General features: G+C 43.6%; 41 protein-coding genes, 1 rRNA gene and 1 pseudogene. 23 read left to right on the top strand and 20 right to left on the bottom strand.

Annotation, left to right across the window (positions count from 1 at the left end; all coding sequences use genetic code 11):
- Positions 1 to 327, bottom strand: a 16S ribosomal RNA gene (locus FTU95_RS13310); the annotation flags it as partial.
- A gap of 428 nt (positions 328 to 755) precedes the next feature.
- Positions 756 to 1,328, bottom strand: coding sequence for a peptidylprolyl isomerase (locus FTU95_RS13305; protein ID WP_180078755.1), 573 nt, complete (start codon positions 1,326 to 1,328; stop codon positions 756 to 758).
- Between the two features lie 103 nt (positions 1,329 to 1,431).
- Here FTU95_RS13305 and FTU95_RS13300 point away from each other — a divergent pair, with 103 nt between their 5' ends.
- A complete protein-coding gene (locus tag FTU95_RS13300; RefSeq protein ID WP_180078753.1) occupies positions 1,432 to 2,106 on the top strand; it encodes an acetoacetate decarboxylase family protein in 675 nt (224 codons plus the stop codon).
- Positions 2,107 to 2,177: 71 nt separating this feature from the next.
- Here the strand turns inward: FTU95_RS13300 and FTU95_RS13295 are convergent, their stop codons facing one another.
- Positions 2,178 to 3,248 (bottom strand): alpha/beta hydrolase, encoded by a 1,071-nt coding sequence (locus FTU95_RS13295; protein WP_180078751.1) that lies wholly within the window; start codon positions 3,246 to 3,248, stop codon positions 2,178 to 2,180.
- A gap of 216 nt (positions 3,249 to 3,464) precedes the next feature.
- On the opposite strand from FTU95_RS13295, the gene FTU95_RS13290 reads away from it, so the two are divergent.
- From FTU95_RS13290 to FTU95_RS13265, 6 genes and pseudogenes are all read left to right on the top strand, one after another.
- Positions 3,465 to 3,974, top strand: coding sequence for a hypothetical protein (locus FTU95_RS13290; protein ID WP_180051076.1), 510 nt, complete (start codon positions 3,465 to 3,467; stop codon positions 3,972 to 3,974).
- Between the two features lie 852 nt (positions 3,975 to 4,826).
- Entirely contained in the window at positions 4,827 to 5,375 is a 549-nt protein-coding gene (grpE, locus tag FTU95_RS13285) for a nucleotide exchange factor GrpE (protein WP_005173545.1), read from the top strand.
- A gap of 155 nt (positions 5,376 to 5,530) precedes the next feature.
- Positions 5,531 to 7,474: a molecular chaperone DnaK gene (gene dnaK / locus FTU95_RS13280; RefSeq protein ID WP_074383783.1), complete on the top strand. Its 1,944-nt coding sequence runs from the start codon at positions 5,531 to 5,533 to the stop codon at positions 7,472 to 7,474.
- A 170-nt stretch (positions 7,475 to 7,644) separates the two neighbouring features.
- Positions 7,645 to 7,905 (top strand): annotated as a pseudogene (locus FTU95_RS13275) (hypothetical protein); the annotation flags it as partial.
- 60 nt (positions 7,906 to 7,965) lie between these two features.
- Complete coding sequence (locus FTU95_RS13270; RefSeq protein ID WP_180078749.1) at positions 7,966 to 8,874, top strand: matrixin family metalloprotease; 909 nt, start codon at positions 7,966 to 7,968, stop codon at positions 8,872 to 8,874.
- A gap of 105 nt (positions 8,875 to 8,979) precedes the next feature.
- Positions 8,980 to 9,357, top strand: a complete 378-nt coding sequence (locus tag FTU95_RS13265) for a hypothetical protein (protein WP_180078747.1) — start codon at positions 8,980 to 8,982, stop codon at positions 9,355 to 9,357.
- A gap of 55 nt (positions 9,358 to 9,412) precedes the next feature.
- Here the strand turns inward: FTU95_RS13265 and erpA are convergent, their stop codons facing one another.
- The 4 genes from erpA to FTU95_RS13245 form a co-directional block, all read right to left on the bottom strand.
- Complete coding sequence (erpA, locus tag FTU95_RS13260; protein ID WP_004281944.1) at positions 9,413 to 9,748, bottom strand: iron-sulfur cluster insertion protein ErpA; 336 nt, start codon at positions 9,746 to 9,748, stop codon at positions 9,413 to 9,415.
- A 121-nt stretch (positions 9,749 to 9,869) separates the two neighbouring features.
- Entirely contained in the window at positions 9,870 to 10,877 is a 1,008-nt protein-coding gene (locus tag FTU95_RS13255) for a putative solute-binding protein (protein ID WP_074384156.1), read from the bottom strand.
- A 192-nt stretch (positions 10,878 to 11,069) separates the two neighbouring features.
- The gene (locus FTU95_RS13250; protein WP_159138959.1) at positions 11,070 to 12,080 is read right to left on the bottom strand and encodes a putative solute-binding protein; all 1,011 of its coding nucleotides are present in this window, start codon (positions 12,078 to 12,080) and stop codon (positions 11,070 to 11,072) included.
- A gap of 253 nt (positions 12,081 to 12,333) precedes the next feature.
- Positions 12,334 to 13,338, bottom strand: a complete 1,005-nt coding sequence (locus tag FTU95_RS13245) for a putative solute-binding protein (protein WP_180078745.1) — start codon at positions 13,336 to 13,338, stop codon at positions 12,334 to 12,336.
- 217 nt (positions 13,339 to 13,555) lie between these two features.
- On the opposite strand from FTU95_RS13245, the gene FTU95_RS13240 reads away from it, so the two are divergent.
- Together FTU95_RS13240 and FTU95_RS13235 are read left to right on the top strand one after the other, a co-directional pair.
- Entirely contained in the window at positions 13,556 to 15,487 is a 1,932-nt protein-coding gene (locus tag FTU95_RS13240; RefSeq protein ID WP_180078742.1) for an ATP-binding cassette domain-containing protein, read from the top strand.
- 342 nt (positions 15,488 to 15,829) lie between these two features.
- Positions 15,830 to 16,993, top strand: a complete 1,164-nt coding sequence (locus tag FTU95_RS13235) for a zinc-dependent alcohol dehydrogenase (protein ID WP_005173519.1) — start codon at positions 15,830 to 15,832, stop codon at positions 16,991 to 16,993.
- Between the two features lie 1,179 nt (positions 16,994 to 18,172).
- On the opposite strand, the gene gyrB is transcribed toward FTU95_RS13235, so the two are convergent.
- The 4 genes from gyrB to dnaA form a co-directional block, all read right to left on the bottom strand.
- On the bottom strand, positions 18,173 to 20,644 hold the full coding sequence (gene gyrB / locus FTU95_RS13230) for a DNA topoisomerase (ATP-hydrolyzing) subunit B (RefSeq protein ID WP_100329864.1): 2,472 nt from the start codon (positions 20,642 to 20,644) through the stop codon (positions 18,173 to 18,175).
- A gap of 56 nt (positions 20,645 to 20,700) precedes the next feature.
- Positions 20,701 to 21,783: a DNA replication/repair protein RecF gene (gene recF / locus FTU95_RS13225; RefSeq protein ID WP_159516722.1), complete on the bottom strand. Its 1,083-nt coding sequence runs from the start codon at positions 21,781 to 21,783 to the stop codon at positions 20,701 to 20,703.
- A gap of 28 nt (positions 21,784 to 21,811) precedes the next feature.
- Positions 21,812 to 22,960 (bottom strand): DNA polymerase III subunit beta, encoded by a 1,149-nt coding sequence (dnaN, locus tag FTU95_RS13220; protein WP_005173508.1) that lies wholly within the window; start codon positions 22,958 to 22,960, stop codon positions 21,812 to 21,814.
- A gap of 108 nt (positions 22,961 to 23,068) precedes the next feature.
- The gene (gene dnaA, locus FTU95_RS13215) at positions 23,069 to 24,445 is read right to left on the bottom strand and encodes a chromosomal replication initiator protein DnaA (RefSeq protein ID WP_074383792.1); all 1,377 of its coding nucleotides are present in this window, start codon (positions 24,443 to 24,445) and stop codon (positions 23,069 to 23,071) included.
- A gap of 660 nt (positions 24,446 to 25,105) precedes the next feature.
- On the opposite strand from dnaA, the gene rpmH reads away from it, so the two are divergent.
- The 5 genes from rpmH to mnmE all read left to right on the top strand — a co-directional run bounded on the left by rpmH (position 25,106) and on the right by mnmE (position 29,211).
- Positions 25,106 to 25,240 carry a 50S ribosomal protein L34 gene (rpmH, locus tag FTU95_RS13210; RefSeq protein WP_000831329.1) on the top strand — a complete coding sequence of 45 codons (135 nt, stop codon included), beginning with the start codon at positions 25,106 to 25,108 and terminating at the stop codon, positions 25,238 to 25,240.
- 29 nt (positions 25,241 to 25,269) lie between these two features.
- A complete protein-coding gene (rnpA, locus tag FTU95_RS13205) occupies positions 25,270 to 25,662 on the top strand; it encodes a ribonuclease P protein component (RefSeq protein WP_100355778.1) in 393 nt (130 codons plus the stop codon).
- Between the two features lie 9 nt (positions 25,663 to 25,671).
- The gene (yidD, locus tag FTU95_RS13200) at positions 25,672 to 25,992 is read left to right on the top strand and encodes a membrane protein insertion efficiency factor YidD (RefSeq protein ID WP_180001639.1); all 321 of its coding nucleotides are present in this window, start codon (positions 25,672 to 25,674) and stop codon (positions 25,990 to 25,992) included.
- A 5-nt stretch (positions 25,993 to 25,997) separates the two neighbouring features.
- Entirely contained in the window at positions 25,998 to 27,761 is a 1,764-nt protein-coding gene (yidC, locus tag FTU95_RS13195) for a membrane protein insertase YidC (protein ID WP_005173495.1), read from the top strand.
- A gap of 91 nt (positions 27,762 to 27,852) precedes the next feature.
- Entirely contained in the window at positions 27,853 to 29,211 is a 1,359-nt protein-coding gene (mnmE, locus tag FTU95_RS13190; protein ID WP_159516723.1) for a tRNA uridine-5-carboxymethylaminomethyl(34) synthesis GTPase MnmE, read from the top strand.
- 388 nt (positions 29,212 to 29,599) lie between these two features.
- Here the strand turns inward: mnmE and FTU95_RS13185 are convergent, their stop codons facing one another.
- Positions 29,600 to 30,745 carry an MFS transporter gene (locus tag FTU95_RS13185; protein ID WP_074383794.1) on the bottom strand — a complete coding sequence of 382 codons (1,146 nt, stop codon included), beginning with the start codon at positions 30,743 to 30,745 and terminating at the stop codon, positions 29,600 to 29,602.
- Positions 30,746 to 31,161: 416 nt separating this feature from the next.
- Between FTU95_RS13185 and FTU95_RS13180 the strand changes: the two genes are divergently transcribed.
- Positions 31,162 to 31,863 (top strand): DsbC family protein, encoded by a 702-nt coding sequence (locus FTU95_RS13180; RefSeq protein ID WP_005173487.1) that lies wholly within the window; start codon positions 31,162 to 31,164, stop codon positions 31,861 to 31,863.
- A gap of 77 nt (positions 31,864 to 31,940) precedes the next feature.
- Here FTU95_RS13180 and FTU95_RS13175 read toward each other — a convergent pair whose 3' ends face one another.
- The 5 genes from FTU95_RS13175 to FTU95_RS13155 all read right to left on the bottom strand — a co-directional run bounded on the left by FTU95_RS13175 (position 31,941) and on the right by FTU95_RS13155 (position 37,132).
- Positions 31,941 to 32,198: a GlsB/YeaQ/YmgE family stress response membrane protein gene (locus tag FTU95_RS13175; protein ID WP_005173486.1), complete on the bottom strand. Its 258-nt coding sequence runs from the start codon at positions 32,196 to 32,198 to the stop codon at positions 31,941 to 31,943.
- Between the two features lie 172 nt (positions 32,199 to 32,370).
- A complete protein-coding gene (gene hpt / locus FTU95_RS13170) occupies positions 32,371 to 32,898 on the bottom strand; it encodes a hypoxanthine phosphoribosyltransferase (RefSeq protein ID WP_159516724.1) in 528 nt (175 codons plus the stop codon).
- Between the two features lie 218 nt (positions 32,899 to 33,116).
- A complete protein-coding gene (guaD, locus tag FTU95_RS13165; protein WP_180078740.1) occupies positions 33,117 to 34,454 on the bottom strand; it encodes a guanine deaminase in 1,338 nt (445 codons plus the stop codon).
- Positions 34,455 to 34,641: 187 nt separating this feature from the next.
- Positions 34,642 to 35,607: a TerC family protein gene (locus tag FTU95_RS13160; RefSeq protein ID WP_100329858.1), complete on the bottom strand. Its 966-nt coding sequence runs from the start codon at positions 35,605 to 35,607 to the stop codon at positions 34,642 to 34,644.
- 331 nt (positions 35,608 to 35,938) lie between these two features.
- A complete protein-coding gene (locus FTU95_RS13155) occupies positions 35,939 to 37,132 on the bottom strand; it encodes a sugar transporter (RefSeq protein ID WP_005173477.1) in 1,194 nt (397 codons plus the stop codon).
- A 153-nt stretch (positions 37,133 to 37,285) separates the two neighbouring features.
- On the opposite strand from FTU95_RS13155, the gene FTU95_RS13150 reads away from it, so the two are divergent.
- Together FTU95_RS13150 and FTU95_RS13145 are read left to right on the top strand one after the other, a co-directional pair.
- Positions 37,286 to 37,570: a GNAT family N-acetyltransferase gene (locus tag FTU95_RS13150; protein WP_005173474.1), complete on the top strand. Its 285-nt coding sequence runs from the start codon at positions 37,286 to 37,288 to the stop codon at positions 37,568 to 37,570.
- 24 nt (positions 37,571 to 37,594) lie between these two features.
- Complete coding sequence (locus tag FTU95_RS13145; protein ID WP_005173472.1) at positions 37,595 to 37,885, top strand: GNAT family N-acetyltransferase; 291 nt, start codon at positions 37,595 to 37,597, stop codon at positions 37,883 to 37,885.
- Positions 37,886 to 38,026: 141 nt separating this feature from the next.
- On the opposite strand, the gene FTU95_RS13140 is transcribed toward FTU95_RS13145, so the two are convergent.
- Both FTU95_RS13140 and mpl read right to left on the bottom strand, forming a co-directional pair.
- Positions 38,027 to 39,109, bottom strand: a complete 1,083-nt coding sequence (locus FTU95_RS13140; protein ID WP_100329855.1) for a zinc-dependent alcohol dehydrogenase family protein — start codon at positions 39,107 to 39,109, stop codon at positions 38,027 to 38,029.
- A gap of 307 nt (positions 39,110 to 39,416) precedes the next feature.
- Entirely contained in the window at positions 39,417 to 40,781 is a 1,365-nt protein-coding gene (gene mpl / locus FTU95_RS13135) for a UDP-N-acetylmuramate:L-alanyl-gamma-D-glutamyl-meso-diaminopimelate ligase (protein ID WP_180078738.1), read from the bottom strand.
- 242 nt (positions 40,782 to 41,023) lie between these two features.
- Here mpl and FTU95_RS13130 point away from each other — a divergent pair, with 242 nt between their 5' ends.
- From FTU95_RS13130 to FTU95_RS13115, 4 genes are all read left to right on the top strand, one after another.
- Complete coding sequence (locus tag FTU95_RS13130) at positions 41,024 to 41,365, top strand: DMT family protein (protein ID WP_005173466.1); 342 nt, start codon at positions 41,024 to 41,026, stop codon at positions 41,363 to 41,365.
- A 199-nt stretch (positions 41,366 to 41,564) separates the two neighbouring features.
- Positions 41,565 to 42,077, top strand: a complete 513-nt coding sequence (gene purE, locus FTU95_RS13125) for a 5-(carboxyamino)imidazole ribonucleotide mutase (RefSeq protein ID WP_005173464.1) — start codon at positions 41,565 to 41,567, stop codon at positions 42,075 to 42,077.
- 27 nt (positions 42,078 to 42,104) lie between these two features.
- The gene (locus tag FTU95_RS13120; RefSeq protein WP_180000459.1) at positions 42,105 to 43,226 is read left to right on the top strand and encodes a 5-(carboxyamino)imidazole ribonucleotide synthase; all 1,122 of its coding nucleotides are present in this window, start codon (positions 42,105 to 42,107) and stop codon (positions 43,224 to 43,226) included.
- Between the two features lie 624 nt (positions 43,227 to 43,850).
- Entirely contained in the window at positions 43,851 to 45,146 is a 1,296-nt protein-coding gene (locus FTU95_RS13115; protein ID WP_218944676.1) for a lytic murein transglycosylase, read from the top strand.
- 73 nt (positions 45,147 to 45,219) lie between these two features.
- Here FTU95_RS13115 and FTU95_RS13110 read toward each other — a convergent pair whose 3' ends face one another.
- Positions 45,220 to 46,347 (bottom strand): anhydro-N-acetylmuramic acid kinase, encoded by a 1,128-nt coding sequence (locus FTU95_RS13110; protein ID WP_005173456.1) that lies wholly within the window; start codon positions 46,345 to 46,347, stop codon positions 45,220 to 45,222.
- Between the two features lie 80 nt (positions 46,348 to 46,427).
- On the opposite strand from FTU95_RS13110, the gene tyrS reads away from it, so the two are divergent.
- Entirely contained in the window at positions 46,428 to 47,642 is a 1,215-nt protein-coding gene (gene tyrS, locus FTU95_RS13105) for a tyrosine--tRNA ligase (RefSeq protein ID WP_100535507.1), read from the top strand.
- A 519-nt stretch (positions 47,643 to 48,161) separates the two neighbouring features.
- Positions 48,162 to 48,449: a hypothetical protein gene (locus FTU95_RS13100; RefSeq protein ID WP_180078736.1), complete on the top strand. Its 288-nt coding sequence runs from the start codon at positions 48,162 to 48,164 to the stop codon at positions 48,447 to 48,449.
- The last annotated feature ends 709 nt before the right edge of the window (positions 48,450 to 49,158 follow it).

Genomic DNA, 49,158 nt, shown 5'->3' with positions numbered 1-49,158 from the left:
GCCGTGTCTCAGTCCCAGTGTGGCGGATCATCCTCTCAGACCCGCTACAGATCGTCGCCTTGGTAGGCCTTTACCCCACCAACTAGCTAATCCGACTTAGGCTCATCTATTAGCGCAAGGTCCGAAGGTCCCCTGCTTTCTCCCGTAGGACGTATGCGGTATTAGCATCCCTTTCGAGATGTTGTCCCCCACTAATAGGCAGATTCCTAAGCATTACTCACCCGTCCGCCGCTAGGTAAGGTAGCAAGCTACCCTTCCCCGCTCGACTTGCATGTGTTAAGCCTGCCGCCAGCGTTCAATCTGAGCCATGATCAAACTCTTCAGTTTAAAATCAATAGTACCTTTAAAGGGTACCAATCTTGGCTCATCAATTTTCTGACAAATATTTCTCAAATAAACTTCGAGTAATTTCTACCATCAATCAATGAAAATAATTTCGATCAATCAACCAGTAAAAATCCACACAAGTTGTTCTTCATAATCTCTTAATGATCTTTCTAACACCTCGTCAGTGCTAGAAGCTGGACTTCGACAAACTTAACAACTCAGCAATTTGCTTCGTTCGTTTCCGTCTATCTCGTCGGTATGGGCTCATTATAGGGCAATTTCCTACAGGTGCAAGCGCTTTTAACTCACAGGAATCACGACTGTTTTATTTTTATGCACCAATTTGGTTCGTATTTATACAAAAAATCACATAACTACATATTTTTAAAACAGAAATATGAATTAAATATTTCTGTTTTATTCTGTACCTAGTTTTTCACAACTGGCGCTTTAATGTTCACACTGTTGATCTTTACAGGCTTCACCGGCACATTTTGATGCATTCCATAGTTTCGAGTCGGTACTTTGGCAATCTGCTCGACAATATCCATACCTTTAGTGACCTTACCGAAGACCGCATAGCCTGCATTTCGGGCAGAACGATCCAGAAAATCGTTATCGACCAGATTTACAAAGAATTGTGCTCGTGCAGAATCCGGCTGATTGGTACGCGCCATCGCTAAAGTACCGCGTTTATTTTGCAGACCATTCGATGATTCATTTTTAATTGGAGCTTGGGTATTGGCCTTTTCCTGCATGTTGCTATCAAAGCCCCCACCCTGCACCATAAAGCCGGGAATGACCCGGTGAAAGATAGTGTCCTTATAGAAGTTGCTCTTTACATAGTTTTCAAAGTTTTTTGCCGAGATCGGGGCTTGATCATTAAAGAGCTCAATTTCAATATTTCCCGATGAAGTTTTCATCTCAATAAGGGTATTGGCAGCAAAACCTGGCAGACTGATGGCAGTAAGGGCGATCGCATATAATGATTTCTTTAACATTTTTTAACTCATCTACTTAGAAGTAATGGTTGTGAATGACTGTATATTAATCTTTTATAACTCATAATGCAGTTGCCTGCCGACTAAAGACAAGAGAATAAGAATGAGCCATGCATTATTACAGGAGCAAAATATCCACCAGTTTCCGCCTTGGCATTTACAGGGCGAAGGTTTTATTTTGAATTACTGGCTAACACCCGGCTTTATTCAGCAAGCCAAGCAGTTCCGTATTGCCCCTTCCCCACTGGGTCGCGTGGTACAAGTGTTATTGGTGCGTTATCATTCTTCACCCATTGGTCCTTATGATGAGTTACTGATTCTGGATCATCCTTTAATTAGTAAACGACGCTTCAGCTCGATTCCTAAAATTTATGTGTCTACTCATGAATCTGTCATACACGGCCAGCATTTATGGGGTATTCCCAAAGAACATGCAGAATTTGAATGGCAGGAAAAAAATCAGGAAATATTGTGTCATATTCAGCATCAAAACCAGCGTATGACGATTCGACTCAAAAAAACCAAATCTGCGCGCAAGTTCTATATTAATAGTCATCATATTCCAGCCTCTATGCTCAAAATTCAGCAAGCCTGGAAAGGCCAGCGTTTTCAGTTCAGCCCACAATTCCGTGGCCATCTTTCCAAGCTGTCCCAAGTGGAATGGCAAAATATCAATAATATATTTCCAGATTTTTCTAAAGCCAAGTTGCTACAGAGCTTTTATGTCCCCAAGTTTAATCTGATCTTCCCTGAAGCAAAGATTGCGACCAAGCCATAACAACTTATATCAAGCCAGGTATAAAAAAGGCATTTCCATGAGAAACACCTTTTTGTATGCACGTTTTGGATTTAACTATGTTTATCCCAAAATTTGCGAAAATCCTTGCTGATCTCGATTACATATTTTTTAGCACGGCGGGAAATCGGGGTTAAATTGATAAAACCATGGGCCTGATCGATATAGTCATGATAAGAAACACTTACCCCATTTTGACGTAATTTATGTGCATAAATAGAACCTTCATCATGCAAAACATCATGTTGTGCGGTAATCACATAAGCAGGCGGCAAGTTTTTCAATTGACCATAGGTGGGAGAAACCAATGGATCATCCAGTTCAATCTGGTGGGTTTGGGCATACATCAAGGTCACCAGATCAATATCCTGATCTGACAATACCAAGCCGTCTTTATAAGCATAAAAAGAGGGATGGCGGCTTTTAAAATCAACCGCCGGATAAAGCAAGAGCTGGGCACGTGCTGCATAAGATTTGCCTGCACTACGCTGCGTCACCACTGCCGCCAGATTTCCACCTGCACTGTCTCCCGCCACCGCAATCCGGTTTTTATACACTTTCAGCTGTTTACTATGCTGATGTGCCCAGGCGAGGGCATCTTCACAGACCTGTACCATCTGCAAGGGACTAAATTCCGGTGTCAGCGGATAAGCCACACTCAGCACCTGTACTTTGGCATGCACTGCCAGAAGGCGACAGAACTCATCATGGCTGTCCAGACCACCCACCATAAATGCACCACCATGATAAAAAATCACCATAGGCAACTTCTTTTGCGGTGCAGGATGATAATGCCGGGCAAAGATGCTGCCACTTTGCAAAGGCAGACGCAGCTCTTCTACCATTTTCACAGCAGTCGGTCTGGCCTGAATTGTTTTCATGCGCGCATCAAACGCCACCCGTGCCTGTGCGACATCTTCACTCAGAAAGCTGCCATGCCCCTGTTTAAGCTGAATCGCCATCAGGCATTTGACCATGGGGTCTAAATCAGGATAGTGATGAGGATAGTCCAAAGCCTTAACCAATGCGTCTTGTGCAATACCAGGTAAGCGATCCAGCATACGCGCTGCTGTGCCTTGCCCTTTTTCGATTACACTTTTCAGTACTGGATGATTCACAGTCATTATTTTTAGTCCTTATTCTCTTAATTCTTCATAGTTTCTACACGATTAGCGTTTCAGTGACCATATTCTTATATAAGTCTTAATATCTACGTACATATAGTTTTATCCAATACGTTAACCTGATTTATAAAAGATGTCATTGACCATTTAAATGGTATTTTTGACGTAGTTTTGCGAGCTTCAGTATATTTTTTATTTCAAGTTGGGAGAATGCCTATGGCTGGCAAAATTATAGCTCTGTCTCTGGCGACTGCATTTTTGGCTGTAGGCTGTGTTGCTTTCCCTGAAGATGGTGGCTACTACGATGGCCGTTATGATCAGCGTTCTGATCGCCGCTATGAACAGGATCGTCGTTATGAGCAACAGCGTCGTTATGATCGGCAACGCTGGGAATATGAACAGCAACGTAAAAGTATTGAACTGGATCGACGTAAACAGGAAGTGCAGCGTCGTAACTGGGAACAGGACCGTAAAAGACAGTTAGAACAGGACCGACGTAAAAGCCAGCTGGAACGACAACGCCAGGAACAGCAGCGTAAAAACATGATGAGCCAACGGCAAAAACAGGCTGAAACAGAACGTAATAAACGCCGCCTGGAGCAGGATCGTAAACGGATCACCGATCAACGTGCCAAAAAAGCCCAGCAAAACCGTTCATCTAACCCACGCTGGAGCGATAATCGACGTCAACAGCAACAACAGCGTCCACGCGATCGCCGTGATTAATACTTTGATTTCACTCTTTGTTAAAAAAGCCTGTAGCAGGCTTTTTTAATGGAAAATTTTATCTCAAGCTGATTGGATAAAAGCAGTATTTTTGCATGAAGGCCGGACTAAGCCGCCAAGCCATCATTTTTATCTTGATCAGATCAAGAATGCTCAATTTTAGCAAAAAAAAGGCCTATCTTAGAGAAAAAGATAAGCCACGAAAACACATTTCAAAATAAGAAGAAACTACAGCGATAGAATCTGGAATAAATATTAATCAAAAGTTCATCTATTGAGAAATACTTTATTGCTTAGATATTAATCGCTTTTATGTCTAATAAATAATCAGGCAAAAAAAAGCCAAGTCTTGGGGGAACTCAGCTTAAAAAAAGTAACTTGAAATAAGGCAACAGCAACCGAGTTCGGCTCTCTCCTCTGAACAAGGTCGCTGTCTATGTCAGTATCATGCAATTTTTTTACTAATATTTAAAACAGATTAAAATTATTAAATTTATTTAAAAATACGATTATCAATTTTTTATATTTATTTTCAAATAATTCATGTTTTATTTTAAAGCTCAGACTGTCTATTCAGCGACGTATACAACAATGATCAGATGACTCCTTGATCATTTACTTCAATTTATCTCCGCCTATATCGCGGTAAAAGCCTGCCATCTGCTCGCTGTTTTATTCAGAATTTTGTATAAATCTTAAATTTAATCTTGACTGACGCTTGAATTTTTACACCCTGCCCCGATTTCTTTAGGTAATCAAGAACTTCAACCATGGCAGTTCAGCATTAACGCAGTGAATACTGAGGCCTGAGGACTGTACATGTTTAAGAACCCATTTAAACGGAGTAAATCAATGGCGACTGAGCAAAACGAGCAAGCTCAAAAATTTGAGCAAGAGCAAGCGGAACAAGATACAGCGCAAACTCAAGCTGAAACCGAGCAGGCAGAAGTTTCCGTTGAGTCTTTACAAGAGCAGATTGCGCAGCTTGAAGGTGACTTAAAGTTAGAAAAAGCACGTACGGCCAATGCAGTCTACGAAGCACAAAAAAGTGTGGAACGTATTCAGCGTGAATCTGAAAAGCATAAAGATACCGTTTTAGAAAAGTTCTCTAAAGAACTTTTAGAAACCGTCGACAATCTCGAGCGCGCCATTGTTGCCGCAGGTGAAGAGAAAACTCCACTGCTGGAAGGCGTTGAACTGACACTTAAATCTTTATTGAATACCTTAGAGAAATTTGGAGTCGTGGTGGTAGACACCAGTAACGGCTTTAATGCTGATCTGCATCAGGCAGTTGGGATTGATCCAAATGCCAAAGCCAATGAAATTGGCACTGTTTTGCAAAAAGGCTACACGCTGAATAATCGCCTGTTGCGTCCGGCGATGGTCATGGTTGGCGCTTAAGCCAAATAAATTCGGGAGTTTGTGAAATTTTTTCAACAATTTTACTTGAAAAAAATCGAACGGCTCTCATATCGGATAACAAGTAAATCCCTTTTAATTTCCCTTTGATAAAGGGAAAAGTTTGGGAATAAAAAAATTTTTGAGGAAACATCCAAATGGCTAAAATCATTGGTATTGACTTAGGTACTACAAACTCATGTGTTGCAGTACTTGAAGGCGACAAAGTTAAAGTAATCGAAAACGCTGAAGGCGCGCGTACAACGCCATCAATTATTGCCTATAAAGATGGCGAAATTCTGGTAGGTCAATCGGCAAAGCGTCAAGCGGTAACGAATCCGAAAAATACCTTGTTCGCGATCAAACGTTTGATCGGTCGTCGTTATGAAGACCAAGCGGTACAAAAAGATATCGGTCTGGTACCGTACAAAATCATCAAAGCTGACAACGGTGATGCTTGGGTTGATGTCAACGACAAGAAACTTGCGCCACAGCAAATCTCTGCTGAAATCTTGAAAAAGATGAAAAAAACAGCGGAAGATTACCTGGGTGAAACAGTAACTGAAGCGGTCATTACCGTTCCTGCTTACTTCAACGATGCCCAGCGTCAAGCAACGAAAGATGCAGGTAAAATTGCAGGTTTAGAAGTGAAACGTATCATCAACGAACCAACGGCTGCTGCACTTGCGTTCGGTATGGACAAGAAAGAAGGCGACCGTAAAATCGCGGTTTATGACTTGGGTGGTGGTACATTCGACGTTTCAATCATTGAAATTGCGGATCTTGATGGCGACCAGCAAATCGAAGTGTTGTCTACTAACGGTGATACATTCCTGGGTGGTGAAGACTTCGATAACGCATTGATCGAATTCCTGGTTGAAGAGTTCAAGAAAGAACAAAACTTCAACTTGAAACAAGATCCGCTTGCGCTGCAACGTTTAAAAGAAGCTGCTGAAAAAGCAAAAATCGAGCTTTCTTCTTCGAATGCAACTGAAATTAACCTACCATACATCACTGCTGATGCGACTGGTCCTAAACACTTGGTGATCAACGTAACACGTGCGAAACTTGAAGGTTTAGTTGCTGACTTGGTTGCGCGTACCATTGAGCCATGTAAGATTGCACTTAAAGATGCTGGTCTTTCAACTTCAGACATCTCTGACGTGATTTTGGTGGGTGGTCAATCACGTATGCCAATGGTTCAACAGAAGGTTCAAGAATTCTTCGGTAAAGAGCCACGTAAAGACGTAAACCCTGATGAAGCAGTTGCAATGGGTGCTGCGATTCAAGGTGCGGTACTTTCAGGTGACAAAACTGACGTACTTCTACTTGACGTTACTCCGCTGACACTTGGTATCGAAACCATGGGTGGCGTGTTAACAGCAATCATCGAGAAAAACACCACGATTCCTGCGAAGAAATCTCAAGTGTTCTCGACTGCTGCTGACAACCAGCCTGCTGTAGACATTTCTGTGTTCCAGGGTGAACGTAAAATGGCGCAGCAAAACAAATTGTTGGGTAACTTCCAATTGGGCGATATCCCACCGGCTCCACGTGGTGTGCCACAAATTGAAGTATCTTTCGATATCAACGCTGATGGTATCTTGAAAGTATCTGCAAAAGACAAGAGCACGGGTAAAGAGCAATCGATCCAGATTAAAGCAAACTCAGGTTTGTCTGATGCTGAAATCGAAGCAATGATCCGTGATGCTGAAGCGAATGCTGAAGAAGATCGCAAATTCGAAGAATTAGCGAAAGCACGTAACGAAGCGGATGCGTTAGTTTCTTCTGCTCAAAAAGCAGTGAAAGATTTGGGCGAGCAAGTGACTGCAGACGAAAAAACTGCAATTGAAACTGCGGTTTCTGAGCTTGAAGCATCAACTAAAGAAAATGATGTTGAAGAAATCAAAGCGAAAACTGAAGCGTTGCAAAACATCATCATGCCGATCACTCAGCGTGCCTATGAAGCAGCTCAAGGCCAAGGCGGTGCGCAAGGGTTTGATCCGAACGCATTCGGTGGTGACGCTGGTCAACAACAGCAAAAAGCGGACGACGGCGTTGTAGATGCTGAGTTCACTGAAGTAAAAGATGACAAAAAATAATTTGTCGCTTTAACTGAAAAACCGCGCAATAGCGCGGTTTTTTTATGTCCAAATTTTAAAGCATGAAGGTAAAATGACTAAAAATGGATCGTATGTTCAAGTAAAGCTGTTTAAGCTAAATCCAACATGAAACGACCATCAACCCTGAAAATTCTGATTTTGCGGCCTTTCAGCAATGGGTTAAAGCCATGTTATTGCTACAGGAACGCCACACTTGTCGACTGTATGCCAAATCCGGCCGGGGTATGGAGCTGGAAGCGCAAGTTGGCTGACGCACGGGCTGGATCGAAACACCACAGGCTGACATCGTGGCCTTTTCCCTGAATATGCAGATGCACAGTCATATGGATCCGGCGATTCGCCTGGACATTTTACAGCAAACCTTGGCCGAATTAGGACTTTATCCAAAAGCTGAGCAGGAAGGCAAATAAGCATGGGAAATGCCTTAAAATTAAGCTATATTTTTTAAAAATAAGCATCTCAATAGCAATATGCGCCTTCTATTTTGTCTGGTCATCGTTGGGTTAATCCTGTCTGCCTCTATGCATATGCAGACCAAAGCTCATCCACAACTGCGCTACAACTCGCTTGCAGACCGGCTCAGTCATCCTTTTGACACACGTTTACGCTTTAAGGTCGATCAGGTAGATGCAGGCTTTGGGCTGAGTAAAGAGCAAGTGATTCAACTGAGCAAAGAAGCCGTCGAGATCTGGCATCAGGGCACCCATCGCGATGATCTGCTGCTCTATGATGAAAATGCCCAGCTGAGTATTCATCTGATCTATGATCAACGGCAACAGGAATATAATGCCTTAAAGAAAGTCGAAAAACAGTTGCTGGCAGATGATACCCAGTATCAACGTCAGGTCAAAAATCTGGAAGCATCTTATCAACATCTGGAAAGTCAACAACAACGCTTGATCCAGCAAAGAGATCAGATTAATTATGAATTTCAGAAGCTACAGCAACGACGGCATCAGCCAAATTTATCTGCCTATGAGCACGAACAATTAGAATATGAGTTTCAGGCTTTACAGGGCAAATCGGAAAATTTTAAACGGGAAGCCGAGTATCTTCAGCAACAGCAAAGTTCTTTTAATCTGAATGTTTCGCTGCATCAACATAGTCTTGAAAATCATCAACAGAATATCATTCAGGCCCAGCAACGTTTTCCTGCCCGTGAATTTCATAAAGGGGTATTTATGGGTCATCAGATTCATGTATATCAGTTTGATGCAGAAGATGATCTGCGTCTGACACTGGCTCATGAACTGGGGCATGCTTTGGGCCTGTATCATCATGATGATCCAGAGGCGCTGATGTATCCGGTACTGGGAAAACAGAATTTACAACACTTTCAGTTGCGACCTGCCGACAAGACTTTGCTGTATCACCGTTAAGTGATCAGCCTGAATTCCTTAATTAATTTAAGTGTATAAGTGTTATAAAAAACACTCTATTCGGATTTCATGTTATTGTGAACGGCTACATTGTTCAGGCCATCTTTGGAGATTCATGTGAGTTACTACCATATTTTAATTGAAGTAAATGACCACATTAGTACGATTGATGAAACGCGTGATATCGAGATCTTTGATATTGAGGATATTCAGCCACATCTTCATGCGATTTTATTGCCTTATTTCAATGAACAGCTGATTGAACTGGACGATGAGAATCTGGAATATAAAGATATTTTACATCTGGAAATCAAACAGACCCTCTTGCCGATCAATGACCTGATCGAAGAAGAGCAGCGCCTGTTGCCAAGTGATACCGATATTACCATTAGCGCTTATGAGATTTTTAATAATCGTGAGCTGAGTCAGGATGTCACATCAGTAATTTTTGACCTCTTGGAAGCGATAAAACTGGAAAATTAAGTTTTCTTCAGATATAAAAAAGTCCTCATCAAGAGGACTTTTTTATTGTGCGCGTTTAGATCGAGAATGAAGATCCACAACCACAAGTGGTGGTCGCATTCGGGTTTTGCACCACAAAGCGTGAACCTTCCAGACCTTCTAAATAATCTACAACGGAACCGACCAGATATTGATAGCTGAGTGAATCGACCAGTACTTTCACATCGCCGTTGGCAAATTCTGCATCGTCTTCATTCTGACTTTCGGCAAAGTTAAAGCCATAAGAGAAACCTGAACAGCCGCCACCGGTAACATAAACACGGAGCATTAAGTCTTGGTTACCTTCACTGTCACGCAACTGGCGTACTTTATTTGCGGCATTGTCGGTGAGCACAAGCGCTTGGGCATTCATGGCGGATTCCTCTGTTGAATGGAATGTCTTTAAAAAAAAAAGACCATATCGAAGTATAACACACTCAATATATGGTCAGTCTCTACAGATTAAAAGTCAAATCAGAGTAATTTTATCAGGATTATTTGTAGTTCTCATCCTGTAAGGCACATTCGAAGTTTTGCGGGTTCTGTTTACAACGGAATTGCCACAGCAGTTTCATCATGCGTTTGTCATATACGCCGCGTTTGGTCAGGTCGATTCTGGAATCGCGCATCATTTTCTGATAACCCGGTTTATCTGCAGCCGGAATATCCATCCAGTATTTTGCAGGAATATCGGCTTTCATTTTGCCCAGAATACCAAAAGCGCGCGGCAACTGGCTTCTCACCCATTCACGTGATTTTTGACCATAACCCGCCGGGAATTTATCGGGACGGATAATGATATTACCGGTCACTTGCAACACCGGATAATTCACAATCGCACCTTTTGTACCTAAGCCTTTGTGTAATTCTAGCGGCTTAAATACCGCAGCGGGTGCGCCAATGATATCAACCTGACCATTGTTAAACTTGGCGCCAAAGTTGGTGACATCGGCACTGACGGCTTGAGCACCAACCTGCTGCACCATGATTTTTTGTGCTTCATCATAGTCGAGTACCGCAATTTTTTTACCTGCGGCTTTGGCCACGGTATTAATACTACGGTCATTGACCAACAGAAAAGCATCACCGACAGGAATCACCCCCACCACTTCATATTTGCCATTGAGCATATGTTTGGCAAAAGTCGGACTCGCCAGACCCTGCATCACTTTAACGGCCAGATTCAGATCTGGAATCGCCCCGATAGCATCGAGTGAGCCGGTAAAGCTGTTGAACTGACGTCCGCGCATTCCAGTGACACTAATCCCGTCACATTTTCCGGCTTTAAAATCTTCTGCAACCACGGCTTCATTGGTATTCACTCTAAGCTCGATATCAGCGCCCCAGTTTTTCGCTGCCAGCTGATAATCTTTCATGACGCTATACACATCGCCATTTTTGCCCACCAGATCAAATACGCACATCACCTGTTTGGCCTGTACCAGACCTGAAACAGTAAATGTCGCTGCGGCCAATGCCAGTATTTTCCATCTTCTTTGCATCATCCTAATGTCCTTATACCTTGTTTTTGTTATTGCGATTTCAGCCGCATCTAATTGTTTTTATATTAATCATAAGAAATCAATCTTTAGATCAAGCTTAAGCTATTTAATCAGCTGTACAATGGCTGATCTGCCTCAGTTCAACTACAAAAAAAGCTTAGACTCAGCTAAGCTTTTTCTTTAAAAATCAAATTACTCACCCGAAAGTGAACACTCAAAATTGGCTTTGTCGACAGAACAGCGCGCGCGTTTTAACACTGACATCATGCCAGCATCATAGATTCCGCGTTTGGTCATGTCCATACGGCCATCACGTAACATTTTCTGGTACTTGGTTCTATCTTCAGCGCTCAGATTCATTTTATATTTCGACGGAATTCCGGCTTCCAGACGGCCGATCATGGCCATACTTTTTGGCAGGTTTTTGATAAACCAGTCACGCGATTTTTGCCCAAAACCTGCCGGGAATTTTTCCGGGCGAATGACAAAATCGGACGTCACATGCAGCACCGGGAAATTAAACATCGCGCCGTTATTGCTAAGGCCTTTATAAATCTCTAGCGGTTTATAAGCATAGGCTGGTGCCCCCACCATATCCACCTGACCATTGTTAAATTTGGCCACAAAATTGGATACATCGGAAATCACGGCCTGTGCACCAACACGCTGCACCATAATTTTCTGGGCATCGTCATAGCCCAATACCGCGAATTTTTTACCTGCGGCTTTTTCGATCGAGTTAATATTTTTGTCACGGACAAAGATGAACGCCGAACCAAGTGGTGCAATCCCGGCAATTTCGTATTTTTTACCACCCAGATTAGTCACCATTTTGCTGGCATTGCGTTTGTCCAGCGCAAAACTAATGGCACGCTGTGCAATTGCATTGCTCGGTGCACCGCCCAGTGCATCGATAGAACCGGCAAATTTATTGTATTGACGGGCGCGCATGGCAGTCATAAATACACCATCACATTTTCCGGCTTTAAAATCATTGTCGGCAACAGCTTCATCCTGGCGGGCAATCAGATTGATTTCTGCGCCCCAGCCTTTTGCAGCCAGTGCCCATTCTTGCGCCATCTGGAAAGACTCACCCGATTTACCCAGTAAGTCAAACACGCAGATATCGACTTTTTCTGCATGCACTGCATTGGCAAAACCAAATGTAGAAAGTGCAGCCAATGATAAGAGTGCTTTTTTCATTGTATTATCCTTTGGAATCTTGTTATTCGCTGAGTGTCCGTACACGGAACAAATATTAAGCAAGTTTAATTAAAAAAAATAGAGCATTTACTCCATTTAAAACCCGTGTTTTGGCCTATAAAGATAAATCAGCGTATGTTCTAAATATTATTTTATAAAATATTTTTAAATATCAATTTCTTAATATTTAATAGAAGTTTCGTATCATTACATTTAATCCGTGAGAGTTACAAAGATATACATCATTTGAATTTTATTCGCCACTAATTGAACACTCAAAATTGGTTCTTTCGACGGTACAGCGGGCACGCTTCAATACCGTCATCATGCCGGGATCATAAATCCCCTGCCGGGTTAAATCGATGCGGCCTTCGCGCAGAATCTTCTGATAGGCAATGCGATCTTCACGGCTTAAGTTCAGCTTATATTTATTGGGAATTTCCGCTTCCATACGTTTCACCATGGCAAAACTGCGCGGCAACTGTTTCACAAACCAGTCTCTGGATTGTACTGCGAAAGAGTCAGGAAATTTATCCTGCCGGATGATCAGGTCGGCAGTGACATTGATTACTGGAAAATTAATCATGGCGCCTTTATTGCCCAGACCTTTTTCTAATTCAAGCGGTTTAAAGGCATAAGCCGGTGCAGCCACAATATCAACTTCGCCCTGATTAAACTTACGGATAAAATTGGAAATTTCCGACATTACCGGCACGGCTTCAATCCGGTTGACCATAATTTTCTGGGCATAGTCATAATGCAGCACGGCAAATTTCTTGCCTTTTACCTGTTCCAGTTTATTCAGCTCGCGATCACGGACAAAAATATAAGCCGGGCCAATCTGCCCGATCCCAGCCACTTCAAATTTTTCTTTGCCAATCTGGGTGATCAGGCGCTTGCTGTTGCGTTTGTCCAGTACATAACTGATGGCTTTCATGGCAATGTCATTATTTGGCACACCACCAATCGCGTCAATCGAGCCGGCGAATTTGTTATAGGCGCGGGCCCGCATAGAGGTCATATAGAAGCCATCGCATTTGCCGGCCTTGGCATCCTGATCCACTTTGGCTTCGTCCTGATAGGCAGTCAATTGAACATCAGTATTCCAGGCTTTTGCAGCTAAAGCCCATTCCTCCATTAATTTAAAAGATTCGCCAGACTTGCCCAGCAAATCAAAAACACAGACATTTACTTTGGCATGACTTGAAGTCGATGCCAGTAGACCCAGTGTAGATAAAACTAAAAATCCCTTTTTCATTTTTATTTTACTCTATCATATTTTTTGCTCGATCAGCTTCTACTATAAACAACTGTTAATGCTGAAAATAGAGCTTATACTCAACTTATGCGTCCATAATATATAAATTCACAGTATTTAAAAGCTGGCTCATTTCAGTAAAAGTCGCAAGATTTTTCATTTTCACAAGGCTTTCCTTTAGAATAGGCGCATCTTATTTCTTAGCTTTGATTTCTCAATGATTCAGTTAGACCAGTTATCTATACGTCGCGGTGGACGTGTTTTATTTCAAAAAGCGTCGATGCAGTTACACCCAGGATGGAAAATTGGCCTAACCGGTGTCAATGGTGCCGGGAAATCGACCCTGTTTTCAGCCTTACTGGGCGGCATGGAGTCAGACACCGGTTCGTTGACCCGTCCTGCGGTATGGACCGTGGCGCATATGGCACAGGAAATCAAAGCGCTGAATATGAAAGCCATTGATTTCGTCTTGTCGGGCGATGAAGAATACTGGGATATTCAGCAGAAACTGGAGCAGCCAGATCAGCTGGATGATGCAGAACTGGCGCATTTATATGGCCGTTTTGATGAAATTTCAGGTTATTCTGCGCCGGCCAAAGCTTCGCAACTGATGGCCGGTCTGGGCTTTTTTGAACATCAATCCCAACTGGATGTGTCCAGTTTTTCTGGTGGCTGGCGCATGCGCCTGAATCTGGCGCGTACCCTGATGAGCCGTTCCGATTTACTCCTTCTTGATGAACCGACCAACCATTTAGACCTGGATGCCATTCTCTGGCTCGAAGACTGGCTGAAAGCCTATGAAGGTACGCTGGTGCTGATTTCGCATGACCGGGATTTTCTCGATGCGATTACCGACCATATTTTACATATTGAAAATCAGGAACTGATTTTATATACCGGTAACTACTCGACCTTCGAGCGTACCCGCAGTGAACGTCTGGCGCAGCAGCAACAGGCTTATGAAAAGCAGCTGGAAACCCGCGCACATCTGCAAAAATATATTGACCGTTTTAAAGCGCAAGCCACCAAAGCCAAGCAGGCACAGAGCCGGATCAAACAGCTGGAGCGTATGCAGGAACTGTCTGCTGCCCATGTTGATACACCATTTACCTTCAGTTTCCGTGAACCGACCAAAATGAGTTCGCCTTTATTGCAACTGGAACATGCCGATATTGGTTATGGTGACAAGCTGATTGTCACCAATGTCAATTTACAGATCACGCCAAGCAGCCGGATTGGTTTACTCGGGATGAATGGTGCCGGTAAATCTACCCTAATTAAATCGCTGGTCGGTGATTTAAAATTGCTTCAGGGTCTGCGCAAAGACTCGGAACTGCTCAATATTGGCTACTTTGCCCAACACCAAATGGATGCACTGGATGGCAATGCCAGCCCGATGTTACAGCTGGCCCGTATTGCCGATAAAAAAATCAGTGAAGCCAGCCTGCGTTCTTTCCTGGGCAGTTTTGGTTTTAGCGGCGAACGCATGGATACGCCGAGTGAAAGTTTCTCGGGCGGTGAACGTGCCCGTCTGGCTCTGGCATTGATTGTCTGGCAGCGTCCAAACGTGTTGATTCTGGATGAACCGACCAACCATTTAGACCTGGATATGCGTCATGCATTGACCATGGCCTTGCAGGATTTTGAAGGTGCTGTGGTGCTGGTGTCGCATGAACGCCAGCTGATTGCCAGTGTCTGTGATGAATTGCTGCTGGTACATAATGGTCAATGCTGTGAATTTGACGGTGATCTGACCGCTTATGCCGATTGGTTACGTCAGGCCCGCATTGAGATGATCAAAAACGGGCAGAAGCCAGCCGAGCCGGTGAAATCTCAGGTCGAAGTCAAAGCAACCATTTCCAAACTGGACAAAGAAGCACAGCGTAAGGAAGCGGCACGCCAACGAGAACTGAGCCGCCCGATTCGTAAAAATATCGAAAAATGTGAAGCACAGATTGCAAAGGTTACGCCGCGACTGGCTGAAATTGAAACTTTACTGGGTGACAGTGCTTTATATGACGCCTCACGTAAAAATGATTTGCTCAAACTGATGAATGAGCAAACCGAGCTGAAAGCCAAACTGGAAACAGCCGAGGAACAGATGCTGGAACTGATGATGGAACTGGAAAGTCTGGAGCAGTCCTTCTAACACTATTTCAACACCCCCATTATCTGAGAGATGAGTAACAAGCGTTATTCATCTCTTTTTTTTATTAAAACCACCCATTTTTAATATTTTCCTCCTGCTTTTCATCTCCGTGTAGTTCCTTGCTATTCTTGAGTACTGCATCTCTTCTTCAAAACTTGACACATTTTGTCGTGAATTACGCAAGTGCCATATAAGTTTATTTTTTAAACAGTGGAGTGGCTTTTTTCATACATTAATTTACAGCGTCAGCTTGCATCCTAAGGCTCTAATACAAGTGTTTTTTAATTTTCGGCAGCCTTGATTCGAGTCTGTTTAATGTTGAACTAGAGAGAGGAAATCCGCATGCGTGCTCTTACTTATCACGGTACTCGCGATGTACGAGTTGAATCTGTTCCTGATCCAGTCATTCAGGAAGCAGATGATGTCATTCTCAGAGTAACGGCTACTGCTATCTGTGGCTCAGACCTGCATCTTTATCGTGGGAAAATTCCCGCAACCGAACAGGGTGATATTTTCGGTCATGAATTTATGGGGGTGGTCGAAGAAGTCGGTCCTGAAGTCACTTCAGTAAAAAAAGGCGATCGGGTGATTATTCCCTTTGTGATTGCATGTGGCCACTGTTTTTTCTGCGAACACGAGCTGATGGCTGCCTGTGAAAATACCAATAGCGGACGTGGTGCGATTATCAATAAAAAACAGATTCCACCAGGTGCCGCCCTGTTTGGTTATAGCCATCTGTATGGCGGTGTGCCAGGCGGTCAGGCCGAATATGTGCGGATTCCCAAAGGCAATGTCGGACCGTTTAAGGTTCCCGGTTCCCTGCCTGATGAAAAAGTATTGTTTCTGACCGATATTTTACCCACAGCCTGGCAAGCTGTGACCAATGCCCAGATTGGCCGAGGTTCCAGTGTCGCCATTTATGGAGCTGGGCCAGTCGGTCTGCTGGCTGCGGCCTGCGCACGTATGCTCGGTGCCGAACAGATCTTTATGGTCGATCACCATCCTTATCGCTTGCGTTTTGCTCATCAAACTTATGGGGCGATTCCGGTCAATTTTGATGACGTGGATGCAGCCGAATTCATCATTCAAAATACGGCAGGTTATCGTGGTGTCGATGCGGTGATTGATGCGGTGGGTTTTGAGGCCAAAGGGAGTATGCTGGAAACGGTAATGACCAATCTAAAACTGGAAGGTTCAAGTGGTTCTGCGCTAAGACAATGTATTGCGGCGGTGCGCCGTGGCGGTGTGGTCAGTGTGCCGGGGGTTTATGCCGGTCCAATTCACGGTTTCCTGTTTGGTGATGCCTTCGATAAAGGTCTGACCTTTAAAATGGGACAAACCCATGTGCACAAGTTCCTGCCACAATTACTGGAACATATTGAAAATGGTGATCTTTCGCCAGACCTGATTATTACCCATCGCATGAAACTGGAAGATGCTGCTGAAGGTTATCGCATTTTCGATAAACGTGAAGAAGACTGCCGCAAGATTATCCTGACACCATAAAAATTTAAGCAATAAGAAAGCGCCGTCAGGCGCTTTTTTTGTTTTTTACCGCATTTGATGAATTGTATTTTTTCTATTTTCAATTCACAAAACTTTGATGTCCTTTTCTGTTTTTTCTAAACATCATGCATAGCATGATTGTCAAAATGAAATTTAGACCTTAACCAGCAGATACAAATCTAAAGAGTTAAGAAAGGAAAGTAATAACACGATGATTTTAAATTAAAAAAATGAAAATTCACTTGATTGTTAAATTAATTATGTAGTTTAACTACACCCTCTATTTTTCAATCAAAATATGTTTCACGCTCATTATTAAATAAAACTACAATAGATATATAAGTAATTAATTTTAAAAGTATTTATAGTTTTCAATAAAAATAGCTGCTCAAGCATGCTGACGAGTAGCTATTGATTTTGCAGGGTTGTATAACAGAGGAAATATAACTCTAAATAGCACTTTAAATTCAAAACGCCATTTTAAATTCAAAAGCACTTGTCCACAAGCCAAATATTTTTAAATTTAAAACCAGGAGCTAACTAGAGAGGGAGTTGGTTTGTGGATAAATACAATCTTATTCACATAATTAATTAGGGATAACTTTGTAGTTATCCACACGTTTGATCATATTTAGAGCAGACCTTAAAATAATCCTATTCACATATTATTTGAGATACGGCAGGATATTTTAATAAGCCATTCAAATAATAGAATTTAAAAAAACCAGCTTTATCATTTTGTATTTATTATTTTCCAGCTCTATCGCTCTCCACTCTTCAATTCGGCCTTCGCTACGGGTATTTTTCATACACCAACTTTGGCTTCAATGGCTTCTATACGCTATTTTGCAGCACATGTACAATTGATCCTAGTATCGATAGTTATCCTTTAAATCCTGCTAAAATCCTCAAATTTATAGTGGCACAATTACTTCCCCACCATGATAAATTGCATTCATCCAGATCTCATACTTGTCTTTATATTGCTTACTTATGGATAATTTTTTTAGGTCGATTAGCCACCGCTTAATTCGACTTTTTTTTGCAGCTAAAATCAGCTGATCATTTGGCAGAAAAGCACGACCTAGGTTGGAATGCTTCTAAAATAATTCAGATGATATTCGCATAAATTTTGCATCAAAAAAGCGCCTCGAAAGGCGCTTTTTAAAATCATCTTAATCAGGTATCAATGTCTGCATTCAAGGCATTCTCTTCAATGAAGGCACGACGTGGTTCCACATCATCGCCCATCAGACAAGAGAACATGCGGTCTGCTTCAATCGCATCGGTGACTGTCACTTGCAGCATGTTACGGTTATCCGGATCCATGGTGGTTTCCCACAACTGTTCCGCATTCATCTCACCCAGACCTTTATAACGCTGGATCATCATGCCGCGACGCGAGTCAGACAGAATATGCTGCCAAACCTGATGAAAATTGTTCACGTTAATCTTACGATCACCTTTTTGCAAATAAGCACCTTCTTCAAGCAGGCTGAACCAGCTCTTCGAATTCTTTAATAAACGTGCATATTCACTTGAACCTAAAAGCACAGAGTCTAATAGATAACTATGTGGCAGATTATGCACATAGATGGTGATTCTTGGTAACCAGCTTTGAGTTTTCTGACCATCTGCCAGTTCTTTCTCAAAAGATTCCAGCGTTAATTCTGGACGTAGCGTCGGCTGAATGGCTTCAATCGCTGCACGCAGATTTTCACCCCAAGTTTCGACATAACTTTTATCTTCAAGCTGATCGAGTTTAAAGGCGTCCAGCGACAGCAAAGCATCGAGCAAGCTCGCCGGATAACGCTGGGTTAAACGGGCCAAGCTCTTCTGTGAGGTTTGATAATCGGCAATCACCCTTGCCAGTGCTTCACCACGAATCGCAGGTGCTTCAGCACTGATATGCAGTTCTAGCTCGTCAATGGCATTGGAAATCAGGTAAGTTTCCAGTGCATCGTTATCTTTGATGTACTGTTCCTGCTTGCCTTTTTTCAGCTTGTAGAGTGGTGGCTGGGCGATATAGATATGACCACGCTCGACCAGTTCCGGCATCTGACGGAAGAAGAAGGTCAACAGCAGCGTACGAATGTGCGAACCATCGACGTCAGCATCGGTCATGATAATGATTTTATGGTAACGCAATTTGTCCGGGTTATATTCTTCACGACCAATACCACAGCCAAGTGCAGTAATCAGTGTGCCGACTTCCGCAGAGGAAATCATCCGGTCGAAACGCGCACGCTCTACGTTCAGAATCTTACCTTTCAGCGGCAAAATCGCCTGCATTTTACGGTTACGGCCTTGCTTCGCAGATCCACCCGCAGAGTCACCCTCGACCAGATACAGTTCAGACAAGGCTGGATCTTTTTCCTGACAATCGGCCAGCTTACCTGGAAGACCGGCAATATCCAGTGCGCTCTTGCGACGGGTCATTTCACGGGCTTTACGCGCTGCATCACGGGCACGCGCGGCATCAATAATTTTGCCGGCAATCGATTTCGCTGCTTGTGGATTTTCTAAAAGATATTCAGAAAATGCCTTGTTCATGGCCTGCTCAACCGCAGTTTTTACTTCACTCGACACCAGTTTTTCTTTGGTCTGCGAAGAGAATTTTGGATCAGGCACTTTCACCGAGACGATCGCGGTTAAACCTTCACGGGCATCATCCCCCGAGACTGCAACTTTTTCCTTTTTCAGGATATTTTCGCTGTCCATATAGTTATTTAAACCACGGGTCAGTGCAGCACGGAAACCGGCCAAATGTGTACCACCATCCTTTTGCGGGATGTTATTGGTAAAGCAGCGTACGTTTTCCTGATAAGAATCATTCCACTGTAATGCCACTTCTACCGTAATGCCGGTATCGAGCTGTGCAGTAGTGAAATGGAAAATATCGTTCAGATGCGTTTTGCCTTCGTTAATGTATTTAACGAACTCAGATAAACCACCTTCATAGTCATAGATATTTTCAAGGTTGACGCGCTCATCGCGAAGTACAATGCGTACACCTGCGTTCAGAAACGATAGTTCACGCAAACGACGCGCCAGAATATCGACATTGAATATGGTTTGGCTAAAAGTTTCAGCACTTGGGTAAAAACGTACAGTGGTACCTGACGTTTCGGTTGTCCCTGTTTCACGTAATTTATAAACAGGATCACCATGACGGTATTCCTGTTCATAGGTTTTACCTGCACGACTGATGTTCAACAGTAGTTTTTCAGAGAGTGCGTTGACCACAGACACACCTACGCCATGCAGACCGCCTGAGACCTTGTAACTGTTGTCATCAAACTTACCGCCGGCATGCAGAATGGTCAAAATCACCTCTGCCGCAGACACGCCTTCTTCAGGGTGAATATCGGTTGGAATACCACGACCGTTGTCAGAAACTGAAACCGATTCATCTTCATGAATAGTCACTATAATTTCATCACAGTGGCCTGCCAAGGCTTCATCAATCGAGTTATCGACTACTTCGAACACCATGTGGTGCAAGCCTGTACCATCGTCTGTGTCACCAATGTACATGCCCGGACGCTTACGTACTGCGTCTAAACCACGTAATACCTTGATGCTAGAGGAATCATAAGCCTTTTCAATGGTTTGTTCTGTTTGAGAAGCAGCTTGATCTTCTGAACTCATGGTTTCTCCCTAGTGAAAAATAGGTCTATCCCAAGATGGGTAAAACTAAAAAAATACTATTGCACAACAACCTGAACTGTACCGTTTTCAACATTGAATAACTGATATGAGATAGACAAATCATGTAAGTGCTTTTGTACTGATTCATGGTCTAAGGTGGTAATAAAAACTTGACTACCAAGTTGGCTCAATCGCTCAATTAAACGTTGTTGTGCGGTTAAATCTAATTCTGCTGTCACATCATCTAATAATACCACAGTTTCCTTATTACAAGAATGCAGCATTGCGATTTGCGACAGTTTTAACGCCATCATCAGCAGCTTTTTTTGCCCGCGTGACAGGATCACATCGGCATCCCCCAAAGGGGTTTTCAGACGCAAATCTGCGCGATGTGGACCGTATTCTGTATAACGTCTTTCCAGATCTTTTGCATGCTGATTGGTCAGATCATTCAGCAGGCCGGTTTCACTATGAAAACCCGGACTGTATTCCAGACTGATCTGCAGATCAGGCAACAGCTGCTGCAGATCATCTTCAAAAAAGGACTTCCACTGTTCCACGATACCCGCACGCTGCGAATGTAAAATCTCGCCATATTCGCTCAGCATCTGGTTCCAAGGCTCCAGATCGGACAGACTCAAGAAACGTTTGCTTTTGAGCAAACTATTGCGCTGCTTCAAGGCACGCGAATAATATTGCCAGGCATGATAAAACTCAGGTTCCACGTGGAACATCAACCAGTCTAAAAGTTGACGTCGTGGCTTGGCACCATGATCAATAATATCGGTACTTTGTGGGTCAATCAGCTGCAAAGGCAATAGCTTGGCGAGTTGGCCCTGCGTTGCCACCAGATCACCATTGACCTTAATCAGCTGTTCCCCGCTGGCCATTTTTTGCATGCCGATTTTTTCGGTCGCGGACTGTGCAAACACAATCGCGTCCTGTGCGCCATGCTGAATATAATTTTTCGGGATATGGGTACGGAAAGAACGACCGGCAGCCAGCAAATGAATCGCCTCTAAAATCGAGGTTTTACCTGAACCATTTTGGCCATAAAAAACATTAAACGGCTGCAATCCGTGGAGAGCAACCGTCTTTAAATTCCGTACACGCTCAATATGTAAACGCGTAATATGCATGTCTTATACGAGTATCAATAGCCGCGACTTAAACACGCATCGGCATGACGACATAAGTTTGATCGGTATGTGCCGGGTCTTGTACTAACACAGACTGATTGGCTTCAGTCATGGTCATGGAGACATCATCACCATCCAGCACACCCAGCACCTCAATCAAGTACTGCGCATTAAACGACATCTCCAGCGGTGAGTCGGCATATTGAATGGCTAAGTCTTCAATCGCCTCATCCTGTTCCGGGTTATTGGCGCGAAGTTGCAGGGAATCGGCATTAAAATTCAGGAACACGCCACGGAGTTTTTCATTACTTAAAATCGCGACACGCTGCAAAGACTGCTTGAACACATCATGCGCAATCATCACAATTTTGTCGCCACCACGTGGAATCACACGACGATAATCCGGGAATTTACCATCAATCAGTTTGGTGGTGAAACGCACGGTAATATCGGCCTGTTCCTTATCACGGCTTGGCATATTGATGGTCACATTCAGCAGTTCACGACCAATCAGCAAAGATAACTGCTCATCTTCAACACTGAGCAGACGCTGTAATTCCGCAACAGCTTTACGTGGCACAATCGCTTGAATCGGCTGGGTCGCAGTAGATTGAGCCGCAGTTTCACAAAGCGCCAGACGGTGGCCATCGGTGGTCACAGCACGTAGCTGGTTGGCATCAATTTCCAGCAAAGTACCGGTCAGGTAAAAACGCACATCCTGCACCGCCATCGCAAAGGCAGTTTTCTCGAATAAACGCTTCAGCTCACGCTGGGTAACAGTTACTTGCGTACCTTGGGTGTTTTCAGTATTCAGTAATGGATAATCATCAGCAGGCAAGGTACCCAGCACAAAACGGCTGTTACCTGATTTGAGAATGCAGCGCTGATCTTCAGTAATATGCAAATCCACCAATGCCGCTGAAGGAAGTGACTTACAGATATCAATCAGCTTACGCGCCGGAACTGTGGTTTCCCCGGCCTGCAAACATGCACCTTCAGCCAGTGCGGTACTGGCCACCAGTTCAACCTCAAGGTCGGAACCGGTCACCGTTAATGCCTGGGCAGTCACCTGAATTTTCAGGTTAGATAAAATATTTAAGGTATGGCGACGTTCAACCGCTCCTACGACATGTGAGAGAACATTCAGTAAGCTTTCTTTCGCGATTTTTAAACGCACGGTGCATTCCTCTAAAGCTGAAGATTAATATAGAAAAAGTGAATTTTTAACGGTTTACTATGCGGCAAAAGCAGCCGCATAGCAAGAATAGAATTTGAGCGATTTAGGTCAACTTTGCAACAGACGTTGCAGGTTTTTATAGTCTTCGTTAAAGATTGGATCTTCCTCACGCAGGCTCTGCACTTTCTCGCAGGCATGCATCACGGTACTGTGATCACGACCACCAAAAGCCATGCCAATTTCTGGAAAACTGTCGCCGGTCAGTTCACGTGCCAGACCCATCGCCAGCTGACGTGGACGGGCATAAATTCGGGTGCGTTTCGGTCCGACAATCTCTTTTAAGGGAATACGGAAATATTCACTGACCACACGCTGAATATTTTCAGTACTGATGGTGCGGGCACGAATCGCCAACACATCTTTTAAGGATTCACGCACCACATCCAGATCAATCGGTGTGCCTTTAAAACGTGAAATCGCCACCACTTTATTTAGCGCACCTTCCAATTCACGCACGTTGGCCACCACCTGCTGCGCAATAAACAGGGCACAGTTACGCGGTAAATCTACCTGATTGCTTTCGGCTTTTCTTAATAAAATCTCAATCCGGGTTTCAATATCCGGTGGTTCAACCCCGACCGACAAGCCCCAGGAAAACCGTGAAACTAAACGTGGATCCAGTTCAGTCAGTTCTTTTGGATAGCGGTCTGAGGTCAGAATAATCTGCTTAGATTCATCTAAAAGTGCGTTAAAGGTGTAGAAAAATTCTACCAGGCTGGCTTCTTTACCGGCCAGTAAATGGATGTCATCGACCAGTAACAAATCCAGAGAACGGCAATTTTTCTTAAATTCTTCCACTTTGCCTTGCTGCAAAGAACTAACAAAATCTTGTACAAAGCTTTCCGCGGTCATGTACATCACCCGTGCATTCGGCTTGGCCTGCAACAGTGCATTGCCCACAGCCTGCATCAAGTGAGTTTTACCCAGACCGGTCGGCCCATATAAAAATAAGGGATTATGCTGTGAAGCACCGAGTTGGGTCAGTACCTTGCGACAGGTTTCTGCTGCCATCTGGTTAGAACGGCCTTCGACAAATAGCGAGAAAGTAAATAACGGATTGAGCTGACGTCTACGGCTATTTTTAACCGTATCTTCTTTTTCTTTTTTCGGTTTTTGTACCGGCATTGGGGTTGAAGTCAACGCCGCGGTGGTGGTCGCTGGCTGTTCACTGGCCGATAAAATCGCACCAGGACGTGAATCGACCAAAATTTCGACCTTGCGTACCCGTCCTTCAGACAGCTGTTCGGCCAGAATCGTAATCAGTTCCAGATGATGCTCTTGAATGTAACGCGTCCAGTAAGGATTAGGTGCATACAAACGCAAGCTATCTTCCAGCTCTTCTGCAACCAATGGGCGAATCCACATTGTAAAGACATTTCCAGAGAGCTCTTGTCGCAGGCGATTTAAGCAGTCCGTCCAAAGCATGTGAATCCCCTATTCATTCCATTGTTCATTCAAAAAGATGACCGCGACCAAAAGCGGGTCGCCATTCTAACCAAGTTATCCACATCTGTCATGATCATTTCCACAAAAACTGTGCAAAAAGCCATCATCGTGCATAAATTTAAATTTAAAACCCGGTGTGGATAAGTTTATCCGCAAGCTGTGGATAAAATATAGCACAAAGTTATCCACAAAGTATAAAATTATTAGAAACAGTTTTATCCACAACATAAATATATGTTTAATTAAATAAAAAGTGGCTTATCCATAGAAAAAGTGCTCCCTAATAATAATAAACTTAAATTTATAAATTTGAATTTACTTATAAGCTTTGAGTTTTCTGTGGATAAATCGAGAGATTACGAATTTAAATTCAAAAACAGAATCTTGCTTTTCAACACTGGATAGATTGTGGATAACTTTGTTGATAGAGTTGTTTATAAGTTATATATCTATGTATAACAATAATTTAATCTGTGGTTAAGTATAATTTAGTCATTTCACCAACAGTTTTTTTGAAAACTCGTATAAAAATCTTTTTTAAGCTTATTTGAAAAGAAAAGTGCTTTTGCATTGACAGCTCAAGCAATGAGCACTAAAATCGCGGACCTTCATAGAAAGATCATTTTTTGGAGTTTCAATATGAAACGTACATTCCAACCATCTGAATTAAAGCGTAAGCGTGTTCATGGTTTCCGTGCTCGTATGGCTACTAAAGCTGGTCGTCAAGTATTAGCTCGCCGTCGTGCAAAAGGTCGTCATAGCTTAACTGTTTAATCAGTTACGCTAAGACGATTTTGGGTGTTATGACAAAACTTTATAGTTTTGGTACAGAGTTGCGATTACGCTGTGCCGCCGATTATAAAGGTGTGTTTGATGGTGCGCTTTTTAAAGTGCATCAGCCCCATTTCTTATTTCTTGCAAAACATTCCGAACTGCCAAATAGCCGTTTGGGTTTAGTTGTTGCTAAGAAGAAAGTGCGCCGAGCACACGAACGAAATAGAGTAAAACGACTTGCTCGCGAAAGTTTTCGCCTGCATCAACAGCAATTAGATGACTTAGACATTGTAATCATGCCAAAAATAGGTGTGGAAGCAGTGCCTAATGCAGAATTGCATCAGCAATTACAATTTGCTTGGCAAAAACTGAACCGTCTTGCCAAAAAGCATACAAAAATAGCCCCCTCCCCACAAAAGTAGAGTAGGCCAATGGTACGTTTACTACATTGGTTGATACGTTTCTATCAGATTGCGATCAGTCCTTTATTGGGACCGCGCTGTCGTTATATTCCAACTTGTTCTCAATATTCCTTGGAAGCAGTCCAGATACATGGGACTGGACGTGGAGTGTGGCTGGCTACTAAGCGTATTTGCCGTTGTCATCCGTGGGGGGGCTCGGGATATGATCCTGTTCCCTCTAAAGCGATTCGTTTTATTTCATTTCAGCAAATAGATTCTCAAACGCTTCACGTTGCTGTACCCTTTCGTGATCGTTTATTGAACCAAAATCACTCTCACCACTTGGGGTAATACATATGCAACAATGGGCCAGGATTGCAATTCTCGGAGCCATGTTTGTTGTCGCATATTTGCTCATTTTGGCGTGGCAAAAAGATTATGGAAATGCTGAAACCAAACCGCAGCCAGAAACTGCTGTTGTTTCGCATGACGTATCTGCAGATTTGCCAAATGCTCAGACGGCTACTGTTGCCTCTGATCTGCCACAAGCGAATATGCCAGCGCAGCAAGCCACGGATGCCACAGCACCTGTAAGTCAGCAGCTTATTTCAGTACAAACTGACCTTTATCATCTTTGGATCAATCCGAAAGGTGGTGATATTGTTCGTGTTGAATTACTCAATCATGACAAAAACAAGGACAGCGATGAACCGTTCGTGATGCTGGAAAGCGATGCGAAACGTACTTATGTCGCTCAGTCTGGTCTGATCGGTCTAAATGGACCGGACAGCAGCCGTAACGGCCGTCCGACGTATGAGCTGGAAAAAACCGCTTATACCTTGGCAGACGCGAAAGCAACCAAATCTAAAGAGGGTGAAAACCTTAAAGTCTTGTCTGTACCGTTGGTATTTAAAACCGCGGATGGTGTCGAGATTATCAAAACCTTCAATTTCACTGAAGGTGAATATCCGGTTGTTGTGAACCACAAAGTGGTGAACCGCAGTGCTCAGACCTGGCAAGGTCAGATGTTTGGCCAGATCAAACGTGATAATTCAGAAGATCCGGGTAAATCAGACCAGGGTATTTTCACGCTAGGGACTTTCCTGGGCGGTGCCTGGGGTACGCCAGACGAGCAGTACAACAAGCTTAAATTTGACAACTTTGTTGAAGAAAAAGTCAGTACTGAAGCGACAGGTGGCTGGGTTGCCATGGTACAGCACTACTTTGTCAGTGCTTGGGTACCAGGTAATCTGAAGTTGACTCAGGGTAATGGTGAAGCGTATAGCGCCAAGCTTGAATCACGTAAATCAACCGATAACATGAACATTATTGGTTTTACTTCTCCAACCTTTAATGTGCCTGCAGGTACTGTGGCCGAGATTGATGCGACCTTCTATTCAGGTCCAAAAATCCAGTCAGAATTGAAGGATTTGGCCACAGGTTTAAACCAAACAGTCGATTATGGCTGGTTATGGCCAATTGCGAAGCTCTTGTTCGTGGGTCTGGAATTCTTCCATGGTTTAGTGGGTAACTGGGGCTGGGCAATTATTCTATTGACCATTCTGGTGAAACTGATTCTGTGGCCATTGTCGTCGAAGAGCTACCGCTCAATGGCGAAAATGCGTGTGATTGCTCCAGAAATGCAGCGTATGAAAGAAGAGTTTGGTGAAGACCGTATGCGCTTCTCTCAGGAAATGATGGCACTGTATAAACGTGAACAGGTCAATCCGCTTGCAGGCTGTTTACCGCTGTTATTACAAATGCCAATCTTCCTGGCTTTGTACTGGGTATTGATGGAATCGGTTGAACTGCGTCATGCGCCATGGATGCTCTGGATTCAGGATTTATCCTCAATGGATCCATGGTTTATCCTGCCATTGTTAATGGGTCTGACGATGTATATTCAACAGTCCTTAAATCCACAACCCACTGATCCAATGCAAGCTAAAGTCTTCAAGATTATGCCGGTGATTTTTACCGTATTCTTGCTGTTCTTCCCTGCGGGCTTGGTTCTATACTGGATTGTGAACAACTTGATCACCATCCTGCAACAAGGTTTGATTAACAAGTCTGTTGCTAAAGAACGTGCCAAACGTGATGAAGCAACGCCAGTCAACTAAGTTGTAATGACGGGCTGAATAAATCCGCTTAAGATGATACTCTTAGGCGGATTTTTTTTGGCTGAACTTTTGGATTTTTTAGGTGAATTTTATGCTCAACCGAACCACGACTATTGCTGCGATTGCAACGCCACCAGGACGTGGCGGCGTTGGGGTGATTCGCCTATCGGGTCCAAAATCCTATGAAATTGCCGAAGCACTCACAAAACAACCCCTTGCCGGTGCACGCTATGCTGCCTTTCGTAAGTTTTACGATACCGCTGGTGAAATTATGGATGAAGGCCTAGCCATTTGCTTCCCGAATCCGCATTCTTTTACCGGCGAGGATGTGGTGGAGTTACAAGGTCATGGCGGTCCTGTGATTCAAAATGCCTTGCTTGCACGTTTGCTGGAACTGGGTGCGATTGCTGCCAAAGCCGGTGAGTTTTCCATGCGTGCCTTTGAAAATGGCAAGATGGACTTGGTACAGGCTGAAGCCATTGCTGACCTGATTGATGCCACCTCACAAGCAGCTGCGCGTTCTGCGGTTCGTTCCCTGCAAGGTGCATTTTCGACCAAAGTCAATACGGTGCTTGAGCAGCTGGTACATTTACGTTTGCACGTGGAAGCCGCAATTGATTTTCCAGAAGAGGAAATTGACTTTCTGGCTGATGGCAAGATTCTGAATCTGCTCGATGGTGTGGCGACTGCGGTCACGCAAGTTCAGCAATCAGCACGTCAAGGTCAGTTATTGCGTGAAGGTTTGCAAGTGGTGATTGCCGGTAAACCGAATGCCGGTAAATCTTCATTACTGAATGCGCTGGCCGGGATCGAGCGTGCGATTGTGACCGATATTGCGGGTACAACCCGTGATGTTTTACATGAAAAAATCACCTTAAATGGCTTGCCAATTACCCTGACGGATACCGCAGGCTTGCGTGAGACTGGGGATATTGTCGAAAAAGAAGGGATTCGCCGTGCAATCAAGGAAATCGAACAGGCCGATTTGTTACTGCTGGTCTATGACCTAAGTCAAGGTGAAGATCCACTGCAACTGGCCCAAGAATATTTTGCTGAACATATTGAAGCAAAACGCCTGATGCTGATTGGGAATAAGTGTGATCTGACTGGTGCTGAAGCTGCAATTGCTGATTTGAATGGTTTCCGGCATATCGCAGTCTCTGCCAAGCAGGAAACTGGTGTGCAAGCGCTCATAGAGGCGATTACAGCGCATGCAGGCTTCCAGCCTGAAGAAGATACCTTTATTGCGCGTACCCGTCATTTAGACGCAATGAAACGCACTCAACTGTATTTGGCTGAAGCACGTGAACAATTGGTGGTGTACAACGCCGGTGAACTGGTGGCGGAGTCCTTACGTCTAGCCCAGAATGCACTGGGGGAAATTACTGGTGACTTTAGTGCCGATGATCTGCTTGGAAAAATTTTCGGTTCGTTTTGTATTGGAAAGTAAGCAAAAAATTATGCATAAATAGCCCTCATCAGAGGAATGCCAGTCAGTTAAAAAATTGACTAGTATTTTCTTTTTTAAATTCATGATCATATTTGACAAGTAGAAAAGTCATCCGCAACTGTTTGAGGCAGGACTAGATTTAAAAATGATTGTTTCTGCGACAAATTTACTAGTCGATGGTGGCTGACGAGTTTTGCGGTGAGGAGTGTTGCTCCGCAAGATGCCTTCCTTGCGAAGCCTTGCTTCTCATTTGGGCGAAACCAAAGTAACAAATTATTTTCAAGTATTTGATTTATAAGGTGAAGACTCCGTCATGAACGACTAAAAAGTTAAAGAGTCTATTTCTAAACTCCTTAACTGATCAGCATTACCTCATCAGAGGGCTATTTTAAGCTTTTACACTGAGCTTCTGGTGGCATAACCAGAGCACGACACATAAAGCACTCATCGCCACACAGAAGCTGATCACAGCGAAATTTAATCCAAAATGGTCGGCCAAGTAACCCACCGCAAGAATCGGCACAATGGTGCCCAAATAGCCAATAAACAAGTAGGTCGACATCACCGCGGCCCGGTTTTGCAAAGTGGTTATAGCATGAATTATGCCAAAAGCCCCCATCAGGGCAAAACCATGCCCAATACCAAATAAGAGATCGCTCACGAAGAATAAGAAACTTGCCTTAAGCAATATACACAATGCAAGGCTGAGCAGGCTAATCAGCATCATGACCAAGCCGATATTCAGACATTTTTTTGCAGCGACCGCTTTGGCCAGGTATTGCACCACTGCAGATACCAGCAGAATACAGGTAATGGCGGTACCACTTACTAAAGGACCATGCCACGGTAAAATATCTTGCACAAAAGAAGGCGAAAGTGAGGCAAATAAACTAAAGGCAGCAAAGGCACTAAATGCAGTGAACCCAATGATCATAAATACAGCATGATATTGAGCCTCAGGACGCTGTAATTTGGGGGCGATACTAAAGGGCTGACGCTCAAAAGCAGGCACTTTTAACCAGAATAAGCCGATAAAACAAAGCACTGCTCCAACAATAATCGGAATATAGGGAGTCACCAGCGGGGCTTGAGAAAACTGCGCAATGACTCCCCCGATAAACGGACCCAGACCAAAGCCAATCGCAGTCAAAATAGAGACCCATTGCGGCGCAAGCTGCTTATGACTCTCCGGAATGGTCTGCATCATGCCAAGCATGGCAGAAGTCGTCATCAAACCAGAGGCAATCCCGATAATGAAACGGCCCAAAGATAAAATCAGGGCATTATTGGCAAAGACCGAAATAATCAAACCCAGACTAATAAACACGAGGCCAATTTGTAGAGTTTTTAAAAAGCCAATGCTATTGCTGGTGCGCCCCAGAAACAATAAGGTGCCCAGACAGCCAAACATATAGGCGACAAAAATATAGGTAATCTGGCTTGGGGATAAATTCCAGAGTTGTTGATAAATCGGATAGAGTGGACTCGCCAAAGCAGTACCAATCGTTCCCATGATTAAAGCCAGGCTGACCATCCAGAAGGGTCGCCAAGTGGTTATTGTTGTCATGAACATGCCGTTATAGTGTTGATCCTTGGCCAATCCATGTCAGGGCATAGCGAAGAAAAAGAAAAGTATATGCAGTGTAGAGCGGGCCAAGAAACATGGTCAAGGGCGAATCAGTAAAATATTTTAAATCAAATAGATATGTTTATATGGATTTCAATAAAATAATATATTGTTTTATAAGATATGAAATCTTAACCACAATGTAATCTCATGCAAGAATTTATTTTTGTCCGTCATTTAAGCTTCTTTTATCGCTTCTGTTCCACGTGAAACATAATGCAGTGATTAAACTTGGAATAAACAGTAACATAAATCCGTGGGTAATTTAAAAGCAGACCCATTAGAATCGAAGCATATTTTTATCTGATTCATGTAGAACATTCATGTTAAAAAAAACACTGATTATTGCTTTAAGTACATTTGTTTCAAGCTTCGCATTCGCTAATATTGATATGGTAAAAGCCAATCTGGCAAAGAATAGCCCCAATTTAAAAATCGAAAATATCCAGACCACGGAAATGAAGGGCATCTACAGTGGTTTTATGCAGGGTCAAGTGGTTTATCTGAATGAAGATGCCCAGCATCTGATTGCCGGGTCGATGTTGCGGATTCAGGATCAGCATAATCTGACCCGTGATTTGATACTAAAACAGAACAGTGTTGACTGGAAAAAATTGCCGCTTCAAGATGCTGTGAAAAGTGTAAGAGGTACGGGGAAACGTCAGATTGCGATCTTTTCTGACCCAAATTGCCCGTATTGTAAACAGCTTGAAGTAGAGTTGAAAAAACTCAAGGATGTGACGATTTATACTTTTATTCTGCCTTTAAAGCCACAATCGGTTGCGCCTTCAAAACAGGTGTATTGCGCGTCTAATCCTGCTCAGGCTTGGGAAGATCTGATCACTCAAGGTAGCCTGCCAAAATCGAAAAAAAGTTGTGCCAATCCGATTGAGCGCAATAAAAAACTGGCCCAGTCTTTGGGTGTGAATGGGACACCAGCAATTATTTTCTCGAATGGTTTTAAAGTCATGGGGGCCTATCCGGCAGAACAGATCGAACAGATTTTTAAGGAATTTTCACTATAAAGTTGAGAGATATACAAGAGCAAAAAGCACCCGACTGGGTGCTTTTACTGGAACTGCTCAGATTGAGCCAGAACCGCTTAGACCGTACGGCGTTTGGTCAGCATGTTATAAATAAACAGAATAATCACCGCACCGATCACGGAAGCAATCAGACCTGCCGCAGAATCTGCCGAATAAAGACCGAGCATACGACCAGCAAATGTAGCCAATAAGGAACCGGCAATACCTAACAGGGTCGTCATGATAAAGCCTGCCTTGTCATTACCCGGATGAATTGCACGTGCAATCAGACCCGCGATAAAACCAATGACAATCGCAACAATAATTGTCCACATAGGTATGCTCCTTATTATCATGTCTTTGTTTTTACATCATGTTTAATTATCTTGAAACAGAATAGAAAGCAAAAAAAGTTGAATCCTGAAACGAGATGTTATTTTTTGTTCCTATTTTTCTGTCTATTTGAGACATAAAAAAAGTGGCCTAAGCCACTTTTTTAAATAAACTTTAAAGACCGATTTCACCAATAAATGGCAGATGACGATACTTCTGGTCATAGTCCAGACCATAACCTACGATAAATTTATCTTCAACTTCAAAGCCCAAAAATTCGACCTTTAAATCGATTTCACGACGTGATGGTTTACTTACCAAAGTACACAGTTGAATCGAGTTTGGTTGGCGGGTTTGCAGGATTTCCAGCACCTTGCTCAAGGTATTTCCCGAGTCAATAATATCTTCAACCACCAACACGTCTTTGCCACGGATTTCGCCGTCTAAATCTTTCAGAATTTTTACATCACGCGAAGATAAGGTGCCACCGCCATAACTGGATACCGTCATGAAATCCAGTTCATGGGGTTTGGAAATCACCCGACACAAATCGGCCATAAAAATCACTGAACCACGTAATAAACCGATGAGCACAAGGTCTTTGTCACTATGGGCATAGTGTGCATCGATTTGAGCACCAAGCTCTTTGACTTTAGCTTGAATTTCTTCAGCGGAAATCATTACGCTCATTTGAACGGTCATGGGTAGATACCTAAAAAGTAAAAATAGCAAAATAAAAAAGGTGTTGACCTGCAACACCTGAATACACTGTAATTTTAATACATCCCTACTGCAGATGCACCTGTTTTGCATGCTGTAAATGTAATCATTTCTTTGCTGCCTGCGAATCCCTGCGCAGGATGAAAGTACAGGTCAGCAACATGGCAGAGACGATCAGCCAGCGATGGCGGTGCTGGGTTTTAGTTGTCTGAGCGGGTACATCGTGCTTTGACATAGACAGCTTCTCCGTAGACATAGGTCACTGCAATATTACGGTCATCGCCGAGCATGGTCAGTGCAAAAAATGCATCTTCAATATTTTTTGCTCTGCTTTGGCGTAACTGCTGTAAAGCGGTGGCATTTAGATCCAGCACCACAAAGTCCGCCTCCTTGCCGATATTAAAGTTCCCCAAACGATCGTCCAGACTTAAGGCTTTAGCACCGCCTAAGGTGGCATGATACAAGGCTTCAAAAGCAGAGAGTTTTTCTCCCTGCAATTGCTGCACTTTGTAGGCTTCATTTAAGGTCTGTAGCTGGTTAAACGAGGTGCCTGCCCCGATGTCGGTACCCAGACCAACTTTCACCTGCTTGTCCCACGCTTTCTTTAATGGGAATAAACCACTGCCCAGAAACAGGTTTGAGGTCGGACAAAAGGCAATCGCTGAATTGGTCTGCTGCATGCAATCCCACTCCTGCTCTTCCAGGTGTACACAATGTGCAAACACTGATTTTGCACCGGTTAAACCATAGTGATGATAGACATCCAGGTAGCCTTTACGTTCCGGAAATAACTCTTTGACCCAGGCAATTTCATTTTTATTTTCACTTAAATGGGTATGTACATAGACATCTGGATATTCGGCTTTGAGCTGACCTGCTTTTTCAAGTTGTTCATTGGTGGACGTCGGGGCAAAGCGAGGGGTAATGGCATACAGGTTACGGCCCTGCCCATGCCATTTTTCAATCAGCGCTTTAGAATCGGTATAAGCGCTTTCTGCTATATCTGTCAGCGCTTCCGGTGCATGTCGGTCCATCAAGATTTTACCGGCGATCAGACGCATATTTCTGCGGCTCGCCGCTGTAAACAAAGCATCTACTGATTCAGGATGTACGGTACAGAAGACCAGTGCCGTGGTGGTGCCATTTTTAAGCAATTCCTGCACAAAAAATTCGGCGATTTTTTCGCTATAGGCTGTATCTGCAAACTGGATTTCTGTTGGAAAAGTATAGGTATTTAACCATTCCAGCAGTTGTTCGCCATAGGCCCCGACCATCTCGGTTTGCGGGAAATGAATATGGGTATCGATCAATCCCGGCACAATCAGCTGTTCAGGATAATGGGCGACCTGGATATTTTCAGCTAGATGTTTCTGCCCTTCATCCCAGCTGCCAAACCATTGAATCTTGCCATCTTGCATGATGATCAGACCATCTTCTACATAGCGCACCTGGTCATCAATCTCATGTGCCTGGGCAACTGTATGCTGGATATCAAGGAAACGACCGCGGACTGCCGTTGTTGCAATCTGAGAAGACATGTTAAAACCTGTGCTTTTAATTTTTTCAATAGATTGTAACCCACTTCAGTAGATTTATAACGTGATCATGCTGACTTCATTTGCCTGAGTTAAGTCGAAGCTGTGGTAAGGCAGTCGAGCAATAAAAAAAGTCCGCTCATGATTGAACGGACTTTTTTGACGCTAAAGATGATCGTCTATACAGTTATTAGAGCGTGGTTTGGTTATGTTTTTTACTGTGGCGAATCGACAGGATCGCCGTGATCGTCAAGACAATCACAATAAAGCTCAGTGAAATCCAGATTGGCATATGGAATACATCCAGCATCAGCATTTTAAAGCCGATAAAGACCAGAATAATCCCGAGGCCATAGGGCAGATAATGCATTTTTGATGCGGCACCCGATAACAGGAAGAACATCGCGCGCAGACCCAAAATCGCCATCAGGTTAGCAGTCAGTACAATGAAGGGATCGGTGGTCACAGCGAAAATTGCCGGAATAGAATCGACCGCAAAGATCACATCCGAGGCTTCGACCAGAATCAAAACCAGGAATAACGGCGTTGCCCACAGTAAACCATCTTTACGGATAAAGAATTTGTCAGCTTCAAGTTGCGGGGTAATCCGCATACGTTTACGCAGCCATTTCAGAATCGCCATATCTTCAATATTGCTTTCTTCTTCATCCTGACCACGCAGGAATTTAAAGCCGGTATACACCAGGAAGGCACCGAAGATATATAAAATCCATGAGAATTCCTGAACGAACCAGGCGCCAATAAAAATAAAGATGGTTCTGAGGACAATCGCACCGAGTACACCGTAGAGCAGCAATTTACGTTGCAGCGCGGGTGGAATGGCGAAAGCAGCGAAGATCATCAGCCAGACAAAGACGTTATCAATTGCCAGGGATTTTTCCAGCAGATAACCAGCGAAGTATTCCATGACCTTGGCATTGGCAATTGCAGTACCTGCGGTCTGCTCCAGATAGAGCCATAAACCACCACCAAATAAAGTCGCGACACTGACCCAGGCAATACTCCAGTAGGCCGCAGTCCGGACTTTGACCTCCTGACCATGCTGATGTTTAAAGCCGACGAAATCGATGATCAGCATGACTGCGACAATCGCGAAAAAGACAAGATACAGCCACAGCGTACCAATTGTTTCCATGTGAATTCTCCACATCTGACAATCGGCCATAAAAAAACCTTGACCTGTTGTCAGATGAAAAACATCTATACCAACATGATCAAGGTCTTGCCTACATCTTAGTGTTACACTTCTCAGTGAAAGTGTCGCAGTAAGATGCTCAGATACCGACTTTTTGCAAAGTGTAATGACGATATTCTGACACGTTGAACAATCTGAACTACAATTGCTAAACGTTTGGAGGAGGCTACTCCCCTTGTTCAAACGAAATTCTGTTTGAGCAAATGCTCAATATGCAGAAGCATGACAGATTTTTATTAAGACTACAATTTCATTTACAAAAATGCATGATTCAAGCTATTTTTTGAGCAATAAAATCCGGACGGCGAATTAAATATAACGTGATGAGAAAACCCAGACTGGCCAAGATGGCCCCGAGCCAGCCAATACTGTGCAAGCCGATCTGTGCCGTTGCGATCCCACCGAGTAAAGCGCCAGCACCAATTCCAATATTATACAGGCCAGAATAAATCGCCATGGCCACGTCGGTGGCATCGGAGGCCAGATTTAAGGTCTTGGCTTGTAAGGCCAGACTGAAACCAATAATACTGACGCCCCAGAGTAAAGCCAGGGTATTTAACTGCAAGACATTGCTGGACAACGGCAGCAATAATAGCAACGAGATAGCCAGTCCAAGTGTGAACAGTGGAATAGTAAGTTTGGGAAAATGTGGTGCAAAACGGCCAAATAGATAAGAGCCGATTAAACCTGCCCCACCATAGACCAGCAATAAAGTCGTGGTCTGTACAGAACTGAGCTGGGCAATATTCAGTGAAAATGGCTCGATATAACTATAGGCGGTGAATTGTGCACTAATTACAATGACCGTCAGGGCAAATACCAGCATCAGGCTTGGACGTTTTAACAAGGTTTTCAAGCTGCTGAGTGAACCTGAATTGACACTCGGTAATAAGGGCAAGGTTTTGGCCAGTAGCAGGCAGACCACGCTGGCGACGATGGCAATCAAGGCAAAACTATTGCGCCAGCCATAGGCCTCCCCGATCATGCGACCAAAGGGAATTCCCAGAACCATGGCCATGGCAGTACCTGTGGCCAATAAACCCAAGGCTTGAAATTCTTTGCCTGCTGGTGCGACACGTACTGCAAGCGAAGCGGTAATTGACCAAAACAGCGCGTGCGCTACTGCAATCCCGATCCGGCTAAATACCAGAACACTGAAACTCCAGGCAAAATAAGACAGCACATGACTGGAAATGAAGACCGCAAATAAAACCATCAACAAGAAACGTCGTTCAATGTTTTTGGTCAGTAGCATCATCGGTAAAGACAATAAAGCCACGACCCAGGCATAAATGGTCAGCATCAACCCGACCTGAGTCGCCGACATGTCAAAACTTGCACCAATATCACTGAGTAAGGCCACGGGAATAAATTCGGTGGTGTTGAAAATAAAGGCGGCACTGGCTAACGCAATTACGCAGATCCATTGACGTCTTACCGAGGAGCTAAAAGAAGGGCTGGACATAAATATCTGGCTTAAACAACAGACAGGCAGTTTAAACCTGTTCATTGCACGGTGATATCAGGAAAGAGCACAGATTCACAATCGTTTAAAGAAATCGAACAATATGCGACTGAAAAATATGTCAGTCTGGATTAAAAATACGGAGTTTAGAGGATGTTGATTGAGCATCAGCAACAAGGCAGTCAAGGTCAATGGTTTGTCGAGCCAAATGAAAAGCGTCTGGCCGAAATGAGCTATTTCTGGAAAGATGAGGATCGACTGGTGATTGAACATACCTGGGTCGATGACAGTTTGCGTGGACAGCATGTCGGACATTATCTGGTCGAAGCAGCGGTCAAGTTTGCCCGTGAGCAAGGGGTCAAGATTATTCCGGAATGCCCTTTTGCTCAATCGGTATTTGAGCGTGATCCTAATTTCAGCGATGTGTTAAGCAGTTAAAAATGAAAATAAAGGTGGAGATCTATGCAGATTCAATATCAAGATTCAAAACGCGGTGGTGTATTTTTTATGGAAGATAAAGGTCGACGTCTGGCCGAGATTACCTATCAATGGCGGGAAGCCTCGGTGATTATTGCAGATCATACCTGGGTCGATCATTCCTTGCGTGGTCAGGGCGTTGCCCGAAAAATGCTGGATGTGCTGGTCGATTTTGCCCGTGAAAAAAGTTTAACCATCATTCCGCAATGTTCCTATGTGGATGTGATGTTTAAGCGTGACCAAAGTTTATCTGATGTCGCGGCCTCTTCTACTTAATCATTTAGATCGATTTGCCAAGAGCAAAACGGCCTAATGAGCTTTCAATACAAGCTGATAAGTAGTGCGGTGATATGCCCTATTTTTCACTCCAGCTACAAATAAAAAAAGTCCGCCAAGCGGACTTTTTACTTTCCCGCATTAATTGAGTTCGATCATCACTTTCAAGGCCTTTTCATCGGCTGCATGCTTGAACACATCATAAGCTTTTTCAAATTCATTAAATTTAAAGTGATGGGTCGCCAGTTTTTCCAGCGGTAATTTACCGGAACAGCAGGTTTTGAGCAGCATAGCAGTGGTATTGGCATTGACCAGTCCGGTGGTGATGGTCAGGTTTTTAATCCAGAGTTTATTCAGTTCAAAATTAACTGATTTGCCATGTACGCCGACATTGGCAATATGTCCACCCTCTTTGACTACATGCTGGCAGATATTCCAGGTCGCCTCCAGACCAACCGCTTCAATGGCACAATCGACCCCTCGCCCATCCGTCAGCTCCAGCACACGTTGTATGGCATCTTCTTTCGCGGAGTTAATGCTATGCGTCGCTCCCACTGTTTTGGCGAACTCGAGTCGGTTGTCATCGACATCGACCATGATGATGTTGGCCGGTGAATAGAATTGAGCGGTCAGCAGGCAGCTCATGCCGATCGGGCCGGCACCGACAATCACCACATTATCTCCGGGTTTGACATCGCCATATTGCACACCAATTTCATGTGATGTCGGCAAGATATCCGACAGGAACACAGCGACATCTTCATTTAACCCTTCAGGTAAATGATAAAGAGAAGTATCCGCAAACGGCGTGCGTACATATTCGGCATGAGTACCATCAATCATATAGCCCATGATCCAGCCGCCTTCATTGCGACAATGTGCATACAGCTGTTTCTGACAGTTTTCACAGGTTCCACAGCGGCTGACACAGGAAATAATCACCCGGTCGCCTTTTTTGAAGTTTTGAACGGCAGAACCGACTTCTTCTACAATACCAATGCCTTCATGACCTAAAATACGGCCATTAAAACTGCCCTGTTTGCGTGTGGCTTGCTGTTCAATTTCCGGGTTTTTACCTTTCCAGATCCCGAGGTCTGTACCACAAATAGTGACTTTAGTGAGTTTGATAACCGCATCGCTGGGATGCAAAATAGTGGGAATGGGACGGTCTTCAAACCGGATGTCGTTTTTGCCGTAATAGACCATGGCTTTCATTGTTGTCATGACACATCTCCTGAAGGAGTGAGGAATGAGAATGACCTGATTCTGATCTGGCTGTCAGGTCTATAAATACCTGTGTTCTTCTCGATTGTGCCTTGAGTGATGTGCTGCTGCAATCTATCTCGCGTTCAGATTGCAACAAAACATCATGCGTAATGGCTGATGAGTGATCGGCATTTTAGGCCAATTTGACATCATGCAATGCAAAGGTCAAAACAGCCATTCTCTCTTGATTGCTAAAACAACTGCCCTGAAAAAAGAAGCCCGCATCGCGGGCTTCTTTTTTCACATACTTATCCACGCATCTATTTTATGCGTTTAAAGCACTGATCAATTTCTGATGTAAACCACCAAAACCGCCATTTGACATAATCACTACGGCATCGCCCTCACCTGCCTCTGCTACCACGGTCTGAATGATGTCATCCAGTGTGCGTGCAATTTTGGCTTTATTTGGCGCACCATTAATGACCGGTTGCAGATCCCAGTCCAGTCCTTCCGGTTGATACCAGATTACTGCATCGGCCAGACGTGCTGAATGAGCCAGACCCTCTTTATGACTGCCCATACGCATGGTATTGGAGCGTGGTTCAATAATTGCCCAGAGTTTGCGTTCACCCAGTCGTTTGCGCGCACCCTCCAAGGTCGTATCAATCGCTGTGGGATGATGGGCGAAATCATCATAAACCTCAATACCACGGACTGTGCCTAATAGTTCCATACGGCGTTTTACCCCACCGAAATTAGATAAAGCTTCACAGGCGGTTTCAATGGAGACGCCGACATGCTCGGCAGCGGCAATCGTCGCGAGCGCATTGGCCACCGAATGCTGTCCGGTCATGCTCCACTGCACTTCACCTTTCACCACACCGTGTTGCAAGACTTTAAAGTGAGAACCATCTGTCGATAACTGTTCGGCATACAGTTCAGATTTTTCATTGGCATCCAGACTGGTGCGCACCACCGGTGTCCAGCAACCCTGCTCTAGTACTTCATCGATATTGCTTTCGGTAATCGGCGCAATGATTCGGCCTTCGCTTGGAATAGTACGAACTAAATGATGGAACTGTTTTTGAATTGCAGCCAGATCATCAAAGATATCAGCATGGTCAAATTCAAGGTTATTTAAAATCGCCGTTTTTGGATGGTAATGCACAAACTTGGAACGCTTGTCGAAGAAAGCCGAATCGTATTCATCCGCCTCGACACAGAAATATTTGCCGCCACCGAGACGTGCACTCTCACTAAAACCCAGTGGCACACCACCAATCAGGAAGCCTGGCTCTAAACCGGCTTGATCCAGCACCCAGGCCAGCATGGTTGTGGTGGTGGTTTTGCCATGTGTACCCGCAACCCCCAATACATGTTTGCCTTGCAGAACATGATCTGCCAGGAACTGTGGGCCTGAAATATAAGGCAAGCCTTCATTCAGCATATATTCTACTGCATCAATACCACGCTTCATGGCATTGCCGACAATGATCAGGTCCGGATGTGGCTGCAAGTGACTACGCTCATAACCCTGCATCAAGCTGATGCCTGCATTTTCAAGTTGGGTCGACATCGGTGGATAGACGTTCAAATCTGAACCTGTCACCTTGTGGCCCAGATCGCGTGCAAGGAGCGCCAGCGATCCCATAAAAGTGCCACAAATACCCAAAATATGCAGATGCATCTACTTCACTCCGTTCCTGTCTGACCCATCACCTTATATTGGTGCGGTTATCATGATTTATTCAATTTGCAAGCAACGATAGCAAGGCTTACACGGAAAAGATAGTCAAAGTTCAAGCATTGCTGCGGGAATTTTTAAATCCTGTTTCACGGATAAATTCAGAGAAAATTTCAAATTTAGAGAATATCTTTTTGCAAAATAAATCGTAGAATAAACCCGATCTTTTTGCAGAGTACATGCCGATGTTACCGGCTTTATTTCTTCTGGTGATTGCCAATTGCTTTATGACCTTGGCATGGTATGGGCATTTAAAATTTTTACCGCATGATGCGCCGTTGTGGCAGGCAATTTTATTCAGCTGGATGATTGCCCTGTTTGAATATAGCCTGATGATTCCGGCCACCCGATTACTGGCACAGCAGGGACTGGCCGTGGGGCAAATGAAAATCACTCAGGAAGTGGTGACCTTGCTGGTCTTTGTGCCTTTTATGATTTTCATGTTTAAGCAGCCCTTTAAACTGGATTATCTCTGGGCAGCCTTGTGTCTGTGCGGATGTGTGTATTTTGTCTTCAGAACTTCCTGATCGAAAGCTTTGCAGACTACAGGCCTATTTTTATTCCAGTTTTTAATATTCTGCCAAAAAAATAAGAAAAATCGAACCTTGCTTTGACCGTTAAATTTTATGAAGCCGAAAAATCAGTCTATAATAAGCACCTCCTATTAAAGCTTGGCTCTCTCGTCGAGATTTATTTTTTGTTACTTTAATCTCTGGAAAATTTGCAATGAATGCGGCTGCTGCACAAGATGCTCCTCTAGTAGGAATTATCATGGGTTCTCAATCAGATTGGGCAACTCTCGAACATACTGCCAACATGCTCAAGCAGCTTGGTGTCCCATTTGAAGCTGAAGTCGTTTCTGCACACCGTACTCCTGACCGTTTATTTGAATATGCTGAACAGGCGCGTGATCGTGGCATTCAGGTGATTATTGCCGGTGCTGGTGGTGCTGCGCATTTGCCGGGCATGTGTGCGGCAAAGACTGATCTTCCAGTCTTGGGTGTGCCAGTCAAATCATCCATTTTAAACGGCGTCGATTCTTTGCTTTCAATTGTACAAATGCCAGCAGGTATTGCGGTGGGTACGCTTGCGATTGGCCCTGCCGGTGCAACCAATGCAGCCATTATGGCAGCGCAAATTTTAGGTCTGACCCGCCCTGATATCGCGAAAAATGTTGCAGATTTCCGTGCGGCACAAACAGATAAAGTGGCAAGCAATAACATTCCTGGTCAAAACTAAAACCAAGCTTCATACGGGACAGACATCATGGATAAAACCATCGGTATTTTTGGCGGCGGTCAGCTCGGGCGCATGATGGCGCAAGCGGCATTGCCATTGAATATTCAATGTACTTTCTTTGAAGCAAGTACGGATTGCCCTTCTGCGACACTCGGTCAAGTGATTTCCAGCAAGGCCGAAAATGGTCTACAGGATTTTATTGACAGTGCTGATGTATTCAGTCTGGAATTTGAAAATACCCCGCTTGCAGATGTGGATGTGCTGGTGAAAAATAAAGACCTGCATCCACCACGCCAAGCCTTGGCAATTGCACAGCATCGTCTGTCTGAAAAAGCCCTGTTTGATACGCTCGACATTCCTGTTGCGTCGTATAAAGCAGTGACTGCACTTGAAGGTTTACAGGCTGCTGTGGCTGAACTGGGCTTACCAATCGTATTAAAAACCTCTCGCGGTGGTTACGATGGTAAGGGTCAATTTGTCCTGCGGAGTGCTGATCAAATTGAGCAGGCTTGGGCGGAACTTGGCCCTGCCGGTGAACTGATTGCAGAAAGCTTTGTGACGTTCTCACGTGAAGTGTCGATCATTGCGGTACGTGGTCAAAATGGTGATGTAAAAACCTGGCCCCTGGCTGAAAATCATCATCACAATGGCATTCTGTCGCACTCGATTGTGCCTGCACCGAACAGTGCAGACTTGCAGCCGGTCGCACAGGACTACATCACTCGCCTACTCAATCATCTGAACTATGTGGGCGTCTTGACCCTTGAGCTGTTTGTGACAGACAAAGGCTTATATGCAAACGAGATGGCACCACGTGTGCATAACTCAGGGCACTGGTCGATTGAAGGTGCAGTCTGCTCACAGTTCGAAAACCATATTCGTGCGGTGGCCGGTCTGCCACTGGGTTCAACGGAAGTGATTCGTCCAAGCGTACTGGTGAATATCATCGGACAGCATCCAAAATCTGCAGATGTTCTGGCTTTAGAAGGTGCGCATTTGCATCTGTATAACAAGTCAGAGCGTGAAGGTCGTAAGATTGGTCACATTACCCTGATGCCAACCGACAGTACTCAGCTGACGACTTTATGCCGTCAACTGGCGAAGATTTTACCGAATCCACTGGCATTGAGCGAAGATATGACCATTTAAGCGCTATCTTGCTGATAAAAAAAGCGATCACTTCGGTGGTCGCTTTTTTATTTATCCAGATTCAGGCATGATTGCGCCTCTTCGAAAATGCCTGCCATTTATCGGATCATGATATTTTTCAATTGATTGTAAAATAAACAATTGCGTATACATAAAAGAGTCTAAATGAAGATTCACAGACCACAGAGAAATACTTTGAATTTAAAATATTAAATTTAAAACAGTCTTTGAATTTAAAGTTTAAATGAATTCAAAATATGAATTTAAATTCAAACCGCTACTTTGAATTCAAAGTTTAAATTTAAAAATAAATCAAGCCACCCTGTTTTTAATTCACAAAATAAAACCTTGATAAATATCTGATTAATCCTGTTTATGTTAAGTTATCCACAAAGAAGGTTTTGAATTTAAAGGTTGTTTCCTGGATTTTAAATTTAAATTCAAACAGCGCCGCTGCTTTTGAATTTAAAAACAAGTTGTGGATAAGTTATTTAAATTTAAAACTACAAAATGAATTCAAAAGTGCAGAAATTATGAATTTAAATTTACCTATTTGAGCTTTAATTTTTAGATTGAGCTGCTATGTTAGGAACATAATTCAAAATCTAAATATTCAAGGGTCTTATGCAACGTTTTGCGCTTGTGGTTGGTTCTTTATTCTTGGCTGTTTCTCAGGCAAATGCCGAGCTGATTATTAATGGTCAGCGTGTCGACACGACTACTTTGCCTTCAGCGGCCAGCAGCCCGTCAAATTTCCCTGCCCAGAATAATTTTCAAAACTGTTTGGCGAATTTACGTAGTCAGGCTGTAGCAAAAGGTGTTAGTGCAGGCAGCTATGACCGTTATACGCAAAATTTAACGCCTGATTATTCCGTAATTGAACGTTTAAACTATCAACCGGAATTTTCTACCCCGATTTGGGACTATTTGTCTGGTTTGGTCGATGAAGAGCGGGTTCAGCTCGGCCGGCAAAAATTACAGCAACATCGCGAAGTCTTAAATCGTGTTTCCGCAGCCTATGGCGTGCCTGCAGAAACGATTGTCGCGGTATGGGGTGTAGAAAGTAATTTTGGTGATATTTCCGGTCGCTATCCTTTATTGCAGGCTCTGGGAACATTGAGCTGTGAAGGGCGACGCCAGAGTTATTTCCGTGGTGAGTTTTTTACCACGATGAAACTGTTACAGCGCGGTGATGTACGAGAGGATCAGCTGAAAGGTTCATGGGCTGGAGCTTTTGGTCATACCCAGTTTATGCCATCGACCTATGATGAGCTTGCGGTCGATTTTGATGGCGATGGCCGCCGTGATCTGGTCAGTAGTATTCCGGATGCTTTGGCATCAACCGCCAACTTTTTAAGCAAGCGTGGTTGGCAGACCGGACAGCCTTGGGGCTTTGAAGTAAAAATCCCGCAAGGCATGTCAATCTCAAAAGAAGGCCGTCGCAATAAAAAATCACTGAATAGCTGGATTAGCCGTGGTGTAGTGCGTGCCGATGGTTCCCCTTTAATTCAAGGGAATTTATCAGCATCTTCTCAAGCTGGCTTGCTTGCGCCTGCCGGCCCAAATGGCCCGGTGTTCCTGGTCTTTAGGAACTTTGATGCCATTTATAGCTATAATGCAGCAGAAAGTTATGCCTTGGCGATTGCGCATTTATCTGATCGTTTACAGGGTAAAGGGAGCTTCAGCACATCTTGGCCAACCGATGACGCGGGTACTTCGCGTTCAGAACGTCGCGAGATTCAGCAATTTTTACTAAATCGTGGCTATGACATTGGTGCGGTGGATGGTCTGATCGGTGATAAAACCCGTCAGGCGATTCGTCAGGAACAGCAGCGTTTAGGCTTGAGTCCGACCGGCCGCGCCGGCCAGCAGATTCTGCGTGCGTTCCGTAATGAAAATGCCAAACTGATGATGCAATAAGTAAGATTGAAAATGAAAAAGGTCTGTATAAATGCAGACCTTTTTTTATAACTTTAGATTGCTCTGGTCGGGTTTAAACAGCAGTAATGGTTCCCAGAACACGGTAGCCTAAAGCACCGGTCACCGCTGGCAGGTTACCATTGAGTTGCTTGATAAAACGCATCGCCAGCCAGGCAAAGGCGGTGGCTTCTACCCAGGTCGGACTGAGGCCCAAATCAGCCGTGGTTTGTATGCTCCATTCATGTTTGCGTAAGCGCCAGCGCAGTTGCTCAAGTAAATAAGAATTATAAGCGCCACCACCACACACGAAAACTTGTCCAGTATCCATGCCAGAACGATAAATGGCTTTTTTAATGGCACGAGTAGTGAGCTTTAATAAGGTCGCCTGCACATTTTCCGGGGTATCTTCCAGTTCATCGTATTGCAGGTCATTGCGCCAGTCGGCAATCTGTTCATCCAGCCATTCCAGGTTAAAGTCTTCACGGCCGGTACTTTTAGGCGGTTCTTTAGAGAAAAATTCGTGTGACTGTAAACGATCCAGCAGGCTGCGAATCGGCGTACCATAAGCGGCCCAATTGCCATTTTCATCATAAGGCTGGCCGGTATAACGCGCGCACCAGGCATCCATCAGAATATTGGCCGGCCCTGTATCAAAGCCATAAACATCATCAGGCTTTCCGGCAGGTAACAGGCTGACATTAGCAATCCCGCCCAGATTTAAAATTACCCGGTGAATGCTGTCATGCTGGAAAATATCCTGATGAAAGGCAGGAACCAATGGCGCACCTTGACCGCCCGCCGCCAAATCACGACGACGGAAATCTGAAATCACCGGAATCTGGGTGATTTCGGTAATAATATTGGGGTCACCAATTTGCAGGGTAAAACCATGCTCAGGGCGATGGCGGATGGTCTGACCATGTGAGCCAATGGCTTTAATTTTAGATTTATCTAACTGGTTGTTTTCAATCAGTTGGTTGATACCATGACCAATCATTTCTGCCAAGGCCACATCGGCCTTGCCCATACGGTCAATTTCATTGTCATCGGGCAAAGTCAGTGCCATCAGCTCATGCCGGAGGTCAGGATCGAATGCCAAAGTGAGTGTGGCATGAAGCTGTAAAGGATCAAAAGAAGCAGCAACAATATCGACACCATCCATGCTTGTGCCGGTCATTACCCCAATATAGATCGCTGTCATGGTTATTCTTAAGCCTGCAATATGCTGAAAAAGTGTTAGTATATCGCACAAATTGAGTAACTGATGTATTGGATTTTGTGATGTCAAATTTCCTGCCGGCTGAAGAACAACTTGCCCTCATTCAACGAGGCACCCATGAAATTATTTCTGAAGAAGACCTTCTTAAGAAATTAAAAAAGAATCGTCCATTAAAAATTAAAGCAGGTTTTGACCCAACTGCGCCTGACCTGCACTTAGGTCATACGGTTCTCATCAACAAGTTAAAAGTATTTCAGGATTTGGGCCACGAAGTATTCTTCCTGATCGGTGACTACACGGCGATGATCGGTGATCCAACAGGTAAAAGTGCTACACGTCCACCATTATCACGTGAACAAGTTTTAGAAAATGCAAAAACCTATCAAGAACAAGTGTTTAAAATTCTTGATCCAAACAAAACCAAAGTTGTATTTAACTCGGAATGGTTTGCACAAAAAACCGCGGCTGATTTAATTCAATTGGCATCACAGCAAACTGTGGCGCGTATGTTGGAGCGTGACGACTTTACCAAGCGTTATAACAGTCAACAGCCGATCGCGATTCACGAATTCTTGTATCCATTGGTACAAGGTTATGATTCGGTGGCTTTAGAAGCGGACGTAGAGTTGGGCGGTACAGACCAGACCTTTAACCTGTTGATGGGTCGTACGCTACAAGGTCGTTATGATCAGGAAGCACAAGTGTGTATTACGGTGCCTATTCTTGAAGGTTTAGATGGCGTGAATAAAATGTCTAAATCTTTAGGCAACTATATTGGTGTATTTGATGCGCCAGGTGCGATGTATCAAAAAGTGCTTTCAATGCCGGATGCATTGATTGAGCGTTATTTTGATCTGCTCAGCTTTAAATCAATTGAAGAAATTCAGCAGTTGCTAAAAGAAATTGCTGAAGGCCGTAATCCTCAAGAGGTGAAAAAGATTCTTGCGCTGGAGCTGGTTGAGCGTTTCCACGGAAGTGACGCTGCTGCGCATGCACATAAAGGTGCGGGTAATATCATTACTGAGGGTGAATTACCGGAAGGTACGCCAGAAGTGACTATTTCACGTGGTGAGTTTGGTGGTGAAATCTTTATTACTTCAATTTTACGTGAAGCAGGTTTGACCAAGAATGCGGCCCAAGCCAAAGATGCTTTAGGTCGTGGCGCGGTGAAAGTGGATTGGCACACTGTAGATAGTTCTTATTCGGTTAAGGAAAATCTGACCTTGATCGTTCAGGCCAGCAAAAAAGCGATTGCGAAAGTTACTTTTACCGATTAAAAAATTGATAAGTTATTGAAATAAAAGCAGGCTTCGGTCTGCTTTTTTATTGATGTCCTATATTCATAAAGCAAATAAGCAACTTCAAAAAAAACCCTATAAAAACAAGAGTTAAATTTTCCCAAATTGCTTGCTTTTCGGGTTTATTATCTATAGGATTTATTCATCTAGAGAATTGGTTCAAGGCATCTAGAGGGTGATAATAAGACAACTCCACAATTTATAAGGTCTCTTCCCCAAGAGACTCTTTTTTAAGCTTTAAAGTGAATAACTATAATAATGACATAATGGATCGGGTAAAGATTCAATTCTAAGGAGGAGATTTTGGGAGAGATCTCTTCCTTTTTTATTTGTAGCGATTTCATTCTGAACCTTTAAAATCGCAGGTATTATTTTCTTGGAGGACATTCCACCTAGAATTCATCCTCTAATTAAGTGTTGTTTTGCTAGCTAAAGGGTGGCTGACTATATTGGTTCGCAAAAGACAGCACAATATAAAAAGAAAGCAGAGGGGGTTCGATGTATCGCTATCCAACAGAAAATATTTTTGATGAAGACATTGATTGTATTTTAAGTTTCTTATTTGAATATCAGTCTGCCGAACAAAAACAGCAACGTTATATCCCTGTCTATAACTTATTTATGCAGCTTGATCTGGCTGCGAATTACTATCTATTTTCCCTGATTGAAGAGCGTTTACCGCGACGTGCAAAACTATTCTTTGTTGCTGAAGACTATCAGGGCAAAAAAGACATGATTATAGAAGTCATGCAATACTGGCTTGGGCAGCGCAAGCAGGAAAAGTAACTGAATAGAATTAACCTGCTGATATGTTCTATCTCTATATCTATATAGATAAGCAAGCTTGTGCGGCGTTATAGCCAAAAACCAAAATCATTGAATAATGCCCTATAGCCTAAGATACCGATACGCTTTTATAAGAAGTTTCACTGAAAAAGTGCGGATGAAGCTAGCCAGCCAAAAGGAAAGAATTGTTGGTTTCGCTAATATGTCATGATTTGGTTTTGTTTCTGGGGGTTGAACGAGATAAAAAGCATTATTTAAAGATAAAAAGTAAAAAATCACTACTCTAACTATTATTTTGATCGCTTTTAAGTCTAATTAAATTTTGGCTTATAAAAATAAAATGATGTGTTTAGTGCATTTATTGCATAAAAACGCTTAAAAATTAGATAAAAAAGCGATTTTTTAGGATTTTTTGTAGAAAAAAAAGACATACATGAAAAATATAGTGAATTGGGGGTTGCAATGATTCTGAAATCCTCTAGAATGCACCCATACCGACGAGATAGACGGAAACGAACGAAGCAAATTGCTGAGTTGTTAAGTATATCGAAGTCCAGCTTCTGGCACTGACGAGGTGTTAGAAAGATCATTAAGAGCTTATGAAGAACAACTTGTGTGGATTTTTACTGGTTGATCGATCGAAATTATTTTCATTGATTGATGGTAGAAATGACTCGAAGTTTATTTGAGAAATATTTGTCAGAAAATT

Origin of the sequence: Acinetobacter sp. YH12208 (genome assembly GCF_013418055.1) — a bacterium.
Lineage (GTDB): Bacteria > Pseudomonadota > Gammaproteobacteria > Pseudomonadales > Moraxellaceae > Acinetobacter > Acinetobacter pseudolwoffii.
The sequence above is the reverse complement of the archived record's forward strand: the minus strand, read 5'-3'. Positions and strand labels throughout refer to the sequence as shown.

What these genes read in the sequence shown, in the direction of transcription:
- FTU95_RS13175 (WP_005173486.1), bottom strand. Translation starts at nt 32,198, where the DNA reads ATGTGGACAATTATTGTTGCGATTGTCATTGGTTTTATCGCGGGTCTG.
- purE (WP_005173464.1), top strand. Translation starts at nt 41,565, where the DNA reads ATGAATGCGGCTGCTGCACAAGATGCTCCTCTAGTAGGAATTATCATG.
- yidC (WP_005173495.1), top strand. Translation starts at nt 25,998, where the DNA reads ATGCAACAATGGGCCAGGATTGCAATTCTCGGAGCCATGTTTGTTGTC.
- FTU95_RS13300 (WP_180078753.1), top strand. Translation starts at nt 1,432, where the DNA reads ATGAGCCATGCATTATTACAGGAGCAAAATATCCACCAGTTTCCGCCT.
- FTU95_RS13250 (WP_159138959.1), bottom strand. Translation starts at nt 12,080, where the DNA reads ATGAAAAAAGCACTCTTATCATTGGCTGCACTTTCTACATTTGGTTTT.
- guaD (WP_180078740.1), bottom strand. Translation starts at nt 34,454, where the DNA reads ATGTCTTCTCAGATTGCAACAACGGCAGTCCGCGGTCGTTTCCTTGAT.
- FTU95_RS13130 (WP_005173466.1), top strand. Translation starts at nt 41,024, where the DNA reads ATGTTACCGGCTTTATTTCTTCTGGTGATTGCCAATTGCTTTATGACC.
- tyrS (WP_100535507.1), top strand. Translation starts at nt 46,428, where the DNA reads ATGTCAAATTTCCTGCCGGCTGAAGAACAACTTGCCCTCATTCAACGA.
- FTU95_RS13240 (WP_180078742.1), top strand. Translation starts at nt 13,556, where the DNA reads ATGATTCAGTTAGACCAGTTATCTATACGTCGCGGTGGACGTGTTTTA.
- mnmE (WP_159516723.1), top strand. Translation starts at nt 27,853, where the DNA reads ATGCTCAACCGAACCACGACTATTGCTGCGATTGCAACGCCACCAGGA.
- FTU95_RS13180 (WP_005173487.1), top strand. Translation starts at nt 31,162, where the DNA reads ATGTTAAAAAAAACACTGATTATTGCTTTAAGTACATTTGTTTCAAGC.
- FTU95_RS13235 (WP_005173519.1), top strand. Translation starts at nt 15,830, where the DNA reads ATGCGTGCTCTTACTTATCACGGTACTCGCGATGTACGAGTTGAATCT.
- FTU95_RS13140 (WP_100329855.1), bottom strand. Translation starts at nt 39,109, where the DNA reads ATGACAACAATGAAAGCCATGGTCTATTACGGCAAAAACGACATCCGG.
- recF (WP_159516722.1), bottom strand. Translation starts at nt 21,783, where the DNA reads ATGCATATTACGCGTTTACATATTGAGCGTGTACGGAATTTAAAGACG.
- dnaA (WP_074383792.1), bottom strand. Translation starts at nt 24,445, where the DNA reads ATGCTTTGGACGGACTGCTTAAATCGCCTGCGACAAGAGCTCTCTGGA.
- FTU95_RS13160 (WP_100329858.1), bottom strand. Translation starts at nt 35,607, where the DNA reads ATGGAAACAATTGGTACGCTGTGGCTGTATCTTGTCTTTTTCGCGATT.
- FTU95_RS13145 (WP_005173472.1), top strand. Translation starts at nt 37,595, where the DNA reads ATGCAGATTCAATATCAAGATTCAAAACGCGGTGGTGTATTTTTTATG.
- dnaK (WP_074383783.1), top strand. Translation starts at nt 5,531, where the DNA reads ATGGCTAAAATCATTGGTATTGACTTAGGTACTACAAACTCATGTGTT.
- FTU95_RS13245 (WP_180078745.1), bottom strand. Translation starts at nt 13,338, where the DNA reads ATGAAAAAGGGATTTTTAGTTTTATCTACACTGGGTCTACTGGCATCG.
- FTU95_RS13290 (WP_180051076.1), top strand. Translation starts at nt 3,465, where the DNA reads ATGGCTGGCAAAATTATAGCTCTGTCTCTGGCGACTGCATTTTTGGCT.
- FTU95_RS13100 (WP_180078736.1), top strand. Translation starts at nt 48,162, where the DNA reads ATGTATCGCTATCCAACAGAAAATATTTTTGATGAAGACATTGATTGT.
- rpmH (WP_000831329.1), top strand. Translation starts at nt 25,106, where the DNA reads ATGAAACGTACATTCCAACCATCTGAATTAAAGCGTAAGCGTGTTCAT.
- FTU95_RS13185 (WP_074383794.1), bottom strand. Translation starts at nt 30,745, where the DNA reads ATGGTCAGCCTGGCTTTAATCATGGGAACGATTGGTACTGCTTTGGCG.
- FTU95_RS13255 (WP_074384156.1), bottom strand. Translation starts at nt 10,877, where the DNA reads ATGCAAAGAAGATGGAAAATACTGGCATTGGCCGCAGCGACATTTACT.
- FTU95_RS13120 (WP_180000459.1), top strand. Translation starts at nt 42,105, where the DNA reads ATGGATAAAACCATCGGTATTTTTGGCGGCGGTCAGCTCGGGCGCATG.
- FTU95_RS13150 (WP_005173474.1), top strand. Translation starts at nt 37,286, where the DNA reads ATGTTGATTGAGCATCAGCAACAAGGCAGTCAAGGTCAATGGTTTGTC.
- FTU95_RS13110 (WP_005173456.1), bottom strand. Translation starts at nt 46,347, where the DNA reads ATGACAGCGATCTATATTGGGGTAATGACCGGCACAAGCATGGATGGT.
- gyrB (WP_100329864.1), bottom strand. Translation starts at nt 20,644, where the DNA reads ATGAGTTCAGAAGATCAAGCTGCTTCTCAAACAGAACAAACCATTGAA.
- erpA (WP_004281944.1), bottom strand. Translation starts at nt 9,748, where the DNA reads ATGAATGCCCAAGCGCTTGTGCTCACCGACAATGCCGCAAATAAAGTA.
- grpE (WP_005173545.1), top strand. Translation starts at nt 4,827, where the DNA reads ATGGCGACTGAGCAAAACGAGCAAGCTCAAAAATTTGAGCAAGAGCAA.
- hpt (WP_159516724.1), bottom strand. Translation starts at nt 32,898, where the DNA reads ATGACCGTTCAAATGAGCGTAATGATTTCCGCTGAAGAAATTCAAGCT.
- yidD (WP_180001639.1), top strand. Translation starts at nt 25,672, where the DNA reads ATGGTACGTTTACTACATTGGTTGATACGTTTCTATCAGATTGCGATC.
- mpl (WP_180078738.1), bottom strand. Translation starts at nt 40,781, where the DNA reads ATGCATCTGCATATTTTGGGTATTTGTGGCACTTTTATGGGATCGCTG.
- FTU95_RS13115 (WP_218944676.1), top strand. Translation starts at nt 43,851, where the DNA reads ATGCAACGTTTTGCGCTTGTGGTTGGTTCTTTATTCTTGGCTGTTTCT.
- rnpA (WP_100355778.1), top strand. Translation starts at nt 25,270, where the DNA reads ATGACAAAACTTTATAGTTTTGGTACAGAGTTGCGATTACGCTGTGCC.
- FTU95_RS13270 (WP_180078749.1), top strand. Translation starts at nt 7,966, where the DNA reads ATGCGCCTTCTATTTTGTCTGGTCATCGTTGGGTTAATCCTGTCTGCC.
- FTU95_RS13305 (WP_180078755.1), bottom strand. Translation starts at nt 1,328, where the DNA reads ATGTTAAAGAAATCATTATATGCGATCGCCCTTACTGCCATCAGTCTG.
- FTU95_RS13155 (WP_005173477.1), bottom strand. Translation starts at nt 37,132, where the DNA reads ATGTCCAGCCCTTCTTTTAGCTCCTCGGTAAGACGTCAATGGATCTGC.
- FTU95_RS13295 (WP_180078751.1), bottom strand. Translation starts at nt 3,248, where the DNA reads ATGACTGTGAATCATCCAGTACTGAAAAGTGTAATCGAAAAAGGGCAA.